Annotated in this window: 60 protein-coding genes; 33 read left to right on the forward strand and 27 right to left on the reverse strand. The window is 71.7% G+C overall.

Going from position 1 to position 54,012, the window contains the following annotated elements; genetic code table 11:
* The first annotated feature begins 84 nt into the window (after positions 1-84).
* Positions 85-747, forward strand: a complete 663-nt coding sequence (locus tag M8C17_RS00010; RefSeq protein ID WP_308209325.1) for a fasciclin domain-containing protein — start codon at positions 85-87, stop codon at positions 745-747.
* Here M8C17_RS00010 and M8C17_RS00015 read toward each other — a convergent pair whose 3' ends face one another.
* Positions 748-1,761, reverse strand: a complete 1,014-nt coding sequence (locus M8C17_RS00015) for a tyrosine-type recombinase/integrase (protein ID WP_252414030.1) — start codon at positions 1,759-1,761, stop codon at positions 748-750.
* Between the two features lie 54 nt (positions 1,762-1,815).
* Between M8C17_RS00015 and M8C17_RS00020 the strand changes: the two genes are divergently transcribed.
* Both M8C17_RS00020 and M8C17_RS00025 read left to right on the forward strand, forming a co-directional pair.
* Positions 1,816-2,367: an AAA family ATPase gene (locus M8C17_RS00020; RefSeq protein ID WP_252414031.1), complete on the forward strand. Its 552-nt coding sequence runs from the start codon at positions 1,816-1,818 to the stop codon at positions 2,365-2,367.
* A 471-nt stretch (positions 2,368-2,838) separates the two neighbouring features.
* Positions 2,839-3,591 (forward strand): SDR family NAD(P)-dependent oxidoreductase, encoded by a 753-nt coding sequence (locus M8C17_RS00025; RefSeq protein ID WP_252414032.1) that lies wholly within the window; start codon positions 2,839-2,841, stop codon positions 3,589-3,591.
* 90 nt (positions 3,592-3,681) lie between these two features.
* Here the strand turns inward: M8C17_RS00025 and M8C17_RS00030 are convergent, their stop codons facing one another.
* Both M8C17_RS00030 and M8C17_RS00035 read right to left on the reverse strand, forming a co-directional pair.
* Positions 3,682-5,598, reverse strand: a complete 1,917-nt coding sequence (locus M8C17_RS00030) for a hypothetical protein (RefSeq protein ID WP_252414033.1) — start codon at positions 5,596-5,598, stop codon at positions 3,682-3,684.
* Between the two features lie 206 nt (positions 5,599-5,804).
* Entirely contained in the window at positions 5,805-6,278 is a 474-nt protein-coding gene (locus M8C17_RS00035; protein ID WP_252414034.1) for an SUKH-4 family immunity protein, read from the reverse strand.
* A 127-nt stretch (positions 6,279-6,405) separates the two neighbouring features.
* Between M8C17_RS00035 and M8C17_RS00040 the strand changes: the two genes are divergently transcribed.
* Positions 6,406-7,089, forward strand: coding sequence for a DNA alkylation repair protein (locus M8C17_RS00040; protein ID WP_308209355.1), 684 nt, complete (start codon positions 6,406-6,408; stop codon positions 7,087-7,089).
* Here M8C17_RS00040 and M8C17_RS00045 read toward each other — a convergent pair.
* Entirely contained in the window at positions 7,043-7,837 is a 795-nt protein-coding gene (locus tag M8C17_RS00045) for an alpha/beta fold hydrolase (RefSeq protein WP_252414036.1), read from the reverse strand. The two genes, M8C17_RS00040 and M8C17_RS00045, sit on opposite strands and share 47 nt — an antisense overlap.
* Positions 7,838-7,982: 145 nt before the next feature.
* Between M8C17_RS00045 and M8C17_RS00050 the strand changes: the two genes are divergently transcribed.
* Positions 7,983-8,447 carry a hypothetical protein gene (locus tag M8C17_RS00050; RefSeq protein WP_252414037.1) on the forward strand — a complete coding sequence of 155 codons (465 nt, stop codon included), beginning with the start codon at positions 7,983-7,985 and terminating at the stop codon, positions 8,445-8,447.
* Positions 8,448-8,501: 54 nt separating this feature from the next.
* Here M8C17_RS00050 and M8C17_RS00055 read toward each other — a convergent pair whose 3' ends face one another.
* Positions 8,502-10,133 (reverse strand): beta-N-acetylhexosaminidase, encoded by a 1,632-nt coding sequence (locus M8C17_RS00055; protein WP_252414038.1) that lies wholly within the window; start codon positions 10,131-10,133, stop codon positions 8,502-8,504.
* Between the two features lie 187 nt (positions 10,134-10,320).
* On the opposite strand from M8C17_RS00055, the gene zwf reads away from it, so the two are divergent.
* Together zwf and M8C17_RS00065 are read left to right on the forward strand one after the other, a co-directional pair.
* A complete protein-coding gene (zwf, locus tag M8C17_RS00060) occupies positions 10,321-11,700 on the forward strand; it encodes a glucose-6-phosphate dehydrogenase (RefSeq protein WP_252414039.1) in 1,380 nt (459 codons plus the stop codon).
* Between the two features lie 51 nt (positions 11,701-11,751).
* Positions 11,752-12,591, forward strand: coding sequence for a GNAT family N-acetyltransferase (locus tag M8C17_RS00065; protein ID WP_252414040.1), 840 nt, complete (start codon positions 11,752-11,754; stop codon positions 12,589-12,591).
* 50 nt (positions 12,592-12,641) lie between these two features.
* On the opposite strand, the gene M8C17_RS00070 is transcribed toward M8C17_RS00065, so the two are convergent.
* Positions 12,642-13,325 carry a TetR/AcrR family transcriptional regulator gene (locus M8C17_RS00070; RefSeq protein ID WP_252415035.1) on the reverse strand — a complete coding sequence of 228 codons (684 nt, stop codon included), beginning with the start codon at positions 13,323-13,325 and terminating at the stop codon, positions 12,642-12,644.
* Between the two features lie 103 nt (positions 13,326-13,428).
* Between M8C17_RS00070 and M8C17_RS00075 the strand changes: the two genes are divergently transcribed.
* A complete protein-coding gene (locus M8C17_RS00075) occupies positions 13,429-14,856 on the forward strand; it encodes a DHA2 family efflux MFS transporter permease subunit (RefSeq protein WP_252414041.1) in 1,428 nt (475 codons plus the stop codon).
* A gap of 148 nt (positions 14,857-15,004) precedes the next feature.
* Here M8C17_RS00075 and M8C17_RS00080 read toward each other — a convergent pair whose 3' ends face one another.
* The gene (locus M8C17_RS00080) at positions 15,005-15,745 is read right to left on the reverse strand and encodes a helix-turn-helix transcriptional regulator (RefSeq protein ID WP_252414042.1); all 741 of its coding nucleotides are present in this window, start codon (positions 15,743-15,745) and stop codon (positions 15,005-15,007) included.
* Positions 15,746-15,888: 143 nt separating this feature from the next.
* On the opposite strand from M8C17_RS00080, the gene M8C17_RS00085 reads away from it, so the two are divergent.
* The 4 genes from M8C17_RS00085 (at position 15,889) to M8C17_RS31740 (ending at position 18,125) form a co-directional block, all read left to right on the forward strand.
* Positions 15,889-16,182: a hypothetical protein gene (locus M8C17_RS00085; RefSeq protein ID WP_252414043.1), complete on the forward strand. Its 294-nt coding sequence runs from the start codon at positions 15,889-15,891 to the stop codon at positions 16,180-16,182.
* On the forward strand, positions 16,179-16,424 hold the full coding sequence (locus M8C17_RS00090; RefSeq protein ID WP_252414044.1) for a flavin reductase: 246 nt from the start codon (positions 16,179-16,181) through the stop codon (positions 16,422-16,424). The genes M8C17_RS00085 and M8C17_RS00090 overlap by 4 nt, the downstream gene beginning before the upstream one ends.
* Positions 16,425-16,581: 157 nt before the next feature.
* On the forward strand, positions 16,582-18,003 hold the full coding sequence (locus tag M8C17_RS00095) for an OFA family MFS transporter (protein ID WP_252414045.1): 1,422 nt from the start codon (positions 16,582-16,584) through the stop codon (positions 18,001-18,003).
* Positions 18,000-18,125 carry a hypothetical protein gene (locus M8C17_RS31740; RefSeq protein WP_256481911.1) on the forward strand — a complete coding sequence of 42 codons (126 nt, stop codon included), beginning with the start codon at positions 18,000-18,002 and terminating at the stop codon, positions 18,123-18,125. Before M8C17_RS00095 ends, M8C17_RS31740 begins: the two co-directional genes overlap by 4 nt.
* Positions 18,126-18,173: 48 nt before the next feature.
* Here M8C17_RS31740 and M8C17_RS00100 read toward each other — a convergent pair whose 3' ends face one another.
* The gene (locus tag M8C17_RS00100) at positions 18,174-18,902 is read right to left on the reverse strand and encodes an SDR family oxidoreductase (RefSeq protein ID WP_252414046.1); all 729 of its coding nucleotides are present in this window, start codon (positions 18,900-18,902) and stop codon (positions 18,174-18,176) included.
* Positions 18,903-18,994: 92 nt separating this feature from the next.
* Here M8C17_RS00100 and M8C17_RS00105 point away from each other — a divergent pair, with 92 nt between their 5' ends.
* The 3 genes from M8C17_RS00105 (at position 18,995) to M8C17_RS00115 (ending at position 21,129) form a co-directional block, all read left to right on the forward strand.
* Complete coding sequence (locus M8C17_RS00105; RefSeq protein WP_252414047.1) at positions 18,995-19,840, forward strand: patatin-like phospholipase family protein; 846 nt, start codon at positions 18,995-18,997, stop codon at positions 19,838-19,840.
* Positions 19,841-19,885: 45 nt separating this feature from the next.
* Complete coding sequence (locus M8C17_RS00110) at positions 19,886-20,347, forward strand: peroxiredoxin (protein ID WP_308209328.1); 462 nt, start codon at positions 19,886-19,888, stop codon at positions 20,345-20,347.
* An 83-nt stretch (positions 20,348-20,430) separates the two neighbouring features.
* Complete coding sequence (locus M8C17_RS00115) at positions 20,431-21,129, forward strand: hypothetical protein (RefSeq protein ID WP_252414048.1); 699 nt, start codon at positions 20,431-20,433, stop codon at positions 21,127-21,129.
* A 24-nt stretch (positions 21,130-21,153) separates the two neighbouring features.
* On the opposite strand, the gene M8C17_RS00120 is transcribed toward M8C17_RS00115, so the two are convergent.
* Positions 21,154-21,606: a MarR family winged helix-turn-helix transcriptional regulator gene (locus tag M8C17_RS00120; protein ID WP_252414049.1), complete on the reverse strand. Its 453-nt coding sequence runs from the start codon at positions 21,604-21,606 to the stop codon at positions 21,154-21,156.
* Between the two features lie 97 nt (positions 21,607-21,703).
* On the opposite strand from M8C17_RS00120, the gene M8C17_RS00125 reads away from it, so the two are divergent.
* On the forward strand, positions 21,704-22,144 hold the full coding sequence (locus M8C17_RS00125) for a MarR family winged helix-turn-helix transcriptional regulator (RefSeq protein WP_252414050.1): 441 nt from the start codon (positions 21,704-21,706) through the stop codon (positions 22,142-22,144).
* Here the strand turns inward: M8C17_RS00125 and eis are convergent, their stop codons facing one another.
* The 3 genes from eis to M8C17_RS00140 form a co-directional block, all read right to left on the reverse strand.
* Positions 22,145-23,338 carry an enhanced intracellular survival protein Eis gene (eis, locus tag M8C17_RS00130; RefSeq protein WP_252414051.1) on the reverse strand — a complete coding sequence of 398 codons (1,194 nt, stop codon included), beginning with the start codon at positions 23,336-23,338 and terminating at the stop codon, positions 22,145-22,147.
* A gap of 146 nt (positions 23,339-23,484) precedes the next feature.
* Entirely contained in the window at positions 23,485-24,483 is a 999-nt protein-coding gene (gene cydB, locus M8C17_RS00135) for a cytochrome d ubiquinol oxidase subunit II (RefSeq protein WP_252414052.1), read from the reverse strand.
* Between the two features lie 14 nt (positions 24,484-24,497).
* The gene (locus M8C17_RS00140) at positions 24,498-25,913 is read right to left on the reverse strand and encodes a cytochrome ubiquinol oxidase subunit I (RefSeq protein ID WP_252414053.1); all 1,416 of its coding nucleotides are present in this window, start codon (positions 25,911-25,913) and stop codon (positions 24,498-24,500) included.
* 199 nt (positions 25,914-26,112) lie between these two features.
* Here M8C17_RS00140 and M8C17_RS00145 point away from each other — a divergent pair, with 199 nt between their 5' ends.
* The 4 genes from M8C17_RS00145 to M8C17_RS00160 all read left to right on the forward strand — a co-directional run bounded on the left by M8C17_RS00145 (position 26,113) and on the right by M8C17_RS00160 (position 29,977).
* Positions 26,113-26,886 (forward strand): 1-acyl-sn-glycerol-3-phosphate acyltransferase, encoded by a 774-nt coding sequence (locus M8C17_RS00145; RefSeq protein ID WP_252415037.1) that lies wholly within the window; start codon positions 26,113-26,115, stop codon positions 26,884-26,886.
* 145 nt (positions 26,887-27,031) lie between these two features.
* Positions 27,032-27,799, forward strand: coding sequence for a glycerophosphodiester phosphodiesterase (locus M8C17_RS00150; RefSeq protein ID WP_252414054.1), 768 nt, complete (start codon positions 27,032-27,034; stop codon positions 27,797-27,799).
* Between the two features lie 17 nt (positions 27,800-27,816).
* Positions 27,817-29,208: an MFS transporter gene (locus M8C17_RS00155; protein ID WP_252414055.1), complete on the forward strand. Its 1,392-nt coding sequence runs from the start codon at positions 27,817-27,819 to the stop codon at positions 29,206-29,208.
* Positions 29,209-29,260: 52 nt separating this feature from the next.
* Entirely contained in the window at positions 29,261-29,977 is a 717-nt protein-coding gene (locus M8C17_RS00160; protein ID WP_374556509.1) for a thymidine kinase, read from the forward strand.
* Here M8C17_RS00160 and M8C17_RS00165 read toward each other — a convergent pair.
* Positions 29,944-31,098 (reverse strand): low temperature requirement protein A, encoded by a 1,155-nt coding sequence (locus M8C17_RS00165; protein ID WP_252414056.1) that lies wholly within the window; start codon positions 31,096-31,098, stop codon positions 29,944-29,946. The genes M8C17_RS00160 and M8C17_RS00165 overlap by 34 nt on opposite strands.
* Positions 31,099-31,150: 52 nt before the next feature.
* On the reverse strand, positions 31,151-31,609 hold the full coding sequence (locus tag M8C17_RS00170; RefSeq protein ID WP_252414057.1) for a hypothetical protein: 459 nt from the start codon (positions 31,607-31,609) through the stop codon (positions 31,151-31,153).
* 147 nt (positions 31,610-31,756) lie between these two features.
* Here M8C17_RS00170 and M8C17_RS00175 point away from each other — a divergent pair, with 147 nt between their 5' ends.
* The 3 genes from M8C17_RS00175 to M8C17_RS00185 all read left to right on the forward strand — a co-directional run bounded on the left by M8C17_RS00175 (position 31,757) and on the right by M8C17_RS00185 (position 35,111).
* The gene (locus M8C17_RS00175) at positions 31,757-33,460 is read left to right on the forward strand and encodes an acyl-CoA dehydrogenase family protein (RefSeq protein ID WP_252414058.1); all 1,704 of its coding nucleotides are present in this window, start codon (positions 31,757-31,759) and stop codon (positions 33,458-33,460) included.
* A 30-nt stretch (positions 33,461-33,490) separates the two neighbouring features.
* Positions 33,491-34,663, forward strand: coding sequence for a PQQ-like beta-propeller repeat protein (locus M8C17_RS00180; RefSeq protein WP_252414059.1), 1,173 nt, complete (start codon positions 33,491-33,493; stop codon positions 34,661-34,663).
* Between the two features lie 76 nt (positions 34,664-34,739).
* Positions 34,740-35,111: a VOC family protein gene (locus M8C17_RS00185; RefSeq protein WP_252414060.1), complete on the forward strand. Its 372-nt coding sequence runs from the start codon at positions 34,740-34,742 to the stop codon at positions 35,109-35,111.
* Between the two features lie 36 nt (positions 35,112-35,147).
* Here the strand turns inward: M8C17_RS00185 and M8C17_RS00190 are convergent, their stop codons facing one another.
* Positions 35,148-36,146, reverse strand: a complete 999-nt coding sequence (locus tag M8C17_RS00190; protein ID WP_252414061.1) for a tyrosine-type recombinase/integrase — start codon at positions 36,144-36,146, stop codon at positions 35,148-35,150.
* Positions 36,147-36,250: 104 nt separating this feature from the next.
* Between M8C17_RS00190 and M8C17_RS00195 the strand changes: the two genes are divergently transcribed.
* Positions 36,251-37,315, forward strand: a complete 1,065-nt coding sequence (locus M8C17_RS00195) for a YafY family protein (RefSeq protein ID WP_252414062.1) — start codon at positions 36,251-36,253, stop codon at positions 37,313-37,315.
* On the opposite strand, the gene M8C17_RS00200 is transcribed toward M8C17_RS00195, so the two are convergent.
* From M8C17_RS00200 to M8C17_RS00225, 6 genes are all read right to left on the reverse strand, one after another.
* Positions 37,305-37,730: an Hsp20/alpha crystallin family protein gene (locus M8C17_RS00200; protein ID WP_252414063.1), complete on the reverse strand. Its 426-nt coding sequence runs from the start codon at positions 37,728-37,730 to the stop codon at positions 37,305-37,307. The genes M8C17_RS00195 and M8C17_RS00200 overlap by 11 nt on opposite strands.
* A gap of 102 nt (positions 37,731-37,832) precedes the next feature.
* Positions 37,833-38,327, reverse strand: coding sequence for a GNAT family N-acetyltransferase (locus M8C17_RS00205; RefSeq protein ID WP_252414064.1), 495 nt, complete (start codon positions 38,325-38,327; stop codon positions 37,833-37,835).
* A gap of 46 nt (positions 38,328-38,373) precedes the next feature.
* Positions 38,374-38,805 carry a DUF6069 family protein gene (locus M8C17_RS00210; protein WP_252414065.1) on the reverse strand — a complete coding sequence of 144 codons (432 nt, stop codon included), beginning with the start codon at positions 38,803-38,805 and terminating at the stop codon, positions 38,374-38,376.
* A gap of 75 nt (positions 38,806-38,880) precedes the next feature.
* The gene (locus M8C17_RS00215; protein WP_252414066.1) at positions 38,881-39,357 is read right to left on the reverse strand and encodes a MarR family winged helix-turn-helix transcriptional regulator; all 477 of its coding nucleotides are present in this window, start codon (positions 39,355-39,357) and stop codon (positions 38,881-38,883) included.
* A 52-nt stretch (positions 39,358-39,409) separates the two neighbouring features.
* Positions 39,410-39,925, reverse strand: a complete 516-nt coding sequence (locus tag M8C17_RS00220) for a DUF2087 domain-containing protein (RefSeq protein ID WP_252414067.1) — start codon at positions 39,923-39,925, stop codon at positions 39,410-39,412.
* A 57-nt stretch (positions 39,926-39,982) separates the two neighbouring features.
* Complete coding sequence (locus M8C17_RS00225) at positions 39,983-40,489, reverse strand: MarR family winged helix-turn-helix transcriptional regulator (protein WP_252414068.1); 507 nt, start codon at positions 40,487-40,489, stop codon at positions 39,983-39,985.
* Positions 40,490-40,555: 66 nt separating this feature from the next.
* On the opposite strand from M8C17_RS00225, the gene M8C17_RS00230 reads away from it, so the two are divergent.
* The gene (locus tag M8C17_RS00230; RefSeq protein WP_252414069.1) at positions 40,556-41,794 is read left to right on the forward strand and encodes an MFS transporter; all 1,239 of its coding nucleotides are present in this window, start codon (positions 40,556-40,558) and stop codon (positions 41,792-41,794) included.
* Between the two features lie 21 nt (positions 41,795-41,815).
* Here the strand turns inward: M8C17_RS00230 and M8C17_RS00235 are convergent, their stop codons facing one another.
* Positions 41,816-42,325 carry a DinB family protein gene (locus tag M8C17_RS00235; protein ID WP_252414070.1) on the reverse strand — a complete coding sequence of 170 codons (510 nt, stop codon included), beginning with the start codon at positions 42,323-42,325 and terminating at the stop codon, positions 41,816-41,818.
* 4 nt (positions 42,326-42,329) lie between these two features.
* The gene (locus tag M8C17_RS00240; protein ID WP_252414071.1) at positions 42,330-43,367 is read right to left on the reverse strand and encodes an aldo/keto reductase; all 1,038 of its coding nucleotides are present in this window, start codon (positions 43,365-43,367) and stop codon (positions 42,330-42,332) included.
* A 111-nt stretch (positions 43,368-43,478) separates the two neighbouring features.
* Here M8C17_RS00240 and M8C17_RS00245 point away from each other — a divergent pair, with 111 nt between their 5' ends.
* From M8C17_RS00245 to M8C17_RS00270, 6 genes are all read left to right on the forward strand, one after another.
* The gene (locus M8C17_RS00245) at positions 43,479-45,032 is read left to right on the forward strand and encodes a glycosyltransferase family 39 protein (protein WP_252414072.1); all 1,554 of its coding nucleotides are present in this window, start codon (positions 43,479-43,481) and stop codon (positions 45,030-45,032) included.
* Positions 45,033-45,056: 24 nt separating this feature from the next.
* Positions 45,057-45,518 (forward strand): HNH endonuclease, encoded by a 462-nt coding sequence (locus M8C17_RS00250; RefSeq protein ID WP_252414073.1) that lies wholly within the window; start codon positions 45,057-45,059, stop codon positions 45,516-45,518.
* A gap of 84 nt (positions 45,519-45,602) precedes the next feature.
* On the forward strand, positions 45,603-46,013 hold the full coding sequence (locus M8C17_RS00255; protein WP_252414074.1) for a VOC family protein: 411 nt from the start codon (positions 45,603-45,605) through the stop codon (positions 46,011-46,013).
* A 16-nt stretch (positions 46,014-46,029) separates the two neighbouring features.
* Entirely contained in the window at positions 46,030-46,536 is a 507-nt protein-coding gene (locus tag M8C17_RS00260) for a helix-turn-helix transcriptional regulator (protein ID WP_374556526.1), read from the forward strand.
* A 5-nt stretch (positions 46,537-46,541) separates the two neighbouring features.
* Positions 46,542-47,168 (forward strand): glyoxalase, encoded by a 627-nt coding sequence (locus tag M8C17_RS00265; RefSeq protein ID WP_252414076.1) that lies wholly within the window; start codon positions 46,542-46,544, stop codon positions 47,166-47,168.
* A 60-nt stretch (positions 47,169-47,228) separates the two neighbouring features.
* The gene (locus tag M8C17_RS00270; protein WP_252414077.1) at positions 47,229-47,684 is read left to right on the forward strand and encodes a pyridoxamine 5'-phosphate oxidase family protein; all 456 of its coding nucleotides are present in this window, start codon (positions 47,229-47,231) and stop codon (positions 47,682-47,684) included.
* A gap of 114 nt (positions 47,685-47,798) precedes the next feature.
* Here the strand turns inward: M8C17_RS00270 and M8C17_RS00275 are convergent, their stop codons facing one another.
* The 3 genes from M8C17_RS00275 to M8C17_RS00285 are packed head-to-tail and all read right to left on the reverse strand — an operon-like array spanning position 47,799 to position 50,227.
* Entirely contained in the window at positions 47,799-48,590 is a 792-nt protein-coding gene (locus M8C17_RS00275; RefSeq protein WP_252414078.1) for an ABC transporter permease, read from the reverse strand.
* Positions 48,587-49,549 carry an ATP-binding cassette domain-containing protein gene (locus M8C17_RS00280; protein WP_252414079.1) on the reverse strand — a complete coding sequence of 321 codons (963 nt, stop codon included), beginning with the start codon at positions 49,547-49,549 and terminating at the stop codon, positions 48,587-48,589. Before M8C17_RS00280 ends, M8C17_RS00275 begins: the two co-directional genes overlap by 4 nt.
* A gap of 12 nt (positions 49,550-49,561) precedes the next feature.
* Positions 49,562-50,227 carry a DUF4097 family beta strand repeat-containing protein gene (locus M8C17_RS00285; protein WP_252414080.1) on the reverse strand — a complete coding sequence of 222 codons (666 nt, stop codon included), beginning with the start codon at positions 50,225-50,227 and terminating at the stop codon, positions 49,562-49,564.
* Positions 50,228-50,450: 223 nt separating this feature from the next.
* On the opposite strand from M8C17_RS00285, the gene M8C17_RS00290 reads away from it, so the two are divergent.
* A complete protein-coding gene (locus tag M8C17_RS00290) occupies positions 50,451-51,197 on the forward strand; it encodes a helix-turn-helix domain-containing protein (protein ID WP_252414081.1) in 747 nt (248 codons plus the stop codon).
* Between the two features lie 233 nt (positions 51,198-51,430).
* Positions 51,431-52,855: a rifampin monooxygenase gene (rox, locus tag M8C17_RS00295; protein ID WP_252414082.1), complete on the forward strand. Its 1,425-nt coding sequence runs from the start codon at positions 51,431-51,433 to the stop codon at positions 52,853-52,855.
* Between the two features lie 68 nt (positions 52,856-52,923).
* Here rox and M8C17_RS00300 read toward each other — a convergent pair whose 3' ends face one another.
* The gene (locus M8C17_RS00300; RefSeq protein ID WP_252414083.1) at positions 52,924-53,691 is read right to left on the reverse strand and encodes a cyclopropane-fatty-acyl-phospholipid synthase family protein; all 768 of its coding nucleotides are present in this window, start codon (positions 53,689-53,691) and stop codon (positions 52,924-52,926) included.
* Between the last annotated feature and the right edge of the window lie 321 nt (positions 53,692-54,012).

Consider the following 54,012-nt stretch of genomic DNA (forward strand, 5'->3'; position numbering starts at 1 on the left):
CCCCCGCGCCGCCCGCGGCGACATCCTCCCCGCCCGCGCCGCCGGCACACCCCACCCCACCAACCCCGACCCGTGGAGACCGCCGTGTCGCATCCCGCCACCCCCAACGGCAACCGACCGCGACACCCCCGGCCCCGCTACGCACGTCTGCTCGCACCGGCCCTGCTGCTGGCCCTCACCGCCTGCACCGCCGCCCCCCGCGCGGACGCGGCACCAGCCACCGCACCCCAGCTCACCGGGCCACTCTGCGCCGCCCTGCCCACCGGCACCGAACCGGGAAACCCGACCTTCCTCGCCGGCCAACCAGCCGACCAGGCACTCCGGTGGATCCCCACCCTCACCACCTTCGAGGCGGCCCTGCGCACCAGCGGCGTCCTCACCGACGTGCCCGCCGGCACCGGCGTCACCATCCTGGCGCCCTCCGACGACGCCTTCGCCGCCAAGTTCTCCGAGGACAACTGGGACGACCTGATGACCCACCACGCCGACGAGCTACGCACCCTGCTCAAGGCGCACCTGATCGCCGGAACCCACCCGATCGGGGACCTGGTCACCGCCGGCACCGCCACCACCCTCGACGGCACCACCGTCACCGTCACCCGCACCGGGCCCACCGCCCGCCTGGCCGACCGCGCCGACGCCGTCTGCGCCGACTACCAGGCCACCAACGCGCGCATCCACATCATCAACGCCGTGCTCGGCCCGCTGCCCACCACCGCCAACGACAGCGACCACCGGGCCCACTGATCACCGCGCCGCCGCCTCCCGCTCGGCCGGCACGAGTGCGGCCAGCGCGCGGTTGGTGCGGTTGGCCCGCACCGCGTCGCGCTGCTGCCCGGCCGTCACCTCGATGTACGTCTGCGACGACGCCAACGACGCGTGCCCCAGCAACCGCATGATCTCCGCCGCGCTCGCCCCGTCCTCGGCCAGCCGGGTGGCGAACGTGTGCCGCAGCGCATGCAACCGCGCCCCCCGCGGCACCCGGTCACCGATGCCCGCCCGCCGGTAACACGACTCCACCAGATACTGGAGCCCTCCACGGCGCAGCGGCTCACCATGCCGGTCCACCAGCAACGCCGAGTCCGGACGTACCGACCGCGACCCGAAACGCCGGGCCCGACTGTCCAGGTAGTCCACCAGCACCCGGTCCAGATCCGCCTCGATCGGCACCACCCGCGGTCGGCCTCCCTTGCCGGTCACCTCGATCCGCCGTTCGCCCGACCGGCCGGTCACGGAGCTGACCCGCAGCCCGAGCAGCTCCGACAGGCGCAGCCCGGCGCAGAGCGCCACCGCCAGCACGGCCACGTCCCGCTCCGGCCACGGGTCGCGCTGCCGGCCGTCGTCGCGCGCGACCGAGGCCAGCAGCAGCTCGGGGGTGTCCGCGCCGCGCAACGGTTTCGGCTGGGGGAGCAGCGCCCGAGGGCGACCCACGGCCGGCATCGGGTTGCCCGCCACCACCCCGTCGGCCACCAGGAACGTGAAGAAACTGTTCCAGGTGGACCAGGCGCGGTGAACCGACGCGGCGGCCCGGGGCGCGGCGAACCGGGCGAACGCCGCCCGCATCACGCGGGGGGAGAGGTCGGTGATCAACAGGGCGTCGAGGGGGAGGGGAGGGGTGACATCCTCGCTGATCAGGGCCGCCACCGCGTGCAGGTCTCGCCGGTACGCGGCGAGGGTGTGGGGGGAGGGCTTACGTGTCGCCCTCGCCGTCAGGAACTCCTCGATCAACCTCATGAGCGATTCGTCCTGTTTGTCATGCATAAGGGATATTATGCAGCATTTTCGGGTTTCCGGGCAAGGGGAGAGGGGAGCAGGGTGACCGACCACAGACGCTACGTGCTGACCGGAGCGCCGGGAGCCGGCAAGACCACACTTGTCGAGGCGCTGCGCCGACGAGGGCACCTGGTGGTGCGGGAGGCGGCCACCGACATCATCGCGGCCCGGCAGGCGCAGGGGTGCAGCGAGCCGTGGCGGGAACCCGGGTTCGTCGACGCCGTCGCCCGACTCCAGCACCGCCGCCGAATCACCGCCGACCCGCGGGGGACGCTGCAGATTCACGACCGGTCACCGTTGTGCACCCTCGCGCTGGCCCGCCACCTGGGTCAGCGGGTCGGGCCGTACCTCGCCGCCGAACTGGAGCGGATCAGTCGCCAGGGGACCTACCAGGAGGCGGTGTTCCTGATCGGTCCGCTGGGCTTCGTCACGCACACGGCCGCACGCCGGATCGGCTACGCCGAGTCGCTGGTCTTCGCCCAGGTGCACGAGCAGGTGTACGAGGCGTACGGGCACCGGCTGGTCGACGTGCCCGCCGGTCCGGTGCGCGAGCGGGTCGCCGTGGTGGAAGAGCACCTGCTCCGCCCCTCGTGAGGGGACTCCCAAATCGCACAACTTTACATAATGTACATTATCGAATCCGGGGCACCGCCGGTTCGGCGTGCTGCTCTCACTTCTCATTCGTCCTGAGCATTCTCAACAACGTGAGGCACGACGGGCGTCAGTGAGCCGCTTGGGAATCCTGCCCCTTCGCCGCGTGACGGGCAGGGGTTGTTCGTCCTCCGCCAGCCCGACCGTCACCGCCAGGTGGTGGTTTTCGGTCCGAAGGGAAAGGCCGAGGCCGTCGTACGCGGTCGGGTCGTCGGAGGTGTGGCTCTCCTCCCCCGATCCGAGGCATGAGCGCTGTTGGGTGGACATCCGGACAGTGACCGGAAGATCCAGTACGGTTACTGTGCGTCACAGTCGCGGGTATACTTGCTTGGGCAAGCAACTTTGGGTGGGCTCGGCGAGAGGTCTAGCCGTCCCGCGTTCACCGACATCGCCGCAACAACCGGAGGTACTGACATGAATCGCCTCGAGGGGCGCGCTGCATTGGTCACAGGCTCGACGAGCGGAATTGGGCGCGGTGTGGCGGAGGCGATGGCCCGCGAGGGCGCCATCGTCGTCGTGACCGGGCTTGGCCCGGAGCGCGGTGCTCAGATCGTCGACGGAATCGTCGCGGAGGGCGGCATCGCCCACTTCGTCGAGGCAGACCTCTCCGCGGGTGGGGCCGAGGTCCGCCGCCTTGCACAGAAGGCGACGGCCCTGGCGGGTCGGCCGATCGACATCCTGGTCAACAATGCGGCCTTTCTCGTGCCGCCTCACCCCATGACAGAGTCGACCGAGGAACAGATCGACCTGGTGCTGGAGGTCAACATCAAGGCCCCGTTCCTTCTGACGGCGGCCCTGGTGCCCGGCATGGTGGAGCACGGCGGCGGCTCGGTGATCAACATCGGCTCGATCGGCGGCGTGGATGGAATCAAGTTCACCTCGCTGTACGGCGCCAGCAAGGCAGGCCTGCACTCGCTGACGAGGTCGTGGGCCGCGGAGTTGGCCGCCGACGGTGTGCGGGTGAACACCGTCGCCCCCGGACCCACCATCACGGAGGGGAACGAAGACCTCCGCCCCCTCCTGGAGAAGCTCGCCGAGAACAACCCGGACAGGCGTACGGGCACCGTGCACGATACCGCCGCGGCGGTGATCTTCCTCGCCAGCGAAGACGCGTCACACATTCACGGTGTACTTCTCCCCGTGGACGGCGGGGCCCTCGCGACCTGAGAGGGCGAGGGGGCAGTCTGGACCGCTCCCCTCTGCCGCGGTGGTCCCGCCGCGCCCCTCGCCCGGGGCGCGGCGGGACCACCTGAACTGCTACTTCCTGGCGGCTACCCAACGCACCCGTCGGGTGCGCCACAGGGCCACCACGCCGATCAGGATCAGCATGGTGCCAGCCGCCACGATGGTGTAGATGGGCGCGCCGGTGATCGGCAGGCCGCCACCGTCGCCGCCGGCGTTGCCGCCCGGCGCCGGGGTCGGTCGCTTGAATCCGACGAAATCGGGGATCTCGTCGGAGCCACCCAGGTAGGCCTGCTTCTCGTCCGAGGTCTTGGTGACCTCGGTGAGCGACTTGTCGACCGTGGTCGGCAGGGCCCCGTGCTGCTCCTTGAACGTGGTGTCACTCAGCTTGGTCTTCTTCACCGGCTGGGTGAAGTCGACGCCGCCCGTGGTCACCTTCACGCCGTTCGGCAGTTCGTACGTGGTGCCGGAGATCTCCTTCAGGTACTGGTTGAAGACGTCGGCCGGCTTCCAGTCGTCCTCCCGCTCCAGCGTGCTGACGTCGTTGCTGTCGATGCCGGCCTCGGCTGCCCGGCCGTCGGCCGTCATCCGTTCGCGGTACCACTCGGCAGCCACCCGGCTGACGTAGACACGGCGCAGGTCCTTGAACTCGGGCGCGGCGTTCACGGCCTTGTTCAACTCGGGCAGGAGCAGGTCCCGGTAGACGGCCATGGACGGCTCGGGATTGGCCGGGCACTTGAAGTTCGGGTCGCCGGGGATCGTGAAGTCGAACGCCTCGGCCTTGACCTCGAGCGGCGCCTGGAGGATGTAGAGGCGGTTTCCCTCCTCGCGGATCGTCGCCGTCTTTGGCACGATCCACTGCCGGATGCAGGCCCCGTTCAGGCCGGTCATCCGGTTCCAGTACTCCAGCCCGACCGGCGTCTTCGGGTCCTGGAATCGCGTCCAGGCCCGCTTCAACTCCAGGTCGGCCTCGAGGAGGATGCGACCGGCCTGGGTCTGGCCGAGGTACTGGTCGATCACCTTGTCCGGCTGACTCGGGTTGAGGTTCACCCAGAACCGTGACGGCTCCACGGCCATCCAGGTGTTCAACGCCTCGTCGGCGTCGTAGATCTGGTTGGTGCCGTCCTTCGACTCCTGGCCCGGGGTGGTCGCGGTCTCGAATGAGTACGTGTCGCCGCCCGATCCGCCGCCGTCGGTGACGTACCGGAGTTGGACCGACGAGAAGTCGATGCCGCCCGGACGGATCGGCCCCATCTGCTTGCCGGCCGCCTTGCTGACCGCGCTGCCCTTGGCCAGTTCCTGCGGCGTCTTGGGCAGGATGGGGCCGGAGGCCTTCGTCTCGTTCAGCAGGGTCTGGACCGCGACCTGCTTCGCACCGGTGTTGCGGTTGTTGGTCTGGTCGCGGAGGACCTTGGGGTCCTCCCCCGGACCGGCGTTCCACCGATAGCTGTAGGTGAACTTGTCCCGGACCTTGGCGTTCTCCAGCGCCGGGTTGCAGGTCTTCTTGCAGGGCTCGATCTCGGAGTAGCCCTCCTTGATCGGCGAGGCCTTGGCCGGCTGGTACGACACCTTGCCGGTCTGCGGGTCGAACTCGATGCGGGGAGCCTTGCCCTGCATCTGTTCGATCAGCCGGATCTCGGCGTGCTTCGCGCCGTCGCTGTAGCCGATGATGTACCTGCCGTCCTGGAGCTGGGCGATGGCGTAGTTGCCCCGGACGTTCGTGTACAGCTTGTCGGTGGTCTTCGGCGGCCGGTTGTACCGGAGATCCAGCCGCGCCTCCTGCAGGTACACGCTCAGTTTGTGGCACCCGTAACCGACCAGGCCTTCCGGCGTGATCGGAGGACACCGGGCATCGATGATCGGCGCGGCGAGCTGTGGCCCCGCGTGGCTGGCGGCCGGCGCGATGCCGATCACCGACCAGATCAGGAGCAGGACCGCCGCGAGTCGCGTCAGCACCGCGATCCGTGATCGTTCCTTGATGACGTTGCCCATCAGATCCGCTGTCCCCCTTCGCACCCGTGACACAAAAAGCTCCCCAGCGCGCATTGAAGATCGCGCGGCGGCACGAGTGATTTGTTTGTTAACCCGCTTGTCATATGCGGGTCCTGACATGCCCGACCGTCAATGTCACACGGGCTTTAGGGATGCTAGATGGTCAATTTACTGTGGGTGACCCCGACCGACATTCCGGACAAGAACTAGAGGTCCGACTGGTCGGCGTAGTTACCGGTGGCGATGTCCCACGAGAGGCCGTCCCAGTAGTTGTCCGAGACCATCGCCGGCGGATCCCACTCCGCGATGACCCGCTGCATCTCGTTCTTGGCGTCTTCCCAGCCCTCCGGGTCGCCGCCGACGATCGCGGGCGCAAGACCGGCGACCAGGCGTAGCGAGCGGGCGTACAGCTCGAGCGACGAGTTGACGAACGTCGGAGTCTGGTTGTCGTCGAGGACCCGCACGGCACCCGTGTCCGGATCAAGACAGAATTCGCCGCCCCACGCGTCCGTGCCGTAGCCGAATCGCAGCATGCCATCCCGGAAGATCAGATCCGGGCCGAGCAGGAACAGGTCGTACTCGTCGAGTCGCAGTGATTCCGGCAGGTCGGCTGCGGCCAGTCGCTCCCGCAACTCCGGCGAGAGCGACTCCCACCCGTCGAGCTTTTCCAGTGCAGACATGGCAGCCAATCTATCGAGCGTGGGTCAGCAGTGCGGGGACCTACTGGCCATCGAGGCGCCGAATCGCGACTTCCTCGTAGGCTGCATGTCGACGAACGGACGGGAGGCCGAGGTGACCGAGACGACGCTGGTCGAGACGAGGGTGGTCGCGGTGATGGCCGAGCTGGCCGAGCTCGAGGACCCGAGGGCGCGCGCGGTGAACGAGAGACACGGTGACGATCACGGTGTGAACCTCGGCAAGCTGCGGGCGCTGGCGAAGCGGCTGAAGACGCAGCAGGACCTCGCGTGTCAGCTCTGGCAGACGGACGACACCGCGGCCCGGCTGGTGGCGATCCTGATCTGCCGGCCGAAGGCGTTCGCCCGTGACGAGTTGGACTCCATGCTGCGGCAGGCGCGCGCACCGAAGGTGCACGACTGGCTCGTGAACTACGTGGTGAAGAAGAGCCCGCACTCGGAGGAGTTACGCCTAACCTGGTCGGCCGATCCGGATCCGGTGGTCGCCAGTGCCGGTTGGGCGTTGACCACCGACCGCGTGGCGAAGAAGTCCGAGGGCCTGGATCTGCCGGGGTTGCTCGACGTCATCGAGGCGGAGATGAAGGACGCCCCGGATCGCCTGCAGTGGGCGATGAACCACTGTCTGGCTCAGATCGGGATCGAGCACGCCGCGTACCGCGCGCGAGCAGTCGAGATCGGTGAACGCCTGGGGGTGCTCAGGGACTACCCCACTCCCCCAGGTTGCACGTCGCCGTTCGCACCGATCTGGATCAACGAGATGGTGCGCCGACAGCACGGCGCAGCCAGTCCTGGGTGAGTGAGCGCAGCAGCGCGGGTTGTTCGAACGGCAGGTAGTGCCCGGCGGCGTCGATCACGGTGAAGGTGCCTCGGGGATAGCGGCGCATGGCGTGGAACTGGTCGGCGTATCCGACGACACCGTCCTGTCGACCGGTGATGACGCTGACCGGACCGTCGAAGACGATGTCGTCGTCCTCGTCGGGAAGCGCGTACTCGGGGCTGGCGCGAAGGTCGTTCTGGAACGTCTCGTCGCCGGGGCCGCCGGACTCCAGTGCCGCGAGCACCGTCGCGACGACGGCCGGCGTGCGGTGGCCCAGCGCCACGTCGAGGTGGGAGCGCAGTCCGGCGGGGGCGGCGTCGAGCCAGCCCGCGGGCGCTTCGGGTGGGTCGAGCGCGGGCAGGGTCCGGCTTGTCGGGGCGATGGTGACGCCTGGGCAGACGAGGAGCAGGCCGCTGACGAGGTCGGGTCGCTGGCGGGCGATCCCGGCGGCCAGGTAGGCGCCGTAGGAGGCGCCGGCCAGCAGGACCGGCGCGTCGACGTGGCGGTCGAGCCACGCGCACACGGTCTCCAGCACGGCCTGGGATGCGGGGCGGCAGGTCGCCGGGGAGTCTCCGTGGCCGGGCAGGTCCAGGTACACCTCACGGCGGCCCGCGCCGGCGAGGGCTGGGCTGAAGGCGGAGGCCGTGGCGGCGCGGCTCGTGCTGAACATGGGAAGGCAGACGACCGCCGGTGCGGTTCCCGCCGATTCGTCGACCGCCAGATCCATCGTGCGATCGTAGCCAGCAAGCGGCCGGTTTGCGGGCGCTGGAAGTGGCGTGCGGGCGTGGCTGGCGCTGTCTACAGTGATGCGCTCCGGCCCGTGAGGCGGTCGACCTGACCGGCGGGGCCGCTCACCACACGGGGGAAACACCATGGCGTACTCGCCTGTTCGTACCGTCCTGGCTCTGTTTGTCGTCGCCGGTCTCGCCGCTGGCTGCCAGCCGGTGGAGAAGGAGAGCGACGGTGCTGCCGCGCCGTCGGCGACCGCCGCGCCCACCCCGACGGTCGACGTCGCCGCGAACAGCAAGCAGGTCTGCGACACCACCCTGGCGGTGGTCAAGGAGCACTTCGTCGGGATGGCGGACGACGCCATCGCGGCCATCGACAAGCCGGTCAGCGCCAAGGAGCAGGGCGTGAAGGTCCGTGCCCACTACACGGCGCTGGCCGAGGGTCTGCGCGCGGAGGCGCCGCGGGCCGTCGACCCGCAGGTGCGGGCCGCCGTGGAGAACCTTGCCGGCGCGATCGAGAAGCGGCTCACCGGTGCGCAGGCCACGAAGGTGGAGGCTCCGGATCTGGACCCGACCCTGAAGGCGTTGGACGCCGCCTGCGGTCGCTGACCGACTCGTGGGTCCGGGTCACGCTCGTGGCCCGGACCCACGTCGCTCATCTGGTCAGAGCCATGGCACCTGGGGGGACGGGTAGAAGTCGACCTCCTGGAGGCGCCAGCGGGGTGCCTGCTCCCCCAGCCGCGTCCGGAACGACTCCCAGTTGTGGCTGGCCGCCGTGGACCAGCCGAGTTCGGCGATGGCGGGCAGGCGGGGGAACGCCATGTGCTCGATGTCGTCCAGGCTGCGCAGTGTCTCGGACCACAGTGGTGCCTCGACGCCGAGGATCGCGTTCTCGCCGACGCCGGCCACGCGGGTGGCCGGGTCCCAGCCGTACGCGTCGGACACCTCGATGTAGCCGGCCCAGCGCAGGCCGAGGCGGGTGTTGGCGTCGTACTTCATGTCCAGGTAGGACTTGTTCGCCGGGGACATGATCACTTTGTTGCCTCGGGCGGCGGCCTCGGCGAGGTCGGCGTTGGTCGTGCCGGTGCCCCAGTACTGGGCGACGACGTTGGTCGGTGGGTCGACCTGGGCGACCTCGTTCCAGCCGGAGGCGCGCTTGCCGTACTTGGCGACCAGGGGCAGGACGCGCTGCATGAAGGTGCGGTATTCCTCGTCGGTGGTGGCGTGTGCCTCGTCGCCGCCGATGTGCAGGAACGGCCCGGGCGTGATGGCGGCGAGTTCGCGGATGACGTCTTCGACGAACCGGTAGGTCAGTTCGTCGCCGATGCACAGGGAGCTGTAGCCGACCGCCGTGTCGGTACGTGGGGCCGGTGCGACGCCGTCGCAGTTGAGTTCGGGGTAGGTGGACTGGGCGGCGTTGGTGTGTCCGGGCATGTCGATCTCGGGAACGACGGTGATGTGGCGTGCGGCGGCGTATGCGACGACGGCCTTGTAGTCGGCCTTGGTGAGGAAGCCGGGGCCGACGCCGTCGACTCCGGTGCCGGGTCCGCCGCCGACGGTGGTGAGCCGGGGCCAGGAGTCGATCTGGATCCGCCAGCCCTGGTCGTCGGTCAGGTGCAGGTGCAGGTAGTTGATTTTGTACTGGCTGAGCAGGTCCACGTACGCGTTGATCTCGTCGACGGTGTGGAAGTGCCGGGCCACGTCGAGCATGGCCCCGCGGTAGGCGAAGCGCGGGTAGTCCACGATGCGTCCGCCGGGCACGGTCCAGGTGACCCGCTGCCGGTCGGGCGCTTCGATCTGGGCGGGAAGCAGTTGGCGCAGCGTCTGGGTGCCGGCGAACAGGCCGGCCGGGGTGTTGGCGCGGATCGTCACGCCGCGGCGGGTGACGTCGAGTTGGTAGCCCTCCTGGCCGACGCGCGCGTCGGCTCCCCCGATGACCAGGGCGATCTCGGGCAGCGGTGTCGAGTGCACGGGCAGCACGGGCAGCGGGTAGCCGGTGGCGGGGCGCAGGGTCTGGGCGAGTTGCCGCCCGACCTGCCAGGCGGCGACGGAGCCGGGTGCGGTGCGGATGACGGTCAACGGGCTGATCGTGAAGGTGCCCCGGGTGTCGGGGCGGGTTTCGACGGGTGCGGGCACCACGTCGCCCAAGTCGCGGGCCGGGGTGGTCGGGGCGGCGGCGGCCGGGGCTCCCGGAAGGATGAACGGCAGTCCGAGTGCGGCTATGACCAGCAGCCGCGTCAGGGTGTGTCGGCGACGCACGGATACCTCCAGGGCTTCGTCATGATCGGTGGTCATCGATCCGACCAGCACGCTACCCGGGTGGCCGATGGACTGTAAACCTTCCTTATCGTTGAGGGGCTGCCGGCGACCCCCTCCGAGGCTGTGTCGTCGTCCTCACCCGGGTGCGCCGGCGGGAATTCCCGGGTGGTCCGGGAGGTTGCCCGGTTGGAAGATCAGGACCATTCGATCGGATGGAAGTGCCATGCACGTGCGCTCAGACGCGGTAGTGCTGTTCGGCGTCACGGGAGACCTCGTCTCGAAGAAGCTCTTTCCGGCGCTGTACGAGTTGACCAGGCGCGACCGCCTCGACGTCCCGGTGATCGGCGTGGCCCGCTCCCCGTGGGATGACCAGCAACTGGTCACCACCGCCCGCAAGTCCGTGGCCGAGGCGACCGACGAGATCGACGACGACAGCTTCGACGCGCTGGCGCGCAACCTCTCGATGATCTCCGGCGACTACGCGGACCCCACGACGTACCAGCGGTTGGCCGAGCGCCTGCGCGGCGCAGAGCGTCCGCTCTTCTACCTGGCGATCCCACCGGCGGTGTTCGGCTCCGTCGTCGAGGGCCTGGCGGCGGTCGGTCTGGCCGACCGGGGCCGGGTGATCGTGGAGAAGCCGTTCGGACGTGACCTGGAGTCCTCGCACGAGCTGGACCGCATGCTGCGCGCGGCCTTCGACCCGGAGCGTGTGTTCCGCATCGACCACTACCTCGGTAAGGAAGCCGTCGAGGGCCTGTACGCCTTCCGGTTCGCCAACCGGCTGTTCGAGCCGCTGTGGAACAACGAGCACATCGACAACATCCAGGTCACCCTCGCCGAGGGTTTCGGCACCCAGGGACGCGCGGGCTTCTACGACACGGTGGGCGCCACCCGTGACGTGCTGCAGAACCACATCCTGCAGGTCGTCGCGCTGATCGCGATGGAGGCGCCGGTCGCCGACGACACCGACGCGTTCCGCGAGGCGGAGGTCGCGGTGCTGCGGCAGATCGAGGTGCTGTCGCCGGAGTCCACCGTGCGGGGGCAGTACGCCGGCTACCGGGACGAGCCGGGCGTGCGGCCGGACTCGAACACGGAGACGTTCGTCGCCACCCGGTTGACGGTCAACTCCCCCCGCTGGGCGGGAGTGCCCTTCTACCTGCGGACCGGCAAGTCCCTGCCGGGCACGGCGACCGAGGTCGTGGTCGAGTTCAAGCAGCCGCAGCGCTCGCTCATCCGGGCCGAGGGCGGCGCCGAGGCGCCGGCGAACCTGCTGCGGTTCCGGCTGGGTCGCGGCGACGGCATCACCATGTCGATCCAGGCGAAGAGCCCGGGCGCCGAGGTGGCCAGCCGTCCGGTGGACCTGTCCGTGGACTTCGGCGCGGCCCTGGGCCGGCGGCAGGAGGCGTACGAGCGGCTGCTCGACGACGCGATGGACGGGCAGCACCTGCGGTTCGCCCGCGCGGAGACGATCCAGCAGGAGTGGCGCATCGTCGAGCCGATCCTGGATCTGCCGGCCGCGGTGCAGACGTACGACAAGGGCACCTGGGGTCCGGCGGACGCCGACACCCTCGCCGGCGGCTGGCACACCCCGCACCTGCGGTAGTGGCGCTGCTCACGGCGCCAGCGGGCCGGGCGCTGTGGCAGGCTTTCGCGAATGTCGACAGAGCATCAGGACCAGGACGTGCGCGCACTCGCCGAGCTGGCGGAGGCCGAGTTCATGTTCCGGTACGAGACCGAAGCGCCGGCCGACGTCCGGGATGCGCTCGGCGTGACGGCCACCCGGATGGGCGGCGGGGTGGTGCTCTCGATGCGGCACGACCCCACCAACTACTGGAGCAAGGCACTCGGGTTCGGCTTCGACGAGCCGGTCAGCGGCGAGCTGATCGGCCACATCTGCGACTTCTACCGCGCTGAGCGGACCCCCGCCGCTGTCATCCAGATCGCCCCGGACCGGTTGCCGGCGGACTGGGACGCGATCTGCGCCCGGGAGAACATCACCGCCGGCAGCACCTGGGTGAAGCTCGCCGCCGAGATCGACGCACTCCGACCCGGCCGCACCGACCTGCGGGTCGGTCCGGTCACGGCCGATCTCGTGGACCAGTGGGCCTCGGTGGTGCTGCGCTGTTTCGGTATGCCCGAGGAGCACCTCGGCCCGATGATCGCGGCCGCCGTGCGCGACCCGCGCTTCTACCCGTACGCCGCCTGGGACGGCGACGAGATGGTCGCCGCCGCCAACCTGTTCATCCACGGTGCGGTGGGCTCGCTCAACACCGGCGCGACCCTGCCGACGCACCGGGGTCGGGGTGCGCAGTCGGCGCTGTTGGCGGCCCGGTCGGCGGCCGCGACGGCGGCCGGCTGCCGGTGGGTCACCGCCGAGACGGGCCGGCCCGAGCCCGGCACGTCCAACCCCTCGCTGAACAACCTGCTCCGGCTGGGCCTCACGCCGCTGTACGAGCGGCGCAACTGGGTCTGGCGGGCGGATCCGGCCAGCTAGGACGAAGGGTCCAACCGCGCCAGGACGCGGCGGGCCGGGCATCGACGCGGTCAGTGCGCGGTGCGGCTCTGCGGACGGAGGCCGCGGACGCCGGCGACGGCGAACTCCACACCCAGCTCGTAGTAGCTCTCCCGGTCGGCGCAGAGGGTGAGCGCGTCGGCGGCGGCGAGGACGTGCGGGTAGCGCTTGGGGGCCAGCGAGTGCAGGGCCGCGCGCTTGGCGCGGATGGCGTCGTCGCGGGTGTCCGGGTCGGTGCTCTCCGCGACGCCGGGCTCGGTGGTCACGAGGGTCACCAGGGAGCAGAGGGCCTGGCTGCCGACCTCGGTGGCCTGGTCGGGCGGGAAGCCCGCCTCGGCGAGCAGGGCGAGGGTGCGCTCGACCAGCATCAGGCCGGCCTCGGAGAGCAGGACGCGGGTCGGGATCAGCCCGGCGACGGCGGGGTGCGGGCGGACCGCGGCGAGGCAGGCGGCCAGGAGGGCGCGCAACTGCCGGTCCCACGGGTCGTCGCTGGGTTCGGGCAGGTGGACGTCGGCGAGCAGGCGTTCGGCGAGGGCGGCGAGCAGGTCGTCCTTGTCCCGGAAGTACCGGTAGAGCGCCATCGGCGTGACACCGTGCTCCTGCGCCAGCCTGCGGATGGTGATCGCGCCGAGGCCCTCGGCGTCGGCGATGCGCAGCGCGCTGGTGACGATCTTGTCGGGGTCGAGCCGCGCTGGCGTTCCGGTGTCCTTGCTCATACTGCCCACCCACCCAGTCTACAGCGTAGACCCGTAGGTATACGTTGTAGATGTACGGCGTATACGGCGCCGTGCGTGACGCCCTTCCCTTGATGAGGTAGGCATGCGACGTAACCCCTGGGCAACCCTGGCGGTGCTGTCGGCGGCGCAGTTCATCGTCATCCTCGACGTGACGATCGTGAACGTGGCACTGCCCAACATCCAGACCGACCTGAGCTTCACCGCCGACAACCTGCAATGGGTCATCAGCGCGTACACCCTGCTCTTCGGTGGTTTCCTGCTGCTCGGCGGACGCGCCGCCGACCTGCTCGGCGCCCGCCGGATCTTCCTCGCCGGGCTGGTCCTGTTCGGGGCGATGTCCCTGCTCGCCGGCCTGGCGACCTCGCCCGGTCTGCTGATCGCCGCACGCGCCGTGCAGGGCCTCGGCGGCGCTCTGCTGTCCCCCGCCGCGTTGGCCATCCTCACCGTCACGTTCAAGCACGGGCGGGAGCGGAACATGGCCATGGGCATCTGGGGTGCCCTCGCCGGTCTCGGCGGAACCCTGGGTGTCGTGGCCGGCGGCCTGCTCGTCGACGCCCTGAGCTGGCGGTGGGTGTTCTTCGTCAACGTGCCCATCGTCATCGCGCTCGTGGCGATCGTCCCGACCTTCGTCGCGGCCGTCCGGCACACCCAGCCCGGACCGCGGACCTTCGACGCGCTCGGCGCCGCCCTCGGCACCGCCGGCCTGCTCGCGGTCGTCTTCGGCGTGGTACGCGCCGAGTCCGCCGGCTGGACCTCGGCGCAGGTCCTCGCCGCCCTCATCGGCGGAGTGGCACTGCTGGTCGTCTTCATCGCCGTCGAGGCGCGCTCCGCCGCGCCGCTGGTGCCGCTGCGCCTGTTCGGCTCCCGGGCGCTGAGCGTCTCCAGCGGCGCGCTGGCCCTCAACGGCGCCGCGTTCCTGTCGATGTTCTTCCTCACCGCGCTCTACCTGCAGCAGGTCCGCGGAGCCTCCGCGCTGACCGCCGGCCTGCAGTTCCTGCCCATGGGCGCCACGGCGATCCTCGGCGCCGCGCTCGCCACCCAACTGGTGCACCGGCTCGGCACCCGAACCCTGCAACTCATCGGCGCCGCGCTCAGCGTCCTCGGTCTGCTGCTGCTCGCCGGCGCCGGCGCCACCGGCCCCTACGCCACCGAACTGCTGCCCGGCCTGCTCCTGTTCGGCCTGGGCATCACCACCCTCGGCGTACCCGCGCAGATCTCCGCCGTCTCCGACGTCGAGCACCACGAGGCCGGCGCCGCCTCCGGCGTCGTGACCGCCGTCTACCAGGTCGGCGGCGCGCTGGGCCTGGCCGTCGTCACCACCCTGTCCATCACCCACGTCACCGACGCGCTCGGCCGGGGCGTCGGACAGCAGCAGGCGCTGGTCGACGGGTTCCACCGTGGCCTGCTGGTCGCCGCCGCGTTCGCGATCGCCAACCTGATCATCTCTGTCGCCACCCCGCAACTCCGGCCCGACGCCGCACAGGTCGCCGAGGCGAGCGCAGCGGCCTGACGTCCCTTGCCCTCAGGTCCGGGTGTGGGCAGAAGACCCACCGTTTCGATCGGGTACGAGAGCACGAACGACCGCTCGGAGGTGTAACGCCTCTCCGAGCGTGGATAGCCGAAGGCCCCCGGCGTGAGCCGGGGGCCTTCGGGGCGCGCTACTCGGCTCGGGGGCCGGCGGCGTCTGTCCACAGGGAGCCGAAGTGCTCGACGTACCTGTCAAACGGCCCATCTGCCTGGCGACGGCGAAGGTGGAGCGTGACGGAGTCCTGACCGAGCCCTGCGCCGATGTGCGTCGCGACGATCGCCTCGTCGTCGAACACCCAGACCGACATGGCGATGTGCCGGTCGGACAACCGGACCGGCAACGGCGTCGGCGACTTCGCGATCTCGGCCTGTGTGATCGCGATGCGTGTCGCGAGGGTCAGCGGCGTCGCCTCGATGCGCTCACGGTCGGCGGTGACCGCGCTCGCCGGGTCGCCGAGGAGGAAGCGAACGTCGGCGCCGTCGCGGGCCTTGGCGCCGAGTGTCGCGGCGGCGTTGGGCACCTCCAGCCAGACGAAGTAGCTCGTGTAGCCGCCGAACCAGAGCCGCGATCCCGCGCCTTCGATCAGGTCACGGAAGAGCGCTCGGGGCACATCCGACCGGCGCGCGTACACGCCGACCAGTTCACGGTCGGTTCCCACCTTCACGGCGCGGCGCACAACCTCAGGCCAGAGCACGTCTACATCTATACCCAGGACTCCGGCGACACGCACGCGGGATCGGGGATGGGGCAGGCGACCGCGGCTGATCCATCGCTCAACGGTCTTCGCGTCGACATCGCATCTGCCGGCCAGGTCGCCCACGGTCAGTCCGGCCGCGCTCAACGCATCCCGTAGGGCTTCGTTCCTCGGCATCGCGGGGACCTTTCCTAGACGTCCCTCGATGGTCGCAGATGAGCGGTTCAGGCGTCCGCGACTCGCTGGCAGCGTACGGACACATGGCGCGACCACCGAGAGACCAGACACCCGGCGGTCGCGTTCGTGCCAGGGATCACGTGATGATCGCGACGATGAAGGCCGGCGACCTCGTGCACCTGACCCGCGCCGCCAGCCCGCAGTTCGTCCGCCCGATCCGGGTCCGGGTCATCCGCGAGCTACCCGAGCGGCACACCTACCCCGGGTGGGTATGGATCGAAGGGTACGAACTGGGTCGAGCCGGCGTCGCGACGGAGAAGCGGGAACTGTTCGTGCTCCGGGAGGGAATCGAACTGGTGTCCTCCGATCCACCCGAGGCGGCCCCTGCCAACACCCGCCAACCGGTCCGGCGTGCGCAGGCGGGGGCCAGCCGATGAACGGCCGCGCCGAGCACCCCCTGCTGAAGCCGGCCTGGCGCTGCCGAACCTGCGGGATCGCCTGGCCGTGCTCCACCGCGAAGCTGCGCCTGCTCGGTGAGTACCGCGGCCGCCGCGACGAGCTGATCGCACACCTGAAGGCGCTGCAAGCCGAAGCGACCGAGCAGCTCACCGAGCTGAACGGTGGGACAGCACCCGGCGACCTGGACGCACGGTTTGTGGGCTGGGCGACGCCCCGCTAGCCCTTTCGGGCACTGCCCCCTCGTCCCCCGGAGGCCAGGCTGAGTGACCGCTCAGCTCACCGGAGCGACCGTCCGGCGACGGTGAGGTTTGCCGCAGGCGTGCGGTGTGGAGAAGTGGTGGAGACGTTTCTCGCCCGCTTCGGAGAGGAAGCACACCATGCTTTCCGCGCTCGATCGTCGGCACACCGTCGCGCCGCCCGGCTACAGCCGGTGGTTGATTCCTCCTGCGGCGTTGGCCATCCACCTGTGTATCGGCCAGGTCTACGCGACCAGCGTCTACAAGAACTCGCTGATCGCCCACTTCGACACCAGTCAGACCGCCATCGGGGTGATCTTCAGCATCGCGATCGTGATGCTGGGGCTGTCCGCCGCGGTCGCCGGGACCTGGGTGGAGGCGAACGGCCCGCGTAAGGCGATGTTCGTGTCGGCCTGCTTCTGGGCGGCGGGCTTCCTGGTGGGTTCGCTGGGCATCGCCACGAAGCAGTTGTGGCTGCTCTACCTGGGGTACGGGTTGCTCGGCGGCATCGGTCTGGGGATCGGCTACATCTCCCCGGTCTCCACGTTGATCAAGTGGTTCCCCGACCGTCCGGGCCTGGCAACCGGGCTGGCGATCATGGGATTCGGTGGCGGGGCGATGGTGGCCTCTCCCCTGTCGCGTCAGTTGCTGTCGTTCTTCGACCCCGGTTACGACCCGTCCAACGCGGGCTCGACGGCGTCGGGCAATGCCCTGGTGTGGTTGTTCGTGACGCTCGGCCTCGGCTACTTCGTCATCATGATGTTCGGGGTGGCGAACGTGCGGGTGCCGGCGCCGGACTGGCGTCCGGCTGGCTTCGACCCGGCGACGGTGGCCGCGAAGCCGTTGGTCACCACGGCGAACGTGTCGGCGGCGAACGCCCTGAAGACCCGGTCGTTCTGGCTGCTGTGGGTGGTGTTGTTCTGCAACGTGACGGCGGGCATCGGGATCCTGGAACAGGCCAGCCCGATGATCCAGGACTTCTTCCGCGACAACGGCACCTCGGCGGTGTCGGTGGCGGCGGCCGGCGGGTTCGTCGGGCTGCTGTCGCTGTTCAACATGGCCGGCCGGTTCGCGTGGTCGTCCACCTCCGACCTGATCGGCCGCAAGCCGATCTACCTGGTGTACCTGGGTGTGGGCATGGTGCTGTACGCGCTGCTGGCCCTCGTCGGGCAGACGGCCACGGCCCTGTTCGTGCTGCTGGCCTGCGTGATCCTGTCGTTCTACGGCGGCGGTTTCGCCACGGTGCCGGCGTACCTGCGGGACCTGTTCGGCACGTACCAGGTGGGCGCGATCCACGGCCGTTTGCTGACCGCCTGGTCGGCGGCGGGCATCGCCGGCCCGCTGATCGTCAACGGGTTCCTCGACGCCCAGGGCAAGCCGGGCACGTTGACGGCGGCGGCGTACCGGCCGGCGCTGTTCACGATGGTCGGTGTGCTGGCGGTGGGCTTCGTGGCGAACCTGCTGATCAAGGCGGTGCCGGAGCGGTACCACGAGCCGGCGACCGGTGGAGACGGGAACGAGGGCACGACGCCGGTGGCGGCGGAGAGGAGTGGCACGCGATGAGCGACGACGGTCGGCAGGGGCAGCAGGCCCGGTTGTGGATCTCCTGGCTGGTGGTGGGGGCACTGCTCGGCTACGGGGTGATCCAGACGGTGATCACGGCAGCGAAGTTGTTCACCCACTGACGCTCGGGGTGGGTGTCGCGCAACCGCGGCACCCACCCCGAGGGTGGGTCAGAGGCCGCCGGAGACGCGCAGGACGGTGCCGGTGGCGTACGACGCGTCCGGGCCGAGCAGCCAGGCGATGGCGGCCGCGATCTCGTCGGGTTCCCCGGCGCGGCCCAGGGGGATGCGCCCGACGGCGGTGTCGGCGCGGTCGGGTACGCCGGAGTCCGCGTGGATGTCGGTGCGCACGATGCCGGGGGCGACGCCGTTGACGCGGATGCCCCGCGGCGCGAGTTCCTTGGACAGGCCGACGGTGAGGGTGTCGGTGGCGGCCTTGACCGCGGCGTAGTGCACGTACTCCCCGGGGCTGCCCAGGGTGGCGGCGGCGGAGGACACGTTGACGATGGCGCCGCCGTCGGTCATCCGGCGGGCGGCCTGCTGGGCGCACAGGACGTACCCGATGAGGTTGACGTCGACGACCCGGCGCAGGTCGTCGACGCGCAGCTCGGTGAAGGGCCCGATGGGGCTGGTGACGCCGGCGTTGTTGACCAGACCGGTGAGTGGGCCGAGCTGCGCGGCGGCCTCGAACAGGTCGTCGACCTGCTCGGGGTCGGTGGTGTCGGCGCACACCGCGACGGCCTGTGCGCCGGCGGCGTGCAGGTCGGCCAGGACGGCGCTGGCGGCGGCGTGGTCGCGGCGGTAGCACAGGGCGACGTGGTGCCCGGCCGCGGCGAGACGGCGGGCGGTGGCCGCCCCGATGCCGCGGCCGCCGCCGGTGATGACGGTGACGGGTGCCATGGTGCCTCCCGCTGTCTGTTGTCTGGGGCCGCGTACCGGTCGCGCCGACGCTACCGTGACCGGCGCGGGTCGGTCGTCGAGAGGAGAGTCACATGGAGCGGGCGTTGGTGCTCGGTGGCGGCGGGGTGACGGGCGTGGCCTGGGAGCTGGGGCTGCTGGCGGGGCTGGCCGAGCGGGGCGTGGCGGTGTCCGACGCCGATCTGGTGGTGGGCACGTCGGCCGGCTCGGTGGTCGGCGCGCAGGTGTGTTCGGGGATGCCGCTGGAGCAGTTGTACGAGGCGCAGCTCGCGCCGCCGTCGGGTGAGCTGGCGGCACGGCTGGGGTTCGCGGCCCTGGCGCGGCTGGTGTGGGCCGGTGGTCGTACCCGCGACGCGGTGCGGTCCCGGGCGCGCATCGGGGCGATGGCGCTGGCGGCGCGTACCCCGTCGGAGGCATCGCGGCGGACGGTGATCGAGGCGCGCCTGCCGGGCCGGGAGTGGCCTGCCCAGCGGCTGCTGGTGACCGCGGTGGACGCGGCCTCGGGTGAGTTCGTGGTGTTCGACGCCGACAGCGGGGTGTCCCTGGTGGATGCGGTGGGTGCCAGTTGCGCGGTGCCCGGGGTGTGGCCGCCGGTGACGATCGGCGAGCGACGCTACGTCGACGGCGGGATGCGCTCGACGGTGAACGCGGACCTGGCGGCGGACGCCCGGCGGGTGCTGGTGATCGCGCCGACGTCGGCGGCGTTCGGGCCGATGCCACGACTGTCGGCGCAGGTGGCCGGCCTGCGCGACGCCGGAGCACGGGTCGCGGTCGTGACACCGGACGAGGCGGCCCGCAAGGCGATCGGGCGCAACGTGCTGGATCCGGCGCGACGGGCCGGATCGGCGCGGGCGGGCCGGGCGCAGGCCGCCGAGGTGGCCGACGAGGTGGCCGACGAGGTGGCGGCGCTCTGGGCGTGATCGCTTACGCTCACCGCCTGTCTGCTCGGACAACGGAGGTGCGCGGTGGCGGGTGTGAGTGTCGGCGACGTGGTCGAGGACTTCGAGCTGCCCGATGAGACGGGCACGCCACGGCGGCTGTCGGAGTTCCTGGCGGCGGGGCCGGTGGTGCTGTTCTTCTACCCGGCGGCCATGACCCGGGGCTGCACGGCCGAGAGTTGCCACTTCCGCGACCTGGCGGCGGAGTTCGCGGCCGTGGGCGCGTCCCGCGTGGGCATCAGCCGGGACAGCGTGCGGAAGCAGGCGGAGTTCTCCCGGCTGCACGGCTTCGACTATCCGCTGTTGTCGGACCCGGACGGTGTGATCGCCCAGCGGTTCGGGGTGCGGCGGCGGCTGCCCTTGGGGCCGCTGAGCATGAAGCGGATGACGTTCGTCATCGGCGCGGACCGGCGGGTGGTCGAGGTGATCCACAGCGAGGTCAGCATGAACGACCACGCCGACCGGGCGCTGCGGGCGTTGGGCGGCTGAGCGGGCGTGCACCCCGTGCGGCGCGTGTCGCAGCCGGCTGGTATCACTACAGCAATCAAACAGGTGTACGGAAGAGGGTTCTGATGGATGCCGGCCAGGGTTTGTCCACTGACGAGGTGCAGAGCCTGCGGGAGGCGTTGGCGGCCGGGCGTAAGCCACGGGTGGTGTTCACCGCCTCGGCGGGGCAGATCGCCGGTCAGGTGGGCCAGGTGGTCGAGCTGACCGATCCCGAGGTGTCCGACGAGTTCGTGGTGGTGCGCTTCGGTCGCGACGAGCTGCCGTTCTCCCCCGCGGATCTGGCGGTGGCGCCCAAGGGCGCCGGTCGTCGGGTGGTGGAGCCGAAGCCGGAGCCGCCGGTGCAGGAGCCGCCCGCGGTGGCGGAGCCCGAGTTCGTGTTGGACACGCCGCGGGTGCCGACGCCGCGGCGGGAGGAGCCGAAGGTGGAGCACGTGGACCAGCAGGTGGAGAAGGCGCCGGCGCGGCGGGTGGCCAAGGCCGCGAAGCCGAAGAGCCCGGCGGGCCTGACGGTGACGCTGGCGTACGCCGACGGCGAGTGGACGGTCGCCGCGCAGCAGGGCAGCAAGGCGCTTGCCAAGCCGTACGTGGTGAAGCCGGCGGAGGCGTTGAAGATGGTGGCGCTGGTCGACGTGCCGGGCGTGCAGGAGGCGGTGGAGCAGATCCTCGGCACCGAGCGGGCCGAGGCGGAGCAGCAGGCGGAGAAGCTGCGCGCGGAGCTGGCCGAGATCGAGGCCCGGCTGGCGGAGCTGCGCGAGGCGCGCTGACCGTCCCGGCCCCTCGGTACGGGGTCAGCGTCGGGTGTGGTGCTCCAGCAGTCGGGTGAGCAGCCGGGTCAGTTGGTCGCGTTCGTCGGTGGACAACGGGGCGAGCAGGTCCTGCTGCACCCGCTGCACGGTCTGCCCCATCCGGCGGGCCTCGTCGGCGCCGGCGTCGGTGAGGCTGATGACGTTGCGGCGACGGTCGGCCGGGTCGGGGGCGCGTACCACCAATCCCCGGCCGGCCAGGTCGTTGACTGCCGCCACGACGTCGCTGCGGTCGATGCCGCAGCGCCGGCCGAGGTCGGCCTGGCTGGCCGGGCCGTCCTCGGCCAGTGCGGTGAGCAGGCGGTAGTGGTAGCCCCGCAGGTCGTGCGCGGCGAAGCCCTCGCTGATCAGGCGGGCGGCGTGGCTGGCGGTCTGGTTGAGCAGCCAGCTGGGGGTGGTGCGCAGCCCGGCGGGTGACTGCGGGCCGGTGGAATCCATGCGCGGCAGCCTACCAGGATTCGTTGGCACGACCCACGATTCGTGTTATGTTGGCAGCACCAACGTTGGTCCTGCCAACATCTCTTGCGGAGGCGTCATGTCCACTCCACCGATCCTCAACGGCCAGGTCATCGGCCAGGCCCACTACGCCACCCGAGCCCTGCTCGAACGAGCCGTCGCCCCACTCGGGCTCACCTTCGCCCAGGTGCTCGTGCTCAACGCCCTCGCCGACGGCCCCGTCGACCGGGCACGGCTCGTGCACCGGATCACCAGCACCCTCAAGGTCGACGAGCCGACCGTGCACACGGTGATCGGTCAGCTCGTCGACGCCGACCTCGTCCACGCCGGCGACGGCGAGCCGCAGGTGTCCCTCACCGAGACCGGCCGCGACACGCAGAGCAGCATCAGTGCCGACGTCGCGGGCATCGCCGCCCGGCTCTACGCGGACATCCCGACCGACGAGATGAGCACGGCCGCACGGGTGCTCAGGCTGGTCACCGACCGCGCGAACACCGAACTGGCGGCGAGCAGGACCTGATCAGAAGTAGTCGAGCAGCTGCACCGGCCCGCCGACGGTCAACAGGTCGAGGGCGGCCGGGTCGGTGCCGGCGGCGTGCTGCAGCAGCCCGGCCTGGGCGACCGAGCGGGCGTGGGCGGCACCGGCGTAGAGCAGGGCGAAACCGCGGACGCTCAACCGCAGGTCGGCCTCGCCGCCGATCCGGGCGAGTTCGGCGGCGCCGTCGGCGACGGTCAACCGCCACGTGCCGGTGTTCCACTGCGCGAGCTCGTCGGTGAGGGCGAAGTCGACGGTGCCCCGGGCGTGAGCGGGCCAGCCGCGCATGGCGACGGCCCGGGCCACGTCCACCGGCCGGTGCATCCACAGGTCCCGTTCGTGCTCGCGGGCCGACGCCAGCGGCAGGTGGACGCTGACGGCGTCGCCGTCGAGCAGGCACAGCCGCAGGGTCGGTGCGACGCTGGCCCAACTGCCGAGCACGCCGACGAGTTCGCGGGCGGCCTCGGCGGTGCTGGCCAGGGCCTCGTCGACGGTGAGCACGGAGTCGGCGCCGTAGCCACGGCCCCGCTGCCAACTGGCGTAGCCGACGAGGTCCCCGGCGTCCTCGACCAGGGTCAGCCCGTCGCCGGGCAGGCCGCCGTCGGCGGCGTAGAAGTCGAACAGCTCACCCCGGCGGGTGAGCGGGCCGTTGCGGTGTCGGGTGACCCGCTCGTACAGGGCGGCGACGGCCGGCAGGTCGGCGGGCGTGCCGGCGCGGACGGCCAACCGGGGGTCCGGCCGGTGCCGGGGCAACGCCACGGTCGGCAGGTCGACGGTACGCAGCACGCCGGTGGCCTCCCACCCGCAGGCGCGATAGGGCGCGACGACGGTCGGGTAGAGCGCACTCAGCGCCGCACCCCGTTCGTGGGCGCCGCGCAGCAGCGCGGTGAGCATGGCCCGGGCCACGCCGCGGCCCCGCGCCTCGGGAGCGACCGCCACGCCGGCGACGTCGGCGGCGGGCACCACCCGCCCCGACCACCACTGGTCGTGGTGCAGGTCGACGGCCTTGCCGACGAGCCGGCCAGCATCGTCGAACGCGCCGTAGCGGGTCAGGCCGGGCACCGGCCTGGTGACGTGCGGCGGTCGCTGCGGGTCGGATCCGAAGGCGAACCGGCCCAGCTCCCAGGCGGCGTCGAGGTCGTCGGCGGTGAGTTCGCGGACGTGTACGGCGGTCGGCATCGGCACACCGTAGCGAGGCGGGTCCGCAACGACAGCCGATTTACGCCGGCATGATCGACACGACCGCGATCTTGCACTTGCTGCCGCCGCATCGAGGGCATTCCACGCATCTCGGCGACCGGAACTGCGACCCGGCACCCCGCCGGTCAGTGCTGCGGGATGTTGGCCACGCCGATGCGCTTGCGGAACACCCAGTAGGTCCAGCCCTGGTAGGCCAGCACGACCGGGGTGAAGATCACCGCCACCCACGTCATGATCTTCAGGGTGTAGGGGGTGGAGGCGGCGTTGGTCGCCGTCAGGGTGCCCGCCGCGTCCAGCGTGGACGGCAGCACGTTCGGGAACAACGCCGCGAACAGCGTCGCCACCGCCAGGCCGATCGCCACGGCCGTGCCGGTGAACGCCCAGCCCTCCCGGCGTACCCGGGCGGCGGCCAGGCCACCGAGCAGAGCGAGGGCCGCGCCGACGGCGAGCACGACGGCGGCCGCGCTGGAGCGGATGCTCAACGTCCAGGTCAGGAACCCGACCGCGAGCACGGCCGCGCCGACGCCCAGGCGCACCGCGAGGGCGCCGGCCCGCTCGCGGATGTCACCGGTGGTCTTCAGGGCGAGGAACACCGCGCCGTGGGTGAGGAACAGCGCGAGGGTGGTCGCGCCGCCGAGCAGGGCGTAGGGGTTGAGCAGGTCGACCAGACCGCCGACGTACTCGTGGTCGGCGTCCAGCGGCACTCCGCGCAGGATGTTGGCGAACGCGACACCCCACAGGATCGCCGGCACCAGCGAGCCGACCACGATCGCCGCGTCCCAGCGACGCTTCCAGGACACCTCGGGGCGCTTGTGCCGGTACTCGAAGGCCACCCCGCGGGCGATCAGGGCCAGCAGGATCAGCAGCAGCGGCAGGTAGAAGCCGGAGAACAGGGTCGCGTACCACTCGGGGAAGGCGGCGAACATGGCGCCACCGGCGGTGATCAGCCACACCTCGTTGCCGTCCCAGACCGGGCCGATGGTGTTGATCAGGACGCGGCGTTCGCGGTCGTCGCGGCCGAGCACCGGCAGCAGCATGCCGACGCCGAAGTCGAAGCCCTCCAGGATGAAGTAGCCGGTGAACAGCACGGCGACGAGGAGAAACCAGATGGTGGTCAGTTCCACGATGGGCTCCGGGATCAGTAGGCGAAGGCGAGCGGACGCTCGGCGTCGTCGGTGGTGTCGTCGATGGGGGGCTGTTCGCTGACGTCGGGCACGCCGGCGCGGGCGTAGCGCAGCAGCAGCTTGACCTCGATCACGGCGAGCGTGGCGTAGATCAGCGTGAAGGCGGTGAACGAGGTCAGCACCTCGGCCAGCGAGACGCTGCGGGACACGCCGTTGCGGGTGAGCATCTCGCCGAAGACGATCCACGGCTGACGGCCCATCTCGGTGAAGATCCAGCCGAAGGAGTTGGCCAGCAGCGGCAGCACCGGCATGGCCAGCCCGGCGCGCAGCAGCCACTTGCTGCTCGGGGTACGGCCCTTGCGCTGGCTCCACAGCACCAGCAGGGCGATCGCGCCGGCGGCCATCCCGAAGGCGATCATGAAGCGGAAGCTCCAGTAGGTCACCGGGATGATCGGGGTGTAGCTGCCCGCGCCGTACTGGCTGGCGTACTGGGCCTGGAGGTCGTTGATGCCGTGCACGGTGCCGTTCGGGTCGCCGGTGCCCAGGTACGACAGCAGGTACGGGATCTTGATGGCGAACAGCTCGCGGCTGCCGTCGAGGCTGCCGACGGTGAGCACCGAGAACGAGGCGGGGCTCTCGGTGGTGTAGAGGCCCTCGGCGGCGGCCATCTTCATCGGCTGCACGTCGGTCATGATCTTGCCCTGGATGTCGCCGGTGAACAGCACGGCGGCGGAGGCGACCAGGACCACCCAGGAGCCGAACTTCGTGGCGAAGCGGTAGGCGCCGGTGTCGGCGGAGTCGCGGTTGCGGATCAGGTGCCACAGGCCGACGGCCACGACCAGCGACCCGGCGACGAGGAAGGACCCGGCCAGGGTGTGCGGGAAGGTGACCAGGGCGACCTTGTTGGTCAGCACCGCCGGGAAATCGGTCAGCTCGGCGCGGCCGGTGTCGGCGTTGATGCGGTAGCCGACCGGGTTCTGCATGAACGAGTTCGCGGCGAGGATGAAGTACGCGCTGAGGTTGGTGCCGATCGCGGCGGCCCAGATGCTGGCCAGGTGCGCGCGCTTGGGCAGCCGGTCCCAGCCGAAGATCCACAGGCCGATGAAGGTGGATTCGAGGAAGAACGCGACCAGCGCCTCGATGGCGAGGGGGGCGCCGAAGATGTCGCCGACGAAGCGGGAGTAGTCGCTCCAGTTCATGCCGAACTGGAACTCCTGCACGATGCCGGTGACCACGCCCATGGCAAAGTTGATCAGGAACAGCTTGCCGTAGAACTTGGTGAGCTTGAGGTAGCGCTCGTTGCCGGTGCGGTGCCACATCGTCTGCAGGATGGCCACCAGCACGGACAGGCCGATGGTCAAGGGCACGAAGAGAAAGTGGTAGACGGTGGTGACACCGAACTGCCAGCGGGCAACGTCCAACGCGTCCACCTGAAACCCCCAGCCATCCGTACTACGAGACGTAGTAAATACTACTGCTCGTCGTAGAGAGATGGGCAGGGCCGGCCGGCCCGATCCGGCCCGGGACCAATGACCCTGATCACCCCGGCCTCCCGGCATGGCAGCCGCCGTGGGCAACCCGCCGACCCGCCCTCGCGACCGTGCCGCCGCGTGCGACGATGGCGCGCTGATGGACACCGCGCACTCCCCCTGGCAACCGCCGCTGATCTGGCGCGCCGCCCAACTGCTGGCCCGGGCCCTGGTCGGCCTGCTGGCCCGCCTCGAGGTCACCGGCGACGTCCCCGCGCACCTGCGTCGCGGGCCGCTGGTGCTGGCCGCCAACCACATCAGCCCGTTCGACCCGGTGGTGATGGTCGCCGCCTGCCGGACCCGCGGGGTGGCCCCCCGGGTCATGGCGACCGCCGGGCTGTTCCGCGCCCCGGTACTCGGCGCCCTCATGCGGCGAGCCGGACACATCCGCGTCGACCGGGGCACGGCCGCGGTGCACCGGGCCCTCGACGACGCGGCCGCCGCCGTCGCGGGAGGGTCGGTGATCCTCATCTACCCCGAGGGGCGGATCGGCCTGGACCCCGGCATGTGGCCCGAACGCGGCAAGACCGGAGCCGCCCGGCTCGCCCTGACCTGTGCCGCCCCGGTCATCCCGGTCGCCCAGTGGGGAGCCCACGAGGTACTGCCCTATCGGGCGCCCCGAGGAATGCTGCGCGGCATCGCCCGCTCGCTGTGGCGCCGCCCGGTCATCAGGGTGCACTTCGGCGAGCCCGTCGACCTGGGCGAGGCGACCGCCGGCAGCCCCGGCGCCGCCCGCCGGGCCACCGACCGGATCATCGACGCGCTCACCGACAGCCTCGCCCCGCTGCGCCCCGACGAACCCGACACGCCGCGACACGTCGACCCGGGCCGGCCGAGCGACCTCGGCCGCGTGCACCGCCGCCACTCGGCCTGACGCCAACCCCAAGATCGGCTCGGCTTCCTGAAAACCGGGGCATCGGTGCGACCCGGACACCCCGCCTTCCCGGAAGCCGAGTCACGAGCATGATCGTCGCCGGCAGGTCACCCGCGGTCCACCGGCGGCGGGCATACTGCGTCGCGTGCTGACCCGACCCGGCTACCTCGACGCGCCCGCGCCGCTGGCGTTCGCCCACCGCGGCGGCGCCGCCGACGGCGACGAGAACACCACCGAGGCGTTCGCCCGCGCCGTCGGGCTGGGCTACCGGTACGTGGAGACCGACGTGCACGCCACCGCCGACGGCGTGGCGGTGATCTTCCACGACCCGACGCTGGCACGGCTCACCGGCGAACCGGGGCGCATCGCCGACCTGCGCTGGGCCGACCTCGCCTCGGTACGGGTCGGCGGTGCCGCCGTCGTACCCCGGCTCGACGAGGTGCTGGGCGCGTGGCCGCAGGTCCGCTTCAACATCGACGTGAAGGCCGACGGCGGCGTCGAGCCCACGGTCGCCACCGTGACCCGGGCCGGCGCCGCCGACCGCGTCCTGCTCGCCTCGTTCAGCGACGCCCGACTGACCCGACTGCGGGCCCTCACCGAGGGGCGGGTCGCCACCAGCCTCGGCATGCGCGGGGTCGCCCGGCTGCGGCTCGCCTCCCTGCACGGCCGACCGCTGCGGCTGCCCCCATCGGTGGTCGCCGCGCAGGTGCCGCCGAGCTACGGGCGGGTGCCGGTGGTGGACCGCCGGTTCCTCGACTACTGCCACCGGATCGGCCTGCAGGTGCACGTCTGGACGATCGACGAGCCCGCCCAGATGCACGAGTTACTGGATCGTGGCGTGGATGGCATCATGACCGATCACGTCGGCGTGCTGCGCGACGTCTACCGCAGCCGCGGCCACTGGGCCGCCTGACCGTCGAAGGACCCCCGATGGCCGAGACCGTGACCCCCACGGTGGACGACACCCCGCCTCCGGCGAGCACTCGCCGGGAGCGGCGCGGCTGGTACATCTACGACTGGGCCAACTCCGCGTTCCAGACCACCGTCATCACGGTGTTCCTGGGCCCGTTCATCACCACCGTCGCCGAGCTGGCCGCCGGTTGCCAGTTGGGCGCGGACACCTGCGAGGGGTACGTGCACCCGCTGGGCATCCGGGTGGCGGCAGGGTCCTACTACCCGTACCTGATCTCGCTGTCGGTGTTCCTCACCGTGTTCGTGCTGCCGGTGATCGGGGCCATCGCCGACCGGTCGGCGCACAAGAAGCGGCTGCTCGGCGGCGCCGCGTTCACCGGCGCCGGCGCCACCATGGCGATGGCCTTCGTCACCGGCGACCGCTACCTGCTCGGCGGGGCGCTGTTCCTGATCGCCAACATCTCCTTCGGCGCGGCCATCGTCGTATACAACTCGTTCCTGCCGCAGCTCGGCGGCCCCGACGAACGCGACGGCATCTCCAGCCGCGGCTGGGCGCTGGGCTACCTCGGCGGCGGCCTGCTGCTGGCGTTCAACCTGGTCGCGGTCACCCTGCTCAGCGAGGACGACAACCCGCAGCGCACCCTGGACCTGGCCCGCTGGTCGATCGTGTCCGCCGGGGTGTGGTGGGCGGTGTTCACCCTCGTGCCGCTGCGCTGGCTACGGGAACGCCCCAGCGCGGCAGCGCTGGCCCGCGGCGGCAACGTGCTCACCGACGGGTTCCGGCAGCTGGGTCGCACCCTGCGCGAGGTCAAGGCGTACCCGTTGACGCTGTTCTTCCTGCTGGCGTTCCTGGTCTACAACGACGGCATCCAGACCGTCATCACCCTCGCCAGCCAGTACGGCACCGAGGAGTTGCGGCTGCAGCAGGGCCACCTGATCATCACCATCCTGCTGGTGCAGTTCCTCGCCTTCGGTGGCGCCCTGAGCCTCGGCGCGCTGGCACGGCGCATCGGCGCCTGGAAGACCGTGCTGCTCAGCCTGGTGCTCTGGACCGGTGTGATCATCGGCGCGTTCCGGCTGCCCGCCGAGGCGCCGGTGCCGTTCATGGTCCTCGGCGCGGCCATCGGCCTGGTCCTCGGCGGCAGCCAGGCGCTGAGCCGGTCGCTGTTCAGCCAGCTCATCCCGGCCGGCAAGGAAGGCGAGTACTACGGCTTCTACGAGATCAGCGACAAGGGCACCAGCTGGCTCGGCCCGCTCGCGTTCGGCCTGGTGTTCCAGCTCACCGCCTCGTACCGGGTGGGCCTGGTCTCCCTGCTGATCTTCTTCGTGGTCGGGTTCCTGCTTCTCCTGGCCGTGCCGATCCGCCGGGCCATCGTCGCCGCCGGGAACACCCCGCCCCGGGTGCTCTGACCAGCACGCGCCTGCCCGATCGGCCCTGGTCGATCAGATAGGCTGCCCGACCGTGACCGACGACGCCGCCACAGCTCCCACCTGCCTGGCCCACCCGTTCCCCGGCCAGCCACACGCTCCGGCCGGGTGCGCGGCCGCGCGCGGGCTCGACGGGCGTCCGGTGCACGCCGCCGCGTTGAAGTTCTTCTGGGGGCCGATGGACTGCGGCAAGTCCACGATGGCGCTGCAGATGAACTACAACCACGCCCGGCAGGGCCGGCGCGGGCTGGTCACCACCCGCATCGACCGGTCGCTCGGCCCGCAGGTCACCACCCGCATCGGTCTGGCGCACGAGGCGATCGAGGTCACCGACGACCTGGACCTGCGGGCACTGGTCCGGGGCCGGTGGGCCGACGGCGTACGCGTTGACTACCTGATCTGCGACGAGGCGTGCTTCTACACCGTCGAGCACGTCGAGCAGATGGCCGAGCTGGTCGACAGCTACGACGTGGACGTGTTCGCGTTCGGCCTGGCCACCGACTTCCGGTCCTGCCTGTTCCCCGCCACGCAGCGGTTGTTCGAGCTGGCCGACGAGGTGGCCCGCATCCAGGTCGAGGTGCTGTGCTGGTGCGGTCGGGAAGGGCTGCTCAACGCCCGGGTGGTCGACGGCCGGGTGGTCCGCGAGGGCGCGCAGGTCGTCATCGGCGACACCGTCGACACCGCCGACGTGCGCTACCAGGTGCTCTGCCGGCGGCACTACCGCAGCGGTGACCTCGGCCCGCGCGACTGAGGCATCCGCCGCCCCGCCGCCCGGTCGGCCACGATCACCGCGACCGTGACCAGCAGCGCCGCCCCGGCGGCCACCGCGACGGGCACCCGAAGCGCGACCGCTGCCGGCGTCAGCGCCACCAGCAGCAGCGCCGCCGCGATCCGGCTGATCGGCAGGGTCCGCCACAACACCGCCTTGTAGGCGGCGTGACCGGCGAGGAACAGCGCCGGGCCGCCCAGGGTGAACAGCGCGGCGGCCGGGGTGGCGGGGGCGCCGGGTTCGCGCAGGAGCTGCTCGTCGCCCGCCGAGGTGACGATGATGCCGGCGACCATCACGGGGTGCAGGTAGTTGAACGCCAGCCGGCCCAACGCGCCGGTGCGCTCACCGGCGCGCGTGATGACCTCCGCCGCCGCCGGTGCCGACCGGGCGAAATACACCCACCACAGCGCCACCGAACCGGCGAACGCCAGCACGAAGGCCCCGGTCATCGTCAGGTTCAGGTGCTGCGCGAGTGTGCTCCCGGTGACCAGGATCGACTCACCCAGGGCGATGAGGATGAACGCCTGGCACCGCTCAGCCAGGTGCCCGCCCTCCACCATCCACCGCTCGGCGGGGCTACGGCCCAGACCGGGCACCGGGAACCCGGTCGACAGGCCGATCACCTCGATCACGATCGCCGCCGCCCACAGCGCCTCCTGGAAGGCTCCGCCGACCACGGCGCCGAGCACCACGAGCAGCGACGTCCCGGCGAACCACGGCAGCGTCTTCCGGAACCCGTCGACCAGCCACGGTTGGCCCTGCACCGCCCACAACCCGAACACGGTGCGGCCCATCTGCATGGTCACGTAGACCAGCGCGAAGACCAGTCCGCCGCCGGCGAACACCTCGGGGATCGCCGCCGAGAGCAGCAGGCTGCCCAGCATGAGCGCGATCAGCAGTGCCCGCACCGGTGCCTGGTCGGGTCGCAGCCAGTTCGTCCCCCACGCGGTGTAGATCCACACGAACCAGACCAGCGCCAACAGCAGCGCGGTCCGTGCGGCGCCACGCCAGTCCGGGTGCGCGATCAGGTAGTGCGCCAACTGGGTGATCGTGAAGATGAAGACCAGGTCGAAGAAGAGCTCCGCCGACGTTGTCGGCTCCACCCCCCGACGCTCGCGGAGCAACCAGGGCCGCTTCAGCCGGACGACCGGCGGCTCAGAAGGGGTCACCGCACACCCGCCAGTCCCCGCTCTCGCGGATCACCGGAAGGCGACGTTCCTCGCTGACCCCACCGGCACGGGTCAACCGCACCGTCACCGTGCCGTGCGGACGTCCACCCTTGGTGGCCACCGACACGTCGGTGATCTCGTAGTCGGTGACCATCGGCGGCGTGCGCACCCAGCTGGTGAAGCCGATCGCGCTCCACCGGCTGCGCGCGTCCTTGCACAGCCGCTCGTACGCCCCGTTGGTGTCGCCGACGGCCACCTCGTTCAGGAACCCGTCGGCGGTCTCCCGGATCGGGCCGGCGGCCTGCCGCACGGTCTGCAGGTTCCAGGCCCCCAGCCCGGCCACCCCGACGCAGCACAGCGCCACGCCGAACCCGGCGAAGGCCAGCCCGGTGCGCATCGGGCGGTGCCGCCGGGCCGGTCGGCTCCACGGCTGGCCGGCACCCACGACTACCGACCGTAGAGAACGTCGTCGCACGGAATCACGACAAGCGGGAAATCGGGTCCGCCCGGTACGCGGGTGTGCCCTGTTCGGACCGGCCACGGATCGTCTACCGTCGGCGCACACCCCCGAGCAGTGCCAGGGAGCCGATCGATGAACCGCTTCGTGCAGCCGGTACCACCCCCCGCCGACCCGTACGCCGACGACACCCTGCTGCGGTCCTGGCTGGAGCGTCATCTCGGCCCGGCCGGGCACGCCGCCGCGAAGGGTCGCCTCGCCGACCTGGCCGCCGACGTCACCGGGCCGCTGCGCGCGGCACACGCCGACGCCGAGGCGCACCCGCCGACGCTGGTCCGCTACGACCCGTGGGGCGCCCGCGTCGACCGGATCGAGGTGTCGGCCGGCTGGCAGGCGCAGCGCGCCGCCGCCGCCCGGCACGCCGTGGTCGCGCTGCCCTACCTGCCCGACGCGCGCGGCACCTGGGGTGCGGCCGCACGGGTCGTCCAGCACGCCCTGCTGCACCTGTACGGCCCGGAGTCGGCGACGTTCTCCTGCCCGGTTGCCATGGCGGACGGGGCGGCGGCGCTGCTCAGCATGCCCGACGTCGACTCCGGCGTCCGCGACGCGTGGCTGCCCCGGCTGGTCTCCACCGACCCGGCCACGGCGATCACCAGCGGGCAGTGGATGACCGAGTCGCAGGGCGGCTCCGACCTGGGCCGCTCCAGCACCATCGGCCGACCCGCCGCCGACGGTTCGTGGCGACTGACCGGGGAGAAGTGGTTCTGCTCCGCCGCCGACGCCGCGATGGCGGTGGCGCTGGCCCGCCCGGAGGGCGCCGGGCGCGGCAGCCGGGTGCTCGCCCCGTTCCTGGTGCCCCGGTACGCGGCCGATTCGCCCCTGGCCGACGGGACCCCGGCCGACGCGCCCGCGCCGGGTGTCACCGTGCACCGGCTCAAGGACAAGCTCGGCACGCGGGCGCTGCCCACCGCCGAGATCGGCCTGCGCGACGCGTACGCCGTGCCGCTGGGTGACCCGACGGTCCCCGGCCTGACCCGGGCGATGACCCTGGTCGTGGTGACCCGGGTGCACAACGCCGCCGCGGCGGCCGGCGGCATGCGGCGCGGCCTGGCCTACGCCCGGGCGTACGCCGACGTGCGTCACGTCGCCGGCGGTGCGCTGGCGTCCTCGCCGCTGCACCGGGCCACCCTGGGCACCCTCGCGGTCGACGCGGCGGGCGCGTTCGCCCTGGCCGGGCACGCCTTCGCCCTGCTCGGCCGGGTCGAGGTCGGCGCCGACCCGGCGGCCGCCGCGGAGCTGCGCATCGTGGCGCCGCTGGCGAAGCTGGCCACCGGCCGGCTCGCCGTCAGCTGCGCCAGCGAGTACGTGGAGAGCTTCGGCGGAGCCGGCTACGTGGAGGACTCCGGCGTGCCCCGGCTGCTGCGCGACGCGCAGGTGCTGCCGATCTGGGAGGGCACCACCAACGTGCTGGCCCTGGACGTGCTGCGCGCGCTGGCCCGCGAGGACGCGGGGGCGCCACTGTTGAGCCGGCTCGCCGCCGCCGTCGACCTGGCCCGGCCGCTGTCGCCGGCGTTGGCCGACACCCTCGCCACGGCCGCCACCCAGCTGGGCGACACCGTCCGCGCGGTGACCGCCAACCCGGGCGACGCGGCGGTGCTCGCCGGCGCTCGCGGCCTGGCGCTGCGCCTGGCGTACGCGCTGACCGCCGCCCTGCTCGTCGAGCACGCCGCGTGGGGTGACGAGCAGGCGGAGCTGGCCGCCCGGCTGTGGGCGCGACGCTGGCTGCGACACGAGGAGATCGCCGAGGACGCGCACCACCACCTTGACCTGCTCTGCTGACCGGCCGGCGCGAGGGGGCGGGCGGGCACCATGTCGGTGCTGATCGAGCTGGGCGACGAGCGGGGCGCACCCCCGGACGACCCGAAACCGCCGCCGGGAACGTCCCGGCGGGCCCGGATGGCGGTGGTGCTGGCGGCGTGCACTCTGCTCGGCGGCGCGGCCGCGCCCACCCACCTGACTGCCCGCGTCGGGCCGGCGCTACCCGCCCGGGCGACCGTGCTCGGCGCGGGTCCGCTGCTGCTGGTCGTCGACCCCGGCACCGACCCGCCGGCGCTGAGCGCCTACGACGCCACCGCGCCGCACCGCTCGGCACGGTGGCGGGTCACCCTGCCGCCGGCCACCGGATGGTCCGCCGACGCCACCGGTGACCTGCTGCTGCTCACCGAACGCGACCAGGTCCGCCGGGTGACCGCGACCACCGCCCTGTCGGTACGCACCGGCCAGCCGCTGTGGCGGCGACCCGAGCGGGTGTACGCGGCCGGCGACGCGGCGGTGGCGGTGAGCGAGGTCCGCAGCGCCTCGGAACCGGGGCGCCGGATCGAGGGCGTCGTGCACGGCCTCGACCTGGCCACCGGCGCCACCCGATGGACGGTGCCGGTGCCCTCCACTGCCGTGCTGAGAGTGCTGCCGGCGACGCCCGGTCGGTTGCTCCTGTTGCAGGACGACGGACTGGCCCGGGTCCTCGACGCCCGAGACGGCAGCGTCGGCGGGCAGGGACGGCTGCCGCCGGCCGACTACGGCCCGGACAATCCCCAGGTCATCGGCGGGCACCTGGTGCTGCGCCACCCGACCGGCAGCGGGGTGGCGCTGACCGGCTACGACCTGCCCGGGCTGTCGCCGCGCTGGCGGGTGCCGGTCGAGCCAGGCGAGCTGACCCTGCGGCCCTGCGAGGGCCTCATCTGCGGGCACGACGAGAACGGGCGGTGGGCGATCGATGCGGGCACCGGCGCGCTGGCCTGGACGTGGCCGGCCGGGGCGCGCTGGCACACCGTGGCCGGCGCGCGGATCAGCACCGAACCGCTGGTGCTGTTCGGGACCGCGTCGGACGGCCGGCGCACCCTGGTCGCGACGGTGGGCCGGGACGGCCCCCGGGTGACCGCGGTCCTGCCGGCGGGGCTGACCGACTGTCGGCGGGCCGGCACCGGGCTGATCTGCCGCGATGGCACCGCCCGGGTGACGGTGTGGCCGCTCGACCCACCCTGACCGCCGGTGCGGAAAGACGGGAAAACGCCGGCGTACCTGACAGTGGTTGGCAGGTACGCGCGGGCAGACTGCCGCTATGACGACAACCGCAGACCTCGCCATGGTCAACCTGGACAGCTCCGACCCGGCCGCGCACGCCGCGTTCTACCACCGGGCGTTGGGCTGGGAGATCACCCACAGCCAGGCCGAGTACGCCATGATCAGCGGCGGTGGTGTCTCGATCGGCTTCGGGCTGGTCGAGGGCTACCAGCCGCCGTCCTGGCCGGACCCGGCCGGCGGTAAGCGTTACCACCTCGACCTCTACGTCGACGACCTCGCGACCGCCGAGAAGGAGTTCGTCGCAGCGGGCGCGTCGAAGCCCGAATTCCAGCCCGGCGGCGACCGATGGGTGGTACTCACCGACCCGATCGGTCAGCCGTTCTGCATCTGCCCCCGTCCACAGGGCTGAGTTTCCCGCCGCCGCCGGTCACCGCGGGTACGACGCTCAGCCGCGGCGGCGGGACCGGGCCGCCCACACCACGTACGCCGGGTCGCGGTCGAGGTTGTGCCGGTCCCGGTCGTAGCGGCGGGTGGTACGCGGATCGGCGTGCCCCATGGCGTCCTGCACGTCCTCCAGCGGGACGCCCTCGGAGCGGGCGGTGGTGGCGAAGGCGTGCCGCAGCGAGTGCGGGGACAGCCTGGCCCAGGCCGGGATGCCGGCCGCCCGGGCCAGCCGGCGGACCAGCCGGAACACCGAGTGCCGGTCCAGCCGGGCGCCGCTGGCGGTGACCAGCAGCGGCCCGGTCAGCTGCGGCACCGGCACACCGGTGGCGGCGGCCCGCTGGGCCAGGTAGGCGTCCACCGCGTACCCGGTGCCCGGGGTGAGGGCGCGGCGGCGCGGTTTGCCGCCCTTGCCGACGAAGCGCACGCTGCGGTGCCCGCGTTCGGTGCCCAGGTCGGTCAGGTCCAGGGAGATCAGCTCGCCGACCCGCAGGCCCAGGTCGGCCAGGAGCGCGATCGCGGCGCGGTTGCGGACGGCCGTCGGGCCGGTGTCCGCGTCGGCGGCGCTCAGCAGCGCGTCGACCTCCTCCGGGGTCAGGCCGACCGTGGCCGAGTGGTCCCGGTCGACGCGGGGCCGGTCGGCGCCGGCGACCGGGTTGGCCGGCAACGCGCCGAGCTTGACGAGGAAGTCGTACCAGCTGGACAGCGCCGAGAGCCGGCGCGCCACGGTCGCCGGGGTCAGTGGGCGGCCGCTGCGGGCGCCGAGGGTGGACTCCAGCGCCCGGGCGTACTCGTTGACGTGCAGGAAGGTGGCGTGCAGCGGGTCCAGGTCGCGGCCGGCGCACCAGGTGAGCCAGCCGGTGATGTCGCGCCGGTACGCGTCGCGGGTGTGCTCGGACAGCCGCCGGTTGCGCAGCCACGCCTCGGTGACGTCGACCGGCCCGCCGGGCAGCGCCGGTCGGGGGGTCGGGCGGGCCAGCACCGGCAGGTCGGAGGACACCATGTGAAAAAGGTTCTCAGCTCCTGGTGGGTTCACGGTGAAGGCGCGCCGAGGCCACCGGGGGTGCGGCCGGTGTCCGGGCGCGGCGTGCCGGCTACCGTCGGGCGGTGCGCGCCAGCCGGTTGGTCTCCCTGCTGCTGCTCCTGCAGACCCGGGGACGGATGACCGCGCCCGAGTTGGCCGAGGCCCTGGAGGTCTCGGTCCGGACGGTGTACCGGGACGTGGAGTCGCTCGGCGCCGCCGGCGTTCCGGTGTACGCCGAGCGCGGCCCGGCGGGCGGGTACCGGCTGCTCGACGGCTACCGCACCCGGCTGACCGGGTTGACCGCCGGTGAGGCCGAGGCGCTGTTCCTGGCCGGCGTTCCGGGGCCGGCCTCCGAGCTGGGACTGGGGGCGGTGCTGGCCACCGCCGAGCTGAAGTTGCGGGCCGCCCTGCCGACGGACCTCGCCGACCGGGGCGGGCGGATCCGGCAGCGGTTCCACCTGGACGCGCCGACCTGGTTCCGCGAGCCCGAACCGACCCCGCATCTGGCCGCCCTGGCCGGCGCGGTGTGGGAGGACCGCCGGATCCGGGTGCGCTACCGGCGGTGGCGGGCGCCCCGGGAGGTGACACGGACCCTCGATCCGCTCGGCGTGGTGCTCAAGGCCGGCCGGTGGTATCTGGTCGCCGCCGCGGACGGGCAGGCCCGCACCTACCGGGTGGGCGCCATCCTGGACCTGACCGTGCTCGACGAACCCGCCGACCGGCCGGCCGGGTTCGACCTGGCGGACTGCTGGCGGGAGCACACCGAGCGCTACGAGAGCAGCGTCTACCGCGCGGAGGCAACGGTACGGATGACCGTGGCCGCCCTGGCGCGGACGGTGCACCTGCTCCCGCCGGCGATGAGTCGCGCGGCGCACGAGGCCGCCGGCGCACCGGACGCGGACGGCTGGGTGGTCACGACCGTGCCGATCGAGTCCATCCGGCACGGTCACGTCGAGCTGCTCAAACTCGGCGCGCAGGTGGAGGTGCTCGCCCCGGCCGAGCTGCGGGACCTCCTCGCCGACACCGCCCACGCGCTCGCCGCGCTCTACCCACCAACCGGCGCCGCGCGCGCGGAGCAGCCGACGGGTGGTGACGCCGATGGGCCGGGCGGGCCGGGCGGCCCGCCCCGAGCATCGGTCAGGCGTTGATCTGCCGGCGTCCGTCGCCGTTGGCGTTGATGGTCACCCGGCGGGGCTTGGCGCGCTCGGCGACCGGGATGCGCAGCGTCAGCACCCCGTTGTCGTAGCCGGCCTCCAACTTGTCGGTGTCCAGGGTGTCGCCCAGGAACAGCCGCCGGGTGAACGTGCCCATCGGGCGTTCGGCGGCGACCAGTTCGACGCCGTCGCCGGAGGGCCGACGCCGCTCGGCCCGGACGGTGAGCACGTTGCGCTCGACGGTGCAGTCGATGGTGTCCGGGTCGACGCCGGGCAGGTCGAACGCGGCGTAGAAGTAGTCCCCGTCGCGGTAGGCGTCCAGGTGCATCATCGCCGGACGGGTGGCCGTACCGAAGAACTGCTCGGCGAGCCGGTCAACCTCGCGGAACGGGTCGGTACGCATCAACATCGTTGTGCCTCCTCGGTTCTCCTGGCCGAAGGTGATGAGTTGAGTCCGGGTGACTCAACTTCCTCTTCTGTTTTAACGCCACGGCAGGCGAGCGTCAAGCCCTCAGCGAAGCCGCTTCTCGAACCAGTGGTGGGCGTACGGGCCGTGCGAGTACGCCGGGATCTCCACGTAGCCGTGCCGGGCGTACAGGGCACGGGCCTCGACCAGGTCGGCGCGGGTGTCCAGCCGGATCCGGTCCGCCCCGGCCGCCCGGGCGTGCCCCTCGACGGCGGCGAGCAGCACGGCGCCCCCGCCCGCGCCACGGTGTGCGGGGCGGATGAACACCCTGGTCAGCTCGGCCCAGTCCGGCCCCCACCGCAGCCCGGCGCAGCCGGCCACGTCCGCGCCGTGGTGAGCGAGCAGCAGAAGGCCGGTCGGGTGCGCCAGGTCGTCGCTCGGCATCTCGGCCAGGGCCTCGTCGACCTCGCCGGGCAGGGCCGGGCGGCGGTGGTAGCGGACCACCATCTCCGTCATGTACTCGCGCAGCAGACGGACCGCGTCAGGCTGGTCGGGTCGGACGGGGCTGGTCACCCAGGTGGGTCGGATGGTCGTGGTCACCTGTCGATCATCAGCGCCCGGTCAACGCGTTTATGCGCCGGACGGGCTACCGGCGTCGGGCTGGCAGCGCGGCGATCAGCGCGACCGCCACGGCCACGTGCATGGCGCCGAGTGCGACCTTCGCGCCGGCGGTGGCCTCGACACCGAACAGCGGACCGAAGGAGAGCAGTGTCACCAGGACGGCCAGCGAGATCCAGACGAGGCGGGCGACCCGGGGCGCGAACCGCTCCAGCAGGGCCAGGGAAACCCAGCCCAGCAGGGCCACGCCGAGGCTGATCCCGATGATCTCGCCCGCGCCGATGACCATCGCCGGTTGACCCGGACTCTCGACGGTGTAGTCGACTCCGCCCACCTCCCCGATCCCCCAGATGGCCAGGCAGGCCAGGACGGCGGCGGCGACACCGAGGGCGCGGCGGCGCAGAGACGAGGTGACGCGGGCGGGGGCGGTGGTGACGGCGGGTTCGGCGGTCGCGCTCATGACGGCTCCTTGATCGGGGGCACGAACAAGTGAGACCGTATCAGATAGTTCCGTACGAGACTATCTCCTTCAGAACTAACACCCGGAGCGAGCTCCCGGCGCGTACGGGGAGGTGTTCGCCAACGGGCCGGTCACCAACGCGGTGAGCGCGCGCAAAAAGGCGTCCCGATCCTTCTCGGGCAGCGTGGCGAGGAGATCGGCCTGGATGCGGCGCACGACATCCTGCGCTCGTTCCAGGACCCTCTCCCCCGCAGGGGTTACCGCAACCAGCCGGGCCCGGCGGTCCGTGGGGGCGGGGCGACGCTCGGCGAGCCCGGCCCGCTCCAACTGGTCGAGGGTGACGACCATGGTGGTCTTGTCCACGCCGCACCGCTCGCCGATCTCCCGTTGGGTCAGGACCCCGGTACGGGCCTGCGCCAACACGTAGTGCGCCCGCGGTGAGATGCCCAGCTCGGCCAGGCCAGCGGCGTGCTCGGTCTGCAGCGCGTGACTGGCCCAGGAGAGCAGGAACAACAGGTCGGGTGAGCCGTCGGCGGGCGTGCAGGAGGTCATGCACGGAGGCTAGCAACATGCTCCGAGTCGGGACGGTTCGCGCAGCGGACGATCAGGCCCGCTGGTAGATCCCGTGCTCGCGGGTGAGCAACCGCTCGTCGATCAGGTAGCGGCGCAACGTGACGTGGTCGGAGCCGCCCGCGGCGCACCACGGCTTGAGCGCCTCGTCCACCGCCCGCTCGGGGTATCGCGTGCCCGGCTCGAAGGACCGCTCGGCGATGTGCGCCAGCAGCACGCGCCGCCGGCCGCGCTGTGCGGGCAGGCCCACCAGCACGTCGTCGCGCACGAAGGTGCGCAGTACCGGGTCGCCGGCCGGTTCGGCGTCGTCAACCGGGCGGCGGTCGCGCGCCGCCGCCCGCAGCGACTCCTCGTCGACCGCGAGGGCGCCGTCGGAGCCGGTCACCAGGCCGGCGTCGGTGAGCCGGTGAATCCCGGTGTGCACCGCGCGCGCCGGCAGGTCGGTCCGTTCGGCGACCTGCGCCGCGCTGGTCGCGCCGAGCACGATCGCCGCGAAGACCCGCCGTCGTCCGTCGTCGGCCAGGGCACCGGCCAGGGCATCCGCTGTCACGCCGGTCACCCTCTCATCGGGGTACGCGGACCGCCAGGCGATTTCGGGCGCGGGCGTTCAGGCGGGGTCGGTCGGCTGTTCGGCGACGAGCAGGACCCGCCGCAGCAGGTCGGAGAGCAGTCGCCGTTCGGCCGGGGTCAGCGCGCCGAGCAGCCGGTGCTCCTCGGCGCCCCGGACGTCCATCGCGCCATGCCACGCGGCGCGGCCCGCGTCGGTGAGTTCCACGTCGACGCGACGCCGGTCGACAGTGGACGGGGCTCGCCGCACGAAGCCACGCGCGACGAGGTTGTCGACCCGTGCGGTGATCGAGGCCGGGGCCATCGCCAGGTCAGCGGCGAGTTCCGAGGGCGCGGCACGTCCCTGCCGGCCGGCCAGTGCGTGCAGCGTGTCGTACTCGTGTGCCGGCAGGTCGAAGTCCGCGAGGACCCGCTCCTTCACCGTGCGCAGGTGCCGGGTCAGGACACCCATCCGGGTCACGGCGCCCTCGACGTCGACGTCGAGGGCGGGCAGGACGGGCAGCCAGCGCTCGACGTGCTGGTCGACGGAGTCGCGGGCGGTGGTCACCGGCCCAGTCTATCGCAGTCAAAATATTCGTTGACGAAATATTCGATGTCGAAGTAGCTTGTGGTGGTGACCAACCCACTGCGTGTCAGCTCCTTCCGGCTGCTGTTCCTGGGCCGGACCGTCTCCTCGGTCGGTGACGCCGTGGTGCCCGCCGCGCTGGCCCTGGCCGTGCTGCGCGCCACCGGTTCCACCAGCGCCCTCGCCGTCGTCCTCGCCGCCGCGATGGTCCCCCGGCTGCTCCTGCTGCCCCTCGGCGGCGTCGTCGCCGACCGGTTCGACGCCCGCCGGGTCGCCCTGGCGGCCGACCTGGTCCGCTGCGTGACCCAGCTCGCGGTCGGCGTGGAACTGCTCGGCGGCGACCCGTCGCTGACCACCATCGTGGTGGCCTCGGCGCTCGGCGGCACCGCCTCGGCCTTCGCCATCCCGACCGCCTCGCCGCTGGTCGCCGGCACCGTCGAGCCGGCCGCCCGGCAGCGGGCCAACGCCCTGCTGGGCGTCACCGCCAACACCAGCCGGCTCGCCGGCCCGGCGCTCGCCGGGCTGCTGATCTGGGCCGCCGGCCCCGGCTGGGCGTTCATCATCGACGGCGCGTCGTTCGCGCTCAGCGCCGCTCTGCTCGCGCTCATCCGCGTCCGGCACGTACCCGTGCCCCGCCGTTCCGTCCTCGCCGACCTGCGGCACGGCTTCGGCGAGGTACGCGCCCGCGACTGGTTCTGGACCAGCCTGATCGGGCACGGCGTGTGGAACGGCGCCGCCGCCGTCCTGATGACCCTCGGCCCGGCCATCGCCATCGACCGCCTCGGAGGCGAGGCGACCTGGGTGCTGCTGTTGCAGGCCGGCGCGATCGGCATGCTCACCGGCTCACTGCTGGCCGGGCGCGTCCGGCTGCGCCGGCCGGTGCTGCTGGCCAACCTCGGGCTGGCCAGCTACGCCGCGCCGCTGCTGCTGCTCGCCTTCGCCGCGCCCGCCCCGGCGGTGATCGTCGCCTACGGGATCGCGTTGACCGCCCTCGGCTACCTCAACCCGGTCTGGGAGACCGTCGTGCAGCACCAGTTCCCGCCCGAGGTCCTCGCGCGCGTCACCTCGTACGACTGGCTGGTGTCGCTGGGCGCGATGCCGCTGGGCTACGCCCTGGCGCCGCTGGCCGCCGACGCGTTCGGCGCACCCCTGCCACTGGCGGTCGCCGGCCTGCTGGTCCTGGCCGCCTGCGCCGGCACCGCCCTCGTCCCCGGCGTCCGGCGGCTCACCTGGCCGGCCGAGGCGGCGACGCCACCACCTGCGGCCGAACCCGCCGCCGTCCGCTGAACCGCAGGCCCGGCCGCCCGATCACTCCCCGGTCGGTCCGCCGGCCAGTTCGGCCACGATGTCGAGGTGACCCAGGTGGCGGGCGTACTCCTGGACCAGGTGGAACAGCACCCGCTCCAGCGACGCCGGGTCCGCGCCGTTCCACCGCGGGCCCGGCGCCCCGATCTCCGCCAGGTCGTGGGCCGTCACCACCGCGCTGGTGTGCGCACCCTGCGCCCGCAGCGCCTCCAGCAGGTCCGCGCGGGTCTCCTCGGGGGCGACGTGCCAGCGCTCACCGCGACGGTCGCCCCACGGCTCGGGGACGTCCCGACCCTGGAAACCCCACTCGATCCAGCGCAGCTCGACGTACCGCAGGTGCTTGACCAACTCCAACGGGGTCCACCCCGAGGGCAGCCGGCTGCGCCGCAGTTCCGGCTCGGGCAGCGCCGACACCCTGGCCAGCACGGACTCCCGGAAGTAGTCCAGGTAGCGCAGGAAGACCTCGGTGCGGCTTCCGGCCGGGACGGTGGGCTCGGGGAAGACGGTCGTCATCGGATCATTGTGCGGGGCCGGCCGGCAGGTCGCGGCCGCGCTGCTGCACACCGGCTCGGCCGTACGGGTAGTCCCCCACCGGTGGGGCGCTCGCCTCGTCCAGCAGCCGGGTCTGCTCCGCGTCGAGAAGCAGGTCGGCGGCGGTCAGGTTGTCGTCGAGTTGCTCGGTGGTCCGCGCTCCGAGGATCACCGAGGTGACCGCCGGCCGGGCCGCCAGCCAGGCGAGCGCCACCGCCGACATGGACACGCCACGATCCCCGGCGACCTGCCGGACCGCGTCGATGACCCGCCAGGTGCGCTCCTCGGCGTTGCGGCCCGCGTACGCCTCGACGCCGCGCTGCGGGTTCTCGCCGAGACGGGTGGCACCCGTGGGCACGCTGTCCCGCTGGTACTTGCCGGTCAGCCAGCCGCCGCCCAGCGGCGACCACGGCAGGATGCCGATGCCCTCGTTCTCGCAGACCGGCACCACCTCGAACTCGATTTCCCGCGCCAGCAGGTTGTACTGCGGCTGCAACGTCACGATCGGGGTGAGGTTGAGGTGCTGGGTGAGCAGGGCCGCCTTCTGCAGCTGCCAACCGGTGAAGTTGCTGACCCCCGCGTAGCGGATCTTGCCCGCGGCGACCGCGTCGTCGAAGAACCGCAGCGTCTCCGGCAACGGGGTCAGCGGGTCCCAGGCGTGCGCCTGGTAGAGGTCGACCGCCTCGATTCCGAGCCGCCGGAGGCTGGCGTCCAGCGCGCGGGTCAGGTGCACCCGGGACAGGCCGGCGTCGTTCGCCCCGGGACCCATCGGGAACCGTCCCTTGGTGGCGATCACCAGCCGGTCGCGCAGGTCGGGCCGCGCCCGCAGCCAACGGCCGACGATCTCCTCGGAGGCACCGGCGGAGTAGACGTCGGCGGTGTCGATGAAGGTGCCGCCGGCCTCGACGAACCGGTCGAGCTGGGCGAAGCTGCCCGCCTCGTCGGTCTCCGCGCCGAAGGTCATCGTGCCCAGGCACAGCGTCGACACCACGGTGCCGGTCGCGCCCAGAGTGCGGTAGCGCATGTCTTCCTCCCCCGTCGAGTAACGAATCTGATCTTCGCACGCGGTCCGACGACCCGCCCGGGCGCGCGGCACGGGCACCCGGGCGGCCGCGTCACAGGCGATGATGTGCGGGTGAGTGAGCCTGCGATCGACATCGACCGGCCTCACCGGCCGGACCCGGCGTCGCCGCCGGAGCCGTCACCGACGCCCGGCCCGCGCACGTGGGGGCCGTGGGTGGTGGCCGGCGCGGTCAGCGTGACGCTGCTGCTGCTCGCCGGGCGCTACGGCTACCACCGCGACGAGCTGTACTTCCTCCTCTGCGGGCGGCACCTCGACTGGGGGTACGTCGACCAGGGCCCGCTGGTCCCGGCGTTGGCCCGGCTGCTCGACACCATCGCACCGGGCAACCTGGTGGTGCTGCGGACGCCGTCGGCGCTGCTGGCCGGTGCGGCGGTCCTGCTGGTCGCCGCCATCGCCCGGGAGCTGGGCGCCGGCCGGGGCGGGCAGATCTTCGCGGCGGTGCTCGCCGCGTTCTCCGGCATCGTCCTGGCCGGCGGCCACCTGCTCAGCACCACCACCGTCGACCTGCTGGCCTGGCTGGTCGCGGCGCTGTGCGCGGTGCGGCTGCTGCGCACCGGCGACAGCCGGTGGGCCCTCGGCATCGGGGTGGCGCTCGGGGTCGGCATGCTCAACAAACTGCTGCCCGCGCTGCTGGCCGTGGGCCTGATCGCCGGGATCTCCATCGCCGGGCCACGCCGGCTGCTGCGCGACCGGTGGGTGCTCGCCGCCGCCGGGCTCGCCGTGCTCCTGGCCGCGCCGAATCTGGCCTGGCAGGCGACGCACGGTTTTCCGCAGCTCGGTGTGGCCGCCTCGATCTCCGATGGCGACAGCTCCTACAGCGGCCGGCTCGACGCGCTCATCCTCCAGTTCGTCATCATCAGCCCGTACGCCGTGCCGATCTGGATCGCCGGCCTCGTCGCGCTGCTGCGCTGGCCACGGTGGCGGGCGTACCGGGCGGTGGGCTGGGCCTGGCTGGTCGTCGTCGGCATCGTGTTGCTCGCCGGCGGCAAGGGCTACTACGACGCGCCGCTGCTGCTGGTGCTCACCGCCGCCGGTGCCGTGGTGACCGCCGGGTGGGCGTCGCGCGGCGCCGTCCGGCTGCGGTGGGGCCTGCTCGCGCTGGGCGCGGTGCCGTTCCTCCTGCCCAGCGTCGTTCTGCTGCTGCCGGTGCTGCCGGCCGACCGGCTCCCCGGCTTCGTGCTCGACGTCAACTACGACGCCGGCGAGACCATCGGCTGGCCCGCGTTCGCCGACTCGGTCGCGGCCGTCCACCGTGGCCTGACACCCGAGGAGCGGTCGCGGGCGGTCATCCTGACCGGCAACTACGGCGAGGCCGGCGCGCTGGCCCGCTACGGCCCGGCCCGTGACCTGCCCCGCGCGTACTCCGGGCACAACAGCATGGTCGACTTCGGCCGGCCACCCGAGAGCGCCGACGTGGTGATCGTCGTCGGCTGGGAGCGTTCCGACCCGCTGAACGCCTGGTTCCACGGGTGCGCGCCGGCTGGTCGGGTGGACCAGCGGGTCGAGGTGGACAACGACGAGAACGGCGGCCCGATCTTCGTGTGCCGAGAGCTGCGGCGTCCGTGGGCGCAGATCTGGGACACCGAGGTACGCCACACCGGCTGACCGCCGCGCGGGTACGGTGACGGCGTGCTGTCGGCGGTGAAGGGTCTCTCGCGGTACCACACCGAGGAGTCGCTACGCGCGTACCTGCTGGGGCGTTCGCACCGCACCGACGACGGTTGTCTCGTCATCCACGGGTACGGGCCGCGACGTGGGGTCCACCAGAAGGTCGCCGGTCGGGCCTGGGCGCACATCGCCGCGTTCGTGGTCCTCGTCGGCGGGTACGACCCCACCCTCGACGTCGTCCACCTCTGCGGAGTCGCCGACTGCATCGAGCCCACACACCTGCGCCAGGTCAGCCGGGCGGAGACCTCCCGGAGCCGCACCCAGCCCCCGCGGTGCCGCAACGGCCACGACCGCGAAATCGACGACGCCACGGGCCGGTACCGTCGGGTCTGCCGGGCGTGCAACCGCGAGGCCCAACGCCGTTGGCGGGAACGCGCCGCCGCCGAGGTTGCCCAGGCACGAGCCGCGTACGGCCGCACCTAGCCCGCCTCCTGCGCGAGAGAAAAGGGCGCCATCGGTCAGGAATCAAGAAGTCCAGGCCAGGTGGCCGCACCTAGCATGATCGCCATGGACATCACCATTCACACCAGCTTCCTCCCGCACGTCGACCCGGACGCCTCCCTGGCCTTCTACCGAGACGTCCTCGGCTTCGAGGTCCGCAACGACGTCGGACAGGGCACCATGCGGTGGATCACGGTCGGCCCCGTCAACCAGCCCGACACGTCCATCCTCCTGGCGCCGCCGGCCGCCGACCCCGGCATCACCGAGGACGAGCGCAACACCATCGCCGAGATGATGGCCAAGGGCACCTACGGCTGGATCCTTCTGGCCACCCGGGACCTCGACGGCACCTTCGAGAAGCTGCAGGGCGGCGACGCCGAGGTCGTCCAGGAGCCGACCGAGCAGCCGTACGGCATCCGCGACTGCGCCTTCCGCGACCCCGCCGGCAACCTGATCCGCATCCAGGAGCTTCGCTGAGCCCTGTCCGTCACCGATGCGGCCGCACTGGCCGGCGTCGCGACCACCTGCACCGCTGGGAAGGAGTTCTGACGTGTGTCACCCCTCGTGGGGGCGCGTCCTGGCCCGGGCGCAGCACCCGAGCGACGATCTCGCGCGACTGCGCCGCGTCCGCGACCGGCTCGACCGGGAGTACGCGCAACCGCTCGACGTCGAGGCGCTCGCCCGCCGCGCACACATGCCGGCCGGGCACCTCAGCCGCCAGTTCCGGCTGGCCTACGGCGAGTCGCCGTACGCGTACCTGATGACGCGGCGCGTCGAGCACGCGAAGGCGCTGCTGCGTCGCGGCGACCTCACCGTCGGCGAGGTGGGCTTCGCGGTCGGCTGGTCGTCGCTGGGCACCTTCAGCACCCGCTTCACCGAGCTCGTCGGCATGCCGCCCGGCGCCTACCTGCGGGCGTGGATGCCATCGTCTGTGGCGAAACAGGTGACCAGACCGGTCAGGAATCAAGAAGCACCGGTCGCCGAGCCGCACCTAGCGTGATGGGCATGGCATTCATCGAATCCGTCACCCTCGACGTGGCCGATCCCGCGGCCGCCAACCACTTCTACACCAACGCCTTCGGTCTGGACACGCAGCTACGCCTGCGCGCCTCGGAGGCGCCGACGGCCGGCTTCCGCGGGTTCACGCTGGCGCTCACGGTCTCCCAGCCGTCCACCGTCGACAACCTCGTCGGCGCCGCCCTGGACGCCGGCGCCACGTCGCTGAAGCCCGCCGCGAAGTCGCTCTGGGGCTACGGCGGTGTCGTACAGGCCCCGGACGGGACGATCTGGAAGGTCGCGACCTCGGCGAAGAAGGACACCGGCCCGGCCACCCGGCAGATCGACGAGATGGTGCTTCTGCTGGGAGTCGCGGACGTGGCCGCCAGCAAGCGGTTCTACGTCGAGCGCGGCCTCGCCGTGGCGAAGAGCTTCGCCCGGATGTACGTCGAGTTCGCCGCCGGGTCGAGCCCGGTCAAGCTGGCGCTGTACCGGCGCCGTGCCCTCGCCAAGGACCTCGGTGTCGCTCCCGAGGGCACCGGATCGCACCGCCTCATGATCGGCGGCGGTGCCGGATCGTTCACCGACCCGGACGGGTTCGCGTGGGAGGCCGCGTCGCTGGCACCGACGCGCTGATCTGCCGCCCGATCTGGCCATCGCTCGCGACGGCCGACACGACGTGATGGGAGAGAGAGCATGACGAGCGCCCCGCCGCGAGGGCTTGAGGAGAGGGTGCGGGACACGCGCGCGAGACTGGAGAGCGACGTCGACCTCTGGGTCGCGACCTCGGGCTCCCCGGGCGGCGTGCACCTCATCCCGCTGTCGTACCTCTGGGACGGGAGCACGATCCTCATCTCGACGCCGCGCGGCTCGGTCACCGGCCGCAACCTGCTGGCCGACGGCCGGGTGCGGCTCAGCCTCGGGCCGACGCGCGACGTCGTCATCGTCGACGGCACGGCCGAGCCGGTGGACGTCGCCGACCTCGGCCCGGAGAAGATCGAGGCGTTCGCGACCAGGACGGGTTTCGACCCGAGCGGGCTCGACGAGCCCTACCAGTACTTCGTGATCCGGCCGCGGCGCATCCAGGCCTGGCGGGAGGCTAACGAACTGCGGGGACGCGCGCTCCTGCGCGACGGCCGCTGGCTCGGCTGACGTCGGTGCACGCACGCACACACTCACCGCCCAGTCGGGCCGACTGCGATGGCCTGACTGGGCGGTGAGTCTGTCTGGACGAGCTGCGGGAGGCGGCCCGCGCTGTCATGGCGGCTACTTCGGGTCGCGGTTGAACTTCGACGTCGCCCAGACGTAGCCGAGCACCGCGAGACCCAGGCACCAGACGACCGCCAGCCACCCGTTGTGGCCGATCTCGCTGCCGAGCAGCAGACCACGCAGGGTCTCGATGGCGGGCGTGAACGGCTGGTACTCGGCGATCGGCTGGAGCCAGCCGGGCATGGCGTCGACCGGGACGAAGGCGCTGGAGAGCAACGGCAGCAGGATCAGCGGCATCGCGTTGTTGCTGGCGGCCTCGGCGTTCGGGCTGACCAGGCCCATGCCGACCGCGATCCAGGTGAGCGCCAGGGCGAAGAGCACGAGCAGCCCGAACGCCGCGAGCCACTCCAGGACGCCGGCACCGGTGGACCGGAAGCCGATGGCCACGGCGACGGCACCCACGAGGACCACACTCATGATCGACTGCAGCACGCTGCCGACGACGTGGCCGACGAGCACCGAACCGCGGTGGATCGCCATCGTGCGGAAGCGGGCGATGATGCCCTCGGTCATGTCGGTGGAGACGGACACCGCGGTCCCGATCACGGCGCTGCCGATGGTCATCAGCAGCAGACCCGGGACGAGATACGCGACGTACTCGGAGCGGTCCCCACCGCCGCCGCCGATGCCCGAGCCCATCACGTCACCGAAGACGTAGACGAAGAGCAGCAGCAGCATGATCGGGGTGAGCAGCAGGTTCAGCGTGAGGGACGGATAGCGCCGCGCGTGCAGGAGGTTGCGGCGCAGCATCGTGGACGAGTCGCGTACGGCGAGGGAGAGGGTGCTCATCGGACAGCTTCCTTCTGCTGGTGGGGAACGACGGCGCCGCCGGTCAGGGCGAAGAACACGTCGTCGAGGTCGGGGGTGTGCACGGTGAGGGTGTCGGCGTGCACGTCGGCGGCGTCCAGCCGGTCGAGGATCGCGCGCAGCTCGCGCTGGGTGCCGTCGCTGGGGATCTGCAGGGCCAGTGCCTGGTCGTCGCGCACGGTCTCGTGCAGCGCCCCGGCGGCCCGCTCGTACGCCGCAGGGTCCTCGAAGCGCAGCTGGACGTGCCCGCCGGGGATGAGCCGCTTCAGTTCCGCGGCGGTGCCCTCGGCGACGATCTTCCCGTCGTTGAGCACGGCGATGCGGTCGGCCAGTTCGTCGGCCTCCTCCAGGTACTGGGTGGTGAGGAAGACGGTGACGCCGTCGGCGACGAGTTCGCGGATGATCTGCCACATGTTGTGGCGGCTGCGGGGGTCGAGCCCGGTGGTCGGTTCGTCGAGGAAGATGATCCGCGGGTTGCCGACCAGGGTCATGGCGAGGTCGAGGCGGCGCTTCATGCCGCCGGAGTAGGTGGAGGCGGGCTTCTTGGCCGCGTCGGTGAGGTCGAAGCGCTCCAGCAGTTCGGCGGCGGCGCGGTGGCCCTCGCGCTTGGACAGGTGGTGCAGGTCGGCCATGAGGAGCATGTTCTCCTCGCCGGTGATCAGGCCGTCGACGGCCGAGAACTGGCCGGTGACGCCGATCGCGGCGCGTACCGCCTGCGGGTCGGCGGTGCGGTCGTGGCCGCCGACGCGGATGTCGCCGGAGCCGGGGTCGGGAGAGATGAGGGTGGACAGGATCTTGACGGCGGTGGTCTTGCCGGCGCCGTTCGGGCCGAGCAGGGAGAAGATCGTTCCTTCGGGGACGGCCAGGTCGACGCCGTCGAGAACGACCTTGTCGCCGTAGGACTTGCGCAGGCCGTTGGCCGCGATCGCCAGGTTGGTCATGGTGGTGCTCCTTCAGAGGCTGCGGGCGTCGATGTCGCCGTGGGCGGTGGTCGCGTGGATGGTCAGGTCGGCCGTGCCGTCGGTGTTCCTGAGTGCGTTGGTGATCCGGCCGTAGGTGGTGCCGGCGTCCAGGGCGGCGGAGACTCCGTGGGCGGCGCCGACGGACACGTCACCGGCCTGGGTGCGCAGCACGACCGTGCCGCGTACGGCTTCGGCGATCCGGATGTCGCCCTTCATGGTGCTGATCTCCGCGGAGCCGTTGAGGCGGCCGATCGAGACGTCACCGGCGGCGGTGTTGAGGCGGGCGCTCGCGGCCTCGTCGAGCGTGATCGCGCCGTGCGAGCCGTCGAAGACGACGTCGCCCAGCCGTCCGACGGCCCGGAACTCGGCGCTGGCCGCCTTCACCTCGACCCGGGAGCCGGCGGGCAGCTGGACCGTCACCTCGATGGATCCGGAGTTTCCGAGGATCTGGTTCTTCGCCGAGGCGGCGATCCGCAGGACGCCGTCGCCGTATTCGACGGTGGTCTGCTCCGCGACCTTTACGTCTCGACCCTTCGAGGCGTCCGCGGGCAGGACCTCGACCGTGGTGTCGGCCCGGTCGGCGGCGATGAACTGCACGCGTCCCGCGGGGATGTCGAGGACGACGGAGATCGGGGTGGGGGTGTCGAAGTTCTGCATCGTGCTCTCCTTGCGCCTGTCGTTTCTGACACCGGAAACGCTACGTTGCGTTCATGAACTGGGCAACAACGTCGTTGCGTCATGTCGGTGTCTGCGCAGGTGGAGGGCACAGAATCGTTGCAACGGCTTTGATTTTAATGCAACGAAGATCGTCTCCTCGTTGCATTGCAAGAAGAATGAACGCTATGCTGGCGGCCTCAGGAACGCGTGAAGGGAGATCGCGATGCCGGGAGGCAGGCTCACCCAGCAGGAACGCCAGCAGATCGCGCTGGGGGTGGCCGACGGGCTCGCCTACGCGGAGATCGCGAGACGCCTCGACCGCCCCACCTCCACGATCACGCGTGAGGTCATGCGCAACGGTGGCCCCACCGGCTACCGCGCGGACCTGGCCCACCGCGCCACCGAACACCGCGCCCACCGGCGCAGGCAGGCGACTCCCCGGGGGCCGCAGGCGTCCCCGCAGGCCCACGGCCGCGACGCCGAGGCCGTGCGCGAGTACGAGGAGAGGTTCACGACCCTCTTCATGCAACAGGGCCTGCCCAAGATGATGTCCCGGCTGCTGACCTGTCTCTACACCACCGACGCGGGCAGCCTCACCGCATCCGAGCTCGTCCAGCGCCTTCAGGTCAGCCCGGCGTCCATCTCCAAGGCGGTCACGTCCCTCGAGAGCCAGGGCCTCATCCGGCGGGAACGCGACGAGCGCCGCCGCGAGCGCTACGTCGTCGACGACGACGTCTGGTACCAGGGGATGATCGCCGCCGCCCGAGCCAACATCGAGCTCGCCGAGACCGCACGGCAGGGCGTCAGCATCCTCGGCCCCAACACCCCGGCCGCCGACCGCCTGGAGAACATCGCCCGCTTCGTCGACTTCGTCACCGAGAGCCTCACCCGCGCCGCGGAGCAGGCCCGCGAGATCCTCTACACCAAACCCGGAGCGACCTCAGGCGACACCGCCCAGCCGGAGTCGTGACCACGTGGCGGGAAAAAGGATTGGACGGGACGAGGCTGGGGCTTGTAGCTTGCCGTTGAACGTGACGCCGCCCGAGGAGGTGAGACCCATGAACGCTGTATCGATGTGGGTGCTCCCCCTCCCCGTCACGGCCGGGCGACTGACGTAGGTGTCGCCGGGAGCGCCCGCCAACCAGGCGCTCCCGAAAGGCAACTCCAATGCACTCTCTTCAATCCACCGACAACGCGGCCCTCATGTTCGACGTGATCATTGCCGGGTGCGGGCCGACCGGTGCGATGCTGGCCGCCGAGCTGCGGCTGCACGATGTGCGGGTACTCGTCCTGGAGAAGGAAACCGAGCCCGCGTCGTTCGTCCGCATCGTCGGTCTGCACATCCGCAGTCTCGAGCTGATGGCGATGCGCGGACTGCTGGATCGCATTCTCCCGCACGGACGGCAACGCCCCGCCGGCGGTTTCTTCGCCGCCATCGCCAAACCCGCGCCCACGGACCTGGATTCCCCGTACGCCTATCTGCTGGGCATCCCGCAGCCCGTCATCGTCCGCCTGCTCGAGGAGCATGCGATCGAACTGGGTGCGCAGATCCGGCGCGGTTGCGCGGTCGCCGGTTTCGAGCAGGACGACGAGGGTGTGACCGTCGAACTGGCCGACGGGGAACAGTTGCGCACGCGCTATCTCGTCGGCTGTGACGGCGGGCGCAGCACGGTGCGTAAGCGGCTCGGTGTCGGCTTCCCCGGCGAGCCGTCCCGGACCGAGACGCTGATGGGCGAGATGGAAGTGGGCGTGCCGCCGGAGGAAATCGCGGCCAAGCTGGCCGACATCCGCGAGACCCACCACCGGTTCTGGCTCCGGCCCGCAGGCGTCGGGGTCTACAGCGTCGTGGTCCCCGCCGCCGGGGTCAGCGACCGCGCGGTACCGCCCACCCTCGAGGATTTCCAACACCAGCTGCGCGCCATCGCCGGAACCGACTTCGGCGTGCACTCCCCACGCTGGTTGTCCCGCTTCGGCGATGCCACCCGGCTGGCCGAACGGTATCGGGTCGGGCGGGTGCTGCTGGCCGGCGATGCGGCACACATCCACCCACCCATCGGCGGACAGGGCCTCAACCTGGGCGTTCAGGACGCATTCAACCTCGGCTGGAAACTCGCCGCACAGATCCGCGGCTGGGCGCCGGAAACACTGCTGGACACCTACGAGGCCGAACGTCATCCGGTCGCCGAGGACGTGTTGGACAACACCCGCGCCCAGACGGAACTGCTGTCCACCGAAGCGGGCCCGCGGGCCGTGCGCAGGCTGCTCACGGAACTGATGGACTTCGACGAGGTGAACCGCTACCTGATCGAGAAGATCACCGCGACCGCCATCCGCTACGACTTCGGCGAAGGCCCCGACCTGCTCGGCCGCCGCCTGCGCGACATCGAGGTGAAACAGGGCAACCTCTACGGCCTGCTGCATCGCGGCCGTGGCCTGCTGCTGGACCGGACCGAACGCCTGACCGTCGGCGGGTGGTCAGACCGGGTCGACCACCTCGCGGATCCCACCGCCGACCTGGGTGGTCCGTGCGTCCTGCTACGCCCCGACGGCCACGTCGCCTGGATCGGCGACGATCAGCAGGACCTGGACGACCACCTCTCCCGCTGGTTCGGCAAGCCCGCCAGCTGATTCCGCCTGCGAGTGGTCATCCGGAATCGAAGCTGTGACTCCTGCGGGGAGACCGGTGACCCAGCTTCTCAGGTGCGCTGGGCGATGACGCGGGTGAAGCCGAGGTGACGGCCGGTGTCGGCTCGCAGCATGTTCACTTCCCGGGGAACGAGCGTGCGGGCGGTGTCGTTGTCGGTCGTCTCCAGGACGGCTTCGCTCCAGATCAGCCAGTCGCGCCACCCGTCCTCCAGGAAGTCGGCGCGTACGTCGTCGACCACGCCACTGCGGCTCCACAACTGCTGCCACCAGGCCGGCGAGTGAAAGGTCCAGAAATCCGGTTCCCAGTACGGCGTGAGGTGCTCCGGCAGCCCGTCGTCGAGTTCCCTGGTCAGCCCCGGCACCACGATGCCGATGTGGCCGCCGGGAGCCAGGAAACGGCTCAGGTACGGCAGGTAACGCGCGTCGGTGCCGAAGTAGTGGTAGGCGTCGACGCTGACGATGGCGTCAAAGTAGCCGTCAGCGAACGGCAGGTCATGCGCCTCGGCCAGCAGCGGCGTGACGAGCTTGGCCTGGCCCGCGGCGTCGATCCTGCGCCAGTTCTCGCTGGGATTGATCCAGAGATCGGCGGCGACGACCTGGACGTCGAACTCCTTCGCCAGGAAGATCGAGGTGATGGCCCTGCCGCATCCAAGGTCGAGCACGCGGGCGCCCGGCGCGAGGTCCAGCTCGGAGCACAGCCATTCGAGCAGCCAGAGGGCACTCGGGCCCATCCAGTTCTCGATCATCCAATGGGGGTCGTAGCCGGCGCTCCTCGGGAACCGTGGCCGGTCCAGCCGCTGCCTCAGATCGTCGGTCATAGGGGCAGGATCGCACCCCCAGCTCGGAGACGTCGATCGATTTGTCGGCCGAGGACCTGCGCCTGCCCCCGGTACGGCGAGGCCGGCCGCACAAGCCGGCACTGCTCAACCGGCTGACTCCAGCAAACCCGAATGCCTTACAGGGTCTCGGCTGCGTGACGATCCTCTCGGTTGCAACAGACTGAATCCTTACGCACAAGAACTGTCATTATGATGCGCGTCCGGTATGCCCCTTGTGTGGCGGTGATTTATCGAATTATCGTTAACGACAAACCAGTAATGGCTAAACGGCGATGGCTTGATCCCGAGCGGGGTCCAGCC

Origin of the sequence: Micromonospora sp. RHAY321, from assembly GCF_023896955.1 — a bacterium.
GTDB lineage: Bacteria > Actinomycetota > Actinomycetes > Mycobacteriales > Micromonosporaceae > Micromonospora.

Bases quoted from the DNA above. Each gene is read 5' to 3' on its own strand.
- M8C17_RS00080 (WP_252414042.1), bottom strand. From the start codon at position 15,745: ATGCCGAGGAACGAAGCCCTACGGGATGCGTTGAGCGCGGCCGGACTG.
- M8C17_RS00210 (WP_252414065.1), bottom strand. From the start codon at position 38,805: ATGAGCGCGACCGCCGAACCCGCCGTCACCACCGCCCCCGCCCGCGTC.
- rox (WP_252414082.1), top strand. From the start codon at position 51,431: ATGTTCGACGTGATCATTGCCGGGTGCGGGCCGACCGGTGCGATGCTG.
- M8C17_RS00270 (WP_252414077.1), top strand. From the start codon at position 47,229: ATGACGAGCGCCCCGCCGCGAGGGCTTGAGGAGAGGGTGCGGGACACG.
- M8C17_RS00075 (WP_252414041.1), top strand. From the start codon at position 13,429: ATGCGACGTAACCCCTGGGCAACCCTGGCGGTGCTGTCGGCGGCGCAG.
- M8C17_RS00255 (WP_252414074.1), top strand. From the start codon at position 45,603: ATGGACATCACCATTCACACCAGCTTCCTCCCGCACGTCGACCCGGAC.
- M8C17_RS00180 (WP_252414059.1), top strand. From the start codon at position 33,491: ATGTCGGTGCTGATCGAGCTGGGCGACGAGCGGGGCGCACCCCCGGAC.
- M8C17_RS00100 (WP_252414046.1), bottom strand. From the start codon at position 18,902: ATGGCACCCGTCACCGTCATCACCGGCGGCGGCCGCGGCATCGGGGCG.
- M8C17_RS00235 (WP_252414070.1), bottom strand. From the start codon at position 42,325: ATGACGACCGTCTTCCCCGAGCCCACCGTCCCGGCCGGAAGCCGCACC.
- M8C17_RS00105 (WP_252414047.1), top strand. From the start codon at position 18,995: ATGGAGCGGGCGTTGGTGCTCGGTGGCGGCGGGGTGACGGGCGTGGCC.
- eis (WP_252414051.1), bottom strand. From the start codon at position 23,338: ATGCCGACCGCCGTACACGTCCGCGAACTCACCGCCGACGACCTCGAC.
- M8C17_RS00025 (WP_252414032.1), top strand. From the start codon at position 2,839: ATGAATCGCCTCGAGGGGCGCGCTGCATTGGTCACAGGCTCGACGAGC.
- M8C17_RS00085 (WP_252414043.1), top strand. From the start codon at position 15,889: ATGATCGCGACGATGAAGGCCGGCGACCTCGTGCACCTGACCCGCGCC.
- M8C17_RS00065 (WP_252414040.1), top strand. From the start codon at position 11,752: ATGTCGACAGAGCATCAGGACCAGGACGTGCGCGCACTCGCCGAGCTG.
- M8C17_RS00055 (WP_252414038.1), bottom strand. From the start codon at position 10,133: ATGACCACCGATCATGACGAAGCCCTGGAGGTATCCGTGCGTCGCCGA.
- M8C17_RS00045 (WP_252414036.1), bottom strand. From the start codon at position 7,837: ATGGATCTGGCGGTCGACGAATCGGCGGGAACCGCACCGGCGGTCGTC.
- M8C17_RS00155 (WP_252414055.1), top strand. From the start codon at position 27,817: ATGGCCGAGACCGTGACCCCCACGGTGGACGACACCCCGCCTCCGGCG.
- M8C17_RS00260 (WP_374556526.1), top strand. From the start codon at position 46,030: ATGCGGCCGCACTGGCCGGCGTCGCGACCACCTGCACCGCTGGGAAGG.
- M8C17_RS00300 (WP_252414083.1), bottom strand. From the start codon at position 53,691: ATGACCGACGATCTGAGGCAGCGGCTGGACCGGCCACGGTTCCCGAGG.
- M8C17_RS00285 (WP_252414080.1), bottom strand. From the start codon at position 50,227: ATGCAGAACTTCGACACCCCCACCCCGATCTCCGTCGTCCTCGACATC.
- M8C17_RS00120 (WP_252414049.1), bottom strand. From the start codon at position 21,606: ATGGATTCCACCGGCCCGCAGTCACCCGCCGGGCTGCGCACCACCCCC.
- M8C17_RS00175 (WP_252414058.1), top strand. From the start codon at position 31,757: ATGAACCGCTTCGTGCAGCCGGTACCACCCCCCGCCGACCCGTACGCC.
- zwf (WP_252414039.1), top strand. From the start codon at position 10,321: ATGCACGTGCGCTCAGACGCGGTAGTGCTGTTCGGCGTCACGGGAGAC.
- M8C17_RS00185 (WP_252414060.1), top strand. From the start codon at position 34,740: ATGACGACAACCGCAGACCTCGCCATGGTCAACCTGGACAGCTCCGAC.
- M8C17_RS00050 (WP_252414037.1), top strand. From the start codon at position 7,983: ATGGCGTACTCGCCTGTTCGTACCGTCCTGGCTCTGTTTGTCGTCGCC.
- M8C17_RS00145 (WP_252415037.1), top strand. From the start codon at position 26,113: ATGGACACCGCGCACTCCCCCTGGCAACCGCCGCTGATCTGGCGCGCC.
- M8C17_RS00015 (WP_252414030.1), bottom strand. From the start codon at position 1,761: ATGCATGACAAACAGGACGAATCGCTCATGAGGTTGATCGAGGAGTTC.
- M8C17_RS00090 (WP_252414044.1), top strand. From the start codon at position 16,179: ATGAACGGCCGCGCCGAGCACCCCCTGCTGAAGCCGGCCTGGCGCTGC.
- M8C17_RS00265 (WP_252414076.1), top strand. From the start codon at position 46,542: ATGGCATTCATCGAATCCGTCACCCTCGACGTGGCCGATCCCGCGGCC.
- M8C17_RS00290 (WP_252414081.1), top strand. From the start codon at position 50,451: ATGCCGGGAGGCAGGCTCACCCAGCAGGAACGCCAGCAGATCGCGCTG.
- M8C17_RS00095 (WP_252414045.1), top strand. From the start codon at position 16,582: ATGCTTTCCGCGCTCGATCGTCGGCACACCGTCGCGCCGCCCGGCTAC.
- M8C17_RS00115 (WP_252414048.1), top strand. From the start codon at position 20,431: ATGGATGCCGGCCAGGGTTTGTCCACTGACGAGGTGCAGAGCCTGCGG.
- M8C17_RS00280 (WP_252414079.1), bottom strand. From the start codon at position 49,549: ATGACCAACCTGGCGATCGCGGCCAACGGCCTGCGCAAGTCCTACGGC.
- M8C17_RS00030 (WP_252414033.1), bottom strand. From the start codon at position 5,598: ATGGGCAACGTCATCAAGGAACGATCACGGATCGCGGTGCTGACGCGA.
- M8C17_RS00275 (WP_252414078.1), bottom strand. From the start codon at position 48,590: ATGAGCACCCTCTCCCTCGCCGTACGCGACTCGTCCACGATGCTGCGC.
- M8C17_RS00070 (WP_252415035.1), bottom strand. From the start codon at position 13,325: ATGAGCAAGGACACCGGAACGCCAGCGCGGCTCGACCCCGACAAGATC.
- M8C17_RS00200 (WP_252414063.1), bottom strand. From the start codon at position 37,730: ATGTTGATGCGTACCGACCCGTTCCGCGAGGTTGACCGGCTCGCCGAG.
- M8C17_RS31740 (WP_256481911.1), top strand. From the start codon at position 18,000: ATGAGCGACGACGGTCGGCAGGGGCAGCAGGCCCGGTTGTGGATCTCC.
- M8C17_RS00035 (WP_252414034.1), bottom strand. From the start codon at position 6,278: ATGTCTGCACTGGAAAAGCTCGACGGGTGGGAGTCGCTCTCGCCGGAG.
- M8C17_RS00190 (WP_252414061.1), bottom strand. From the start codon at position 36,146: ATGGTGTCCTCCGACCTGCCGGTGCTGGCCCGCCCGACCCCCCGACCG.
- M8C17_RS00240 (WP_252414071.1), bottom strand. From the start codon at position 43,367: ATGCGCTACCGCACTCTGGGCGCGACCGGCACCGTGGTGTCGACGCTG.
- M8C17_RS00215 (WP_252414066.1), bottom strand. From the start codon at position 39,357: ATGACCTCCTGCACGCCCGCCGACGGCTCACCCGACCTGTTGTTCCTG.
- M8C17_RS00125 (WP_252414050.1), top strand. From the start codon at position 21,704: ATGTCCACTCCACCGATCCTCAACGGCCAGGTCATCGGCCAGGCCCAC.